The organism is Pseudomonas sp. 10B238 (assembly GCF_000970615.1).
In the GTDB taxonomy this organism is placed as follows: domain Bacteria; phylum Pseudomonadota; class Gammaproteobacteria; order Pseudomonadales; family Pseudomonadaceae; genus Stutzerimonas.
This window is the reverse complement of the sequence record NZ_KQ033927.1, coordinates 286202-343872: the sequence shown is the minus strand read 5'-3', so window position 1 is coordinate 343872 and position 57671 is coordinate 286202. Positions and strand designations below refer to the sequence as shown.

Here is a 57671-nt window from a genome sequence, read left to right as displayed (position 1 = left end):
TTATGGCCATGTCGGTGATGGGAACCTTCACTACAACGTCAGCAAGCCGGTCGGGTCTGACGATACGGCCTTCAAGGCGCAGCAAGACGCGATCATGCACGTCATCTACGAGGCCACTACTCGGTTTCAGGGCAGCATCAGCGCAGAGCATGGGCTGGGTCAGGCCAAGCGCGCCGCGGCCAAGCACTACAAGGACCCGCTGGAACTGGCGCTGATGCGCGCGATCAAGACAACGCTTGATCCCAAAGGCCTGATGAACCCCGGCAAGGTGCTCTGACTTCGCCTCCACGCGTTCCCACTTTTCGAGGTAATCACCGTGACCTGCATACTCCAAATCGGCCCCCTGACTGAACGTTTCAACCGTGGCCTTGCCGCGGAGCATGAGGTGCTGCGTTTCTGGGAGGAGGGTGCCGATGCGTTGGTTAACCAGAATGCTCAGCGCATTGATGTCGTGGTGACCTCCGGTCGTTTCGGCTGCACGGCGGAGCTGATCGAGCGCCTGCCCAACCTGCAAGCGATCATCAGTTTCGGCGTCGGCTACGACGCCATCGACGTGGCGGCAGCGCGCGCACGCAACATCCCGGTGAGCAATACGCCAGACGTGCTCAATGATTGCGTGGCGGACTTGGCCTTTGGGCTGATTATCGACAGCGCCAGGCAAATGTCCCGTGCCGACCGTTTCGTACGCGCTGGCGAGTGGCCCTCCGGCGGCCTGCCGCTTGCGAAGCAGGTGAGCGGGAAACGACTGGGCATCGTCGGCATGGGGCGCATTGGTGAAACGGTCGCCAAGCGCTCCAGTGGTTTTGATATGCAGGTGCGCTACCACAACCGTCGACCGGTAGAGGGCAGTGCCTATGGATATGAATCCAATCTCGTCGAGTTGGCGCAGTGGAGCGACTTTCTCGTTCTGACCTGTCCTGGTGGCGAGAGCACCCGCAACCTCATCAATCGAGACGTCCTTGAGGCGCTTGGATCGAAAGGTATTTTGATCAACGTTGCCCGCGGCTCGGTGGTGGACGAACCGGCATTGATCGAGGCGCTGACTGAAGGACGGCTGGGCGGGGCGGGTCTCGACGTTTATGCCCAGGAGCCCAACGTACCTCAGGCCCTTGTCGATCTGCCCAATGTCGTGCTGCTGCCGCACATCGGCAGTGCCACCGAGGAAACCCGGCTGGCAATGGAAGAATTGCTGTTGGCCAATCTGCGTGCGTTTCTTGAACGCGGTGAGCTGCTGACGGCTGTCTGAGCGCACACACCCGTGCGAATCAGATGACAGGCGGCCTCGGTCGCCGATGGCCCTGGCCAAAAGCCTGGGTCAGATAACTTCAGAGCAACATCATTAGGGCGCCGAACACCGCGAGCCACAAGCACGCGGCCGCGAGGCGCCATTTCAATTCAAGTCAGCGAGCAATTCGGCTCGCCTAAGAGGCCGTGCGATGCCTGAACTTCAACCGAATCTGACCGAGGTCGAGCTTCTGCGCGGCCCGCTGAGACTGTCGGTGTGCCCCGGGCTGGGCGGTGCAATCACTCAACTGAGTATCGATGGCATCGATCTGCTGCGCCCTTGGGACGGCACGGACAGCGTCCGGCGGACGGGCTGCTTCGTCCTTGCGCCCTTCTCCAATCGAGTCGGCGATGGCGCCTTCGAGCATGACGGTCAGCGCTACCCGTTGCGCAGTCTATCTACTGAACATCCTTTACCGATTCACGGCGTCGCCTGGAAGCGTGCGTGGACGATAACGGAGCAAAGCCCGACCAGCCTTTGCCTGACGCTCATTCATCGGCCCGAGGGCGAGGGCGTACTTGACTGGCCGTTCGCGTTCGAACTCGAGCACCAGATCAAACTCGACGATGGCGGCGTTGCGCTGCAACTGACGCTGCGCAACATCGACAACCGCTCGATGCCCGCCGGGCTTGGCTGGCATCCGTATTTCCTCCGGCACGACGCTTGTTGGTTGCGGTTCGATACGAGTGCGGTCTGGCGCAACGACACCCGAAACCTGCCATCACAGAAGACGCCCATCCCAACGGAATGGGACTTTTCAACGGAAGCGCCGCTGCAGGAACCCGGCCTGGACACCTGCTTCGTTGGGCGTACCGGGCACGTTACCATCCACTGGCCGAACGAAGGGGTAGAGCTGACCATGCATCCCAGCGAGGCACTCGATCATCTGGTCGTGTTTACGCCGCCGGCAGAGATGGGCTTCTTTGCGGTCGAGCCGGTTTCTCATGCCAACAATGCGCTTAGCATGGACGATCCGGCCGCGAACGGCATTCGTACACTCGACCCCGGCGAAACCATGCAGGTCAGTTGCAGGTTTTCGATAGCGCGCGCCTGATCCGCCGGTACCTGAATCACTCTTTCAATCGCTGGCTGGGCGACAGCTCTTCATTGCCGCACGGGATAGCGAGCGTAGATAGCTGGCAGGCGCTCAAGCGCCAGGGCTCGCCGTTCTCACCTTTGCAGCCTCGCTTCTCCTGCGTCACGTAAAAGGGCGGTGTGGCTCGCTGGTTATCATCCCAACTGTTTGTTGGCCTCTTAACGCATGGCAACGACGTTCGGCAGTCAAAAAAAAGCCCGTCACAAAGACGGGCGAAGGTTTCCGCAACAGGAGCGAGGAGTGTTGCGTCCAGCGTGGTGGTGACGCTTAGAGAATCGAGATCGGGTAGTTAATGATCAGACGATTCTCGTCGAACTCGTTGGAGCTATAGTCACGACGCATGCTGGAGTTGCGCCACTTGATGTTCAGGTTCTTCAGTGCACCGCTCTGTACGGTGTAAGCCAGTTCCGACTCGCGACCCCATTCCTCACCGTCATCGCCGGTAGCGGTCCGGATGTTGTCGCCGCTGATGTAGCGGTTCATCAACACCAGGCCTGGAATACCAACGCCAGCGAAGTTGTAATCATGACGGAGCTGCCACGAACGCTCTTCAGCCGCATCGTAGGCAGAGTTGAAGCTGTCGTTCGCTAGCGACCCGCCGCTGGTTCCGTTGACGCGCATCCACTGATCACCGCTGACTTTCTGCAGACCCACGTAGAAGGTGTTGGCACCGGCTTGCAGACCGAACAGACCGGAGTAGGTCTTGTTGTCCATATCCCCAGCCAGGGCGCTGCCTTCATCCTTACCGGTGAAGTAGCCGAGGTTTGCAGTAAAAGCAAGGTCCTCTCCGAGCGGCTGTACGTGCAGCAACTGGACGTAGCTCTGCTGGTAGATGTCTTCGAGACGGGCGTGCCATAGGCCGACCTTGGTCTTGTCTGTGAACGAGTATTCACCGCCAGCGAAGTTGAAGCGATCCGAGCTGGCACCGCCGAAGAACATGTCTTCCATGCTTGCGTCATCACGCGTGCTGTTCTGACGCATCTGGCCGCCGTATAGAGCCAAATTCTTGATTTCCTTAGAGGTGACCATACCGCCCTGGAAGGTTTGCGGCAGCGAGCGGCCATCATCGGCACGCAGCACCGGCACAACGACCTGCCATTCACCGACACGCAGCTCGGTTTCCGACATTTTTGCCTTCGCGGCTACCGCTATCCGGCCGAAGTCATCTGCAGGATGGCGATCAGCACCAGTGCCGTGAGTCGGAAGCAGACCTGTACCGTAGGTGCCGCCACCGCCGTCGAGCTTGACTGCCAGGCCCGCTAGCACATCGACGCCAAACCCGACAGGCCCAGGCGTATAGCCGGACTGAGCATTCAGAATGAAGCTCTGGGTCCATTCTTCAGCCTTGTTCTGGCCGCCGTTATAGGCCGGGTCGACAAAATTACGATTAATGTAGAAGTTACGAGCGTTCAGCGTGACTTTGCTGCCTTCGACAAAGCCATCCGCAGCGTGAGCAACGGCAGGAATGCCAAGTGCCAGCGACAGAGTGCCTGCAAAAACGGCGGCAGACAGAGGATTGCGTGGGGTCATTGTTGTTGTGCTCCCTTTTTTAAGTAGTCCACCCGTGCGGCCAGAGCCCAAGACGAGGGGGGTGTAGCGTGGCCGCAGATAAAGCGACGCTCGCCGAAACAACAAATACGTTATCAGTTGTCATACGACGTATCGGATTATGGCCGCCGAGCATCGCTTGTCAATCCAATTTGTAAAGAATTGTTAGGGTCTTCGACTTTCGTCTAGTGCCGTTTCAAAGGGGTTGGCTGGGTAAGACCCGGCAAAGTCCTGGATCGAATAGCTCAGCCGCTGAAGCGCAGGGAGATGTGATGACTTGTAAAATCGATGAGGCTAACTTGGAGATCCCCACCAAGCAGGCAATAGTCGTCTGATCTCTCGTCTGCCGAAGCGGTCATCGATCAGGTGTACGACGCCGACGTCGTCCGTGGTGCGAATGACGCGGCCGGCAGCCTGCACCACCTTCTGCAACCCGGGATATAGGTAGGTGTAGTCGTAGCCCGTGCCGAACAAATGATCCATCCGCGTCTTCATCTGCTCATTAACGGGATTAACCTGCGGCAGTCCCAGCGTGGCAACAAAGGCACCAATCAGCCGCTTACCCGGCAGGTCGATGCCCTCGGAAAAAGCACCGCCCAGCACGGCGAAACCAATACCGCAGCTCTCATCCGTGAAACGCGCAAGGAAGGCGTTGCGCGCCCCTTCATCCATGCTGCGCGTCTGCTCCCAGTAGGGCAGCTCAGGGTGTTGGGCACGGAGGAGGCTAGTGACCTGTTGTAAGTAGTCAAAGCTGCTGAAGAACGCCAAGTAGTTGCCAGGGCGCGTCTGATACTGCTCGGCAAGCAGGTCGACGACAGCTTGAAGCGAGGCGCTGCGATGCTGGTAGCGAGTGGAGATGTGCTGTGCAAGGCGTATCTGCAACTGCTCCGCGCGAAACGGAGATTCGACGTCGACCCATACCCGATTGGCCGGCACGCCGAGGGTGTCGGCGTAAAAGCGCTGCGGTGTCAGGGTCGCGGAAAACAGTACGCAAGAGCGGGTCTCACGAATGCGGGGGGCCAGGAAGGGGGCGGGAATCACGTTGCGCAAGCAGAGGACAGATGCTTTGGCATTGCTGCGGTCGTGCGCTGGCAGCAGCGTGCAGTCGATCAGTGAATGGTCGCCGAACAGCTCTGCCAGTTTGCAGAATTGCATAGCGTCGAAGTAGGCCGACTGCAACGCCGAGTCAACCCCCGCAGGGTTCTCGCCGAGATAGTCGGTGATTGCGCTTACGGCTTGCTGAAGCGCGTTGATGAGCACCTGCGGCAGCCCTGGCAGAACCTGATAGGCGCCTGCCTGCAGGCGGTGCACATCGCCCCAGCAACGAAGCACGCGTTCGATCGGCTTCTTCAACACGATCGGAAGAGTTTTTCGTAATCCCTTGAACGTAAGCAGATTAAGTTCGGCGCTGTACATCGACCGGCCGCGTTCGAGCAGATTGTGCGCCTCGTCCACCAGCACCCCGATGCGCCACTGGTTGAGCAACGCCAGGCTGTAGAGCAGAGCGCTCAGATCGAAGTAGTAGTTGTAGTCACCCACCACCACATCAGCCCAGCGGGCCATTTCCTGGCTCAGATAGTAAGGACACACCTGGTGCGCCAACGCCACCTCGCGCAGTGTTGTCTGATCGAGAAACGGGCGAGTAATGGCCTCGTCGCGTGCGGCCGGGAGCCGGTCGTAGAAGCCGCGAGCGAGCGGGCAGGATTCACCGTGACAAGCCTTGTCCGGGTGTTCACACGATTTGTCCCGCGCGATCAATTCCAACACTCGCAGAGGCGTTTGCTGGCCCCCCAGGCTGTCGAGTGCATTCAACGCCAGCTGCCGCCCCGAGGTTTTAGCGGTGAGGAAATACAGCTTGTCGAGCTGCTGGCCGGGCATGGCCTTCAGTTGCGGAAATAGAGTAGCCAGGGTCTTGCCAATACCAGTCGGTGCCTGAGCCATCAGGTGGGTACCGGTGCACGCGGCCTTGTATACCGCTTCGGCCAGTTGCCGCTGGCCGCTGCGAAATTCACCGTAGGGGAACGTCAGGCTTCGCAACGCCTGGTCACGCTCGGCTCGGTGGGCCAGTTCCTGATCAGCCCAGGCGATGAAGTATTGGCATTGGGTTTCGAAAAAAGCCCGAAGGTGTTCGGCGGTACAGGTTTCGACCAGCAGGGTTTCCTTCTGGCTGACCACATCGAAATACACCAGCGCGATCTCCAGCGACTCCAACGTGCGCGCCTCGCAGAGCAGCCAGCCGTAGACCTTGGCTTGCGCCCAGTGTAGGTAACGGTGGTTGGCCGGCTGCCGGGCGAGGTCACCGCGGTAGGTCTTGATCTCCTCCAGTCGATTCTTCGTCGGGTCATAACCGTCCGCACGACCGCGGACGGTGAGGTTGCGATAGTTGGCTTCGAGCGTGACTTCTCGCTCGTACCCATCGCCGCGCCGCGACGTGACCGTGGCGTGTCCGGCCATGCCTTCTAGCGCGGTAGGCGAGGGAGTGAAACGAAGATCCAGATCGCCTTGTTTTGCGGTGAATTCGCACAACGCACGGACTGCGACCCGATAACTCAAGGTGCGGCCTCCGACCACTGTACGTAGCAGACCGCGATCGGCACCTGATGACGCAACGCAAAGTCGATCCAGCGCTTCTGATTGTCCTGCAACCGGTCGCCTGGGCCTTTTACTTCGATCAATCGATAACGCTGCTCGCCTGGCCAGAGCTGAACGAGGTCTGGCAGACCGCTACGATGGTTGGGTACGTCCTGCAGGATGCGCTGAAAAAAAGCATGCAGATGTTCGGCAGGGATGCACACCAGTGCCAGCTCCAGCAATGCCTCGTCAAACAGGCCCCAGCTGACGAAGTGCGACTGCAGTCCGAACTTGTCCCGAAACGCGCGACGAATGCAGTCACGGTACTCGCCAGTGCCGAGTCTGCTCAGACACTCGTCGAACAACCCTGCCCGGCGAGCATGGAAGTCAGGTCGCGTGAGATCGGCCGGGCCAGCGTGAAACGGGTGAAAGAACGCACCGGGCAACGGCGCAAAGATGACATCCCAACAGAGCAAGCCAAGCAGCGAATTGATCAGCGCGTTTTCAACGTAGTAAACCGGCGCATCGCTTCGGCTGAGGTGTTCACGCACGGCCTGTTCGACGCTCATCCCCTCGGGCCGAGGCAGGATCAGATCTATGCGCTCTGGTTGTATGAGGCTCACACGGCGCGTGATGGGTTCGCCCAGTGCTCGCCGCAGGCGCGGCAGGATGCGTTGCAGTTGCTGGGCTTCGTGCTCGCTTTCAGGTGCAGCTTGCGCCGTCAGCGCGAGTCGCATGGCGGCTTCTGGTTGGCCGCAACGCTCCAGCACGCGGATCGCACGTTCGCGAGCACCCGGATAGCGGTTGGCTGCATGCAGGCGCAGCGCCAAGGGCAAATCACCGTTGCGCTCGCACTGCCTGGCGATGCTCAGCAGCAACTTGCCGCGGCGATTTTCCAGCCATTCATTGGCGTACGGTGTCGATGGGATGTCCTGCAGGACCGCTTCAGCGGCGTCACCCGCCTCGAAGCGTTCACGGCAGCGATGCAGATGCAGGTAGGCATCCACATCGGCGCGTTCATGGAAGGCCCGTGAAGCGGGGGAGAAGGCGACTCGCTCGTAACGAAAAATACCCAGGTCGGCGAGAACGAACTCGGACCAGTCTTGATGGATGTTGCCGAAGAACATCAGCCGCAAGCGGTCGCACAGATCGCCAATCGTCAGCGCAAATGCTGCATCGTCAAAACCTTCACACCAGCTGGCGAAAGGCTTTGGCTGGGAGTGCTCGGCCAGCATGGCCTCGAGCAAATCGGCCTTGCGCTGGCCGTTGGTTGCAGCATTGCCGCATACACGAAGCAATTCGTCTTTTTTCAACAAACCGAATAGCTGAGCCACATCCAGCATTGGATTAGTCTCGACCCAGCCGTGCTCGATGAGTGCGACGGATGCCTGCATCGGGCAGCCAATCTCTGTGTAGCGCAGCTTGCTGGCACGAAACAGCGTGCCCTTACGCATCACCATGCGCACCAGCAAGGCCTGCGACGCTTGTGGAACCTGGTGGAAACGGTCGAGAAACGCGCGTTCGTGATCGTGCAGCAGATCACCGTGGCGCTCACCAACCCAGGCGAGCACTTGGCGAAAGTTGTCGAGGTAATAGAAGGGGTTTTCCAGCGCCTGGCGCATCGAACGTCCGGTTCGGTCGAGCATGGGCACAGCGGCCCACAAGGCTGTGTATTTATACAGTTGCCGCGGGTTTTGGCAATGCCTGGACGATCAGCGGTGACGGACCGTAGGCTCGGGAGCACGCCTCGGCGTAGTGGCGCTCAACCCAACCGCCGGCTAGCTGGGTTGAGCGCAATGAGGATCAAACGGTGCGGGAAAAACGGCCGCGCTGTTCACCGCCCAGGTAGGCATCGAAGGCCATGGCGACGTTGCGCAACATCAATTGACCCTGGGGCAGCAACACAAGGGCGTCGTCGTTGATTTCCACCAGCCCGTCGGCGATATGCTCGTCCAGCTTGGCCAGTGAATCGGCGAAATACGCCTTGAAGTCGATGCCGTAGCGCTGTTCGATTTCGGCGTAATCGATGCGTCCATGGCACATCAACGAAACGATCACGTCACGGCGCAAGCGGTCGTCTTCACTGAGCTGGTAGCCACGGTGCACCGGTAACATGCCTTCGTTCAGCCGTGCGTAATACTGCGAAAGCTCCTTCACGTTCTGGCTGTAACTGTTGCCGACCTTGCCGATGGACGAGATGCCGAGGCCGATCAGGTCGCAATCGGCGTGGGTCGAGTAGCCCTGGAAGTTACGTTGCAGCGTGCCGTTGGCGCGGGCGAGGGTCAGTTCGTCGTCTGGCAGGGAGAAGTGGTCCATGCCTATATAGACGTAGCCCGCATCGGTCAGTCTTTGAATGGTCAGTTCCAACAGCTCCAGCTTTCGCTCGGGCGGCGGCATATCCTCCGGGCGAATCAGCTTCTGCGCCCGTACGAGATCTGGCAGATGCGCATAGCTATAGGCCGCGATGCGATCCGGGCGGATGTCGATGATCTTGTCCAATGTAACGCCGAAGCTTTCCACGGTCTGCAGAGGCAGACCGTAGATCAAATCAACGCTGATCGACTTGAAATGGGCATCCCGTGCGGCCTGAACCAGTTCCCGGGTCTGTTCCTCGGTCTGGATGCGGTTGACTGCGATCTGCACCTGTTCGTCGAAGTCCTGCACGCCGAAGCTCAAGCGGTTAAAGCCCAGCTCGCGCAGTTGATGAATCTGAGCCGGGGTAACGGTGCGCGGGTCGACCTCCAGCGAAAATTCGTGATTGTCGCTGTCGTCCATGTTGAAGGCGTCGTGCAGTGTCGCCATCAGATCAGCTAGCTGTTCGCTGGTGAGGTAGGTCGGTGTACCGCCGCCGAGATGCAGCTGAGTCAGCTTGCGCGAACGATCGAACAGCGAGGCCTGCATCTTGATCTCGCGCTTGAGGTAGTCGAGGTATTCGACGGCGCGATCAGTTTTGTGGGTAATGATTTTGTTACAGGCGCAGTAGTAGCAAAGGCTTTTGCAAAACGGGATATGGATGTACACCGACAGCGGCTTGGGCTCCGCCGCCACATTGGTCGACTGCGCGGCACTGCGGTAGTCGTCCATGGCAAAGGCCTGATGGAACTGGGGAGCAGTGGGGTAGGACGTGTAGCGAGGACCGGGACGGTCGTATTTTTCGACCAGGGCGCGGTTAAAGCTCGGCGTTTGGTCCATGTAGGGTTTCACCTTGATTGCATGATTGTAAGTGGCTGGGTCGGGCAGTGCCCGCCGCAGCCTGCGACATCTTGGCGCGAATTATCGCGTTTCCCCGGCCTGCCTGGGCCTGTCCCAGATCAAGAACGGGCCAGGCTGAAGCGCGGGCGCCAAGCGGTCAATACATGAATATTAGGCCAAGCAGCCGAGCTGCGTGTGCTCGGCTGCCTGTCACCCTTGATTACAACCGGAACTGGCTAACCAGACGATTCAGCTCGGCCGCGAGCTGAACCAGCTCCTCACTGATCTGCGAGGTTTGAGATGCGTCAGCCAGGGTAGTGTCAGCAATGGTGCTAATCGTGGTGATGTTGCGGTTGATCTCTTCGGCAACCGCGCTCTGCTCTTCGGCCGCTGTGGCGATTTGGGTGTTCATGCCATTGATGGTGTTCACTTCACCCGCGATCACGGTGAGGCTCTGTGCGGTCTTGGCTACACAGTCCGAACCCGAGTGAGCGCGAACCTGCGCCCCTTCCATGGCCTGTACGGCGTTACGCACACCGTTTTGCAGTTGCTCGATGGTGCGCTGGATTTCTTCGGTGGACTTCTGTGTGCGCGAGGCGAGGGTGCGCACCTCATCAGCGACCACAGCGAAACCACGGCCCTGTTCCCCGGCGCGGGCGGCCTCGATGGCAGCATTCAGTGCGAGAAGATTGGTCTGCTCGGCGATGCCGTTGATGACGCTCAATACCATGCCAATGCTGACACTGTCCGTTTCGACCTGCTTGATCACCTGCGCCGCTTTCTCGATGTCCTGAATCAGCACCTCGATACCATCCAGCGCCTCGGTTGCCAGCGCGACGCCAACTCGCGATTCCTCATCGGCACCGCTCGATGCAGACGCGGTCTCGTTAGCATGCCGCGCCACCTCCTGAACGGTTGCGCTCATTTCATTCATGGCCGAGGCAACCATATCGGTTTCGCTGCGCTGTTCCATGACTGCAGTCTGGGTCTTCTCGGCGACGCTCGAGACTCGATTCGACACCTCTCCCAACTGGTGGGTTACAGCGGCCACCGCCTCCAGGCTGTTACGGAATTTGAAAATCATGCGGTTAAAGGCAGTGCCCATGGCGCCGACTTCATCCTGGGCGTGAACAGCGACAGTACGGCTGAGGTCTTCGTCGGCAGTCATCGCCTCCATGGTGTGCCGCATTTCATTGATGCGGCTGATAATCACCCGGCGGATGATGTAGCCCATGACGATCAGACCCGCCAGTAGAAGCAGCGCCTGGATCACGGCTGAAGTCAGAATGTTGCGATGCACCTCGCCGTCCAGTGCGGACAGGTCATAGCTGATGCGGACTGCCCCCATCACTGTGTTTTGCGGGACCTGATGGCAGGTCAGGCAATTGGTGCCGCGGTAATCCTGTTGCGCATGGATCGGATTGATCACTGTCAGCACACGCCCATTCGCACCATCGCTCACTTCGACGGTGGCGTCGCCGGCAAGCGCACGTCTGTCCAGCTCGTCCTTGGGTGCCTGATGCTCGAACCCAGGCCCGAACAGCTTGGTTACCGGCTCGCCGCGGACGATACGTGCATCGATGACTCCCGGCCGGGCAAGGATCTTGTTACGCAGCACCTCACGCTGGCCCATGGTGCCGGTCAGCATCATGGTGTTGATACTGTCGAAATAGGAGTCAGCCGTATCCTTAGTCTGTTGTTCCACGACATGGAGTATCAGCTGTTTCTCTGAACCCGCCGAATAGAAGAGGGAGGCTGCCAGGACCAGGGCGAACACCACCAACAGGGCCAGGTTGATTTTTGTTTGAACGGACATTTGCCGAGCTGGGGAGGTGCTGTTCATCCTGTTCCTTAGCTACTATTACACGAAAACGAAACCTTCGCCGGGGACGCGACGGACCACTGCGGGCCATCTGGCTCAGGCTTAGCCGCTTTATCTGCCTTAACCTATCGGCCGGAAACCCCTTCGCTTAACAAGGTTTTTCAACTGCCGGCCGAGTGAAGGCACCGTGCCACTAACGAGGCCGGCGACATCCTAGTCGCTGTTCAACGACGCAGAGCCATGACCCGCGATGAAAGGAAATCAATTTCCAATTCTGTTGATGTAGATCAATAAAACTCGAAAGGCCATCGCGCGAACTGCGACGCTTATCTCTCTGCGCTGGTCTCCGTTGGATCATTCGGTCGCGGAAGGCCATTCACGAGCTACTCCGTTCTCGAGGCGTTTGGCGACTGCAGCGGCAATCTTTTTCGTTAAGCCGCTTGGCAATTTCTGCTAGTCAGGCCACGCTATGCCGAAGCCATGTCAACAGCCATCCGTCAGGTTGCTGGCATGGCCGAATTAGCCCAGCCGCAGTCGAACCCCGAACCGTTTCGGCGGTCGTAGCCTCTAGTCAGTCGCCGTTGGCGGGACATGCAGGGTATGGCTGCTGACCGATCCAGGCGCAGTGCATCAATCGGACTCATCTTTTCAAGGACTCACATGATCAAGAAATGCCTTTTTCCTGCGGCCGGATATGGCACGCGCTTCCTTCCTGCAACCAAGGCTATGCCCAAGGAGATGTTGCCGGTAGTGAACAAGCCCCTGATTCAATATGGGGTTGAGGAGGCACTGGCTGCTGGGCTGAGCCAGATTGCGATTGTTACCGGCCGCGGTAAGCGATCCCTGGAAGACCACTTCGACATCAGCTACGAGCTCGAACATCAGATCCGCAACACCGACAAAGAAAAGTACCTGGTCGGTATCCGCAAACTGATCGATGAATGCAGCTTCTCGTATACCCGTCAGGTCGAAATGAAAGGCCTGGGCCATGCGATTCTCAGCGGTCGTCCTTTGATTGGTGACGAACCCTTTGCTGTCGTTCTGGCGGACGACCTGTGCATCAACCTAAACGGTGATCCAGTCCTGGCGCAGATGGTCAAACTGTACAACCAGTTCCGCTGCTCGATCGTCGCAATCCAGGAAGTACCACCGGAAGAGACCAGCAAATATGGCGTGATTGCCGGCGAGATGATCCGTGACGACATTTTCCGTGTCAGCCACATGGTCGAGAAACCCAAGCCCGAAGATGCACCGTCCAATCTCGCCATCATCGGCCGTTACATCCTCACGCCGGATATCTTTGACCTGATCGAGCAGACCGAGCCAGGCAAAGGCGGCGAAATCCAGATCACCGACGCGCTGATGCGCCAAGCCCAGGACGGTTGCGTACTGGCGTACAAGTTCAAGGGCCAGCGTTTCGATTGCGGTAGCGCCGAGGGCTATATCGCAGCGACCAACTTCTGCTACGAGAACTTCTACCTGACCGGTAAAGCGTTCTAAGCACCAGTGCTGTGCATAAAGCCACCTTCGGGTGGCTTTTGCGTTTCAGGGAGCGGGCATTTCTTCCGCGCCTGGGCCGAGAGGCTGACCGTAGCTGAACTCGACATAGTGGCCGGCCGGGTCACGAACGCCACAATAGTAGCCAACCGGGTAGGGCTCGTCCCTGGGCTCCCAGATCAGGCAGCCAACCTGACGAGCCCTGTCTGCAAGCGCATCGACCTCCGCGCGGCTCGCCAGAGCAAAGCCGAAATGACTGTAGTCGTTGTCGGCCAGTGCACGATCTTGCCCACCCGGCATGATCACGAAAATAAACTCGCGCTCCTTTCCTGGCTCGGCCATCCAGACGATGCGAGATCCTTTTCCAGCGCGCTCGTGAAACACGTGCATCCCGCAGAATTGCTCGTAAAAGGCGATGCAGGCGTCCAGGTCGGGCACGTGCAACGCGAGATGAGTGAGGGTAGGGCGCATGCGATGCTCCTCCAATGAATCCGGCCAACGGCCTGGGTTATGCTGTGCGATCTACAAGGGAGACAACAGTTCATGGCTTACGACTTCGATCTATTCGTCATCGGCGCGGGTTCCGGTGGCGTCCGTGCCGCCCGTTTTGCTGCAGGCTATGGCGCCCGCGTGGCGGTAGCCGAAAGCCGTTACCTGGGCGGCACCTGCGTAAACGTCGGCTGTGTGCCGAAGAAATTACTGGTCTATGGCGCCCACTATGCCGAAGACATCCACGAAGCCGAAGGCTACGGCTGGACCATCGACGGCGCCAGGTTCGATTGGGCTTCGCTCATAGCCAACAAGGATCGCGAGATCCAGCGCCTCAACGGCATATACAAGAACCTGCTGACTGACAGCGGCGTCACGCTACTACAGGCCCATGCACGCCTGGTCGACGCCCATACTGTAGAGGTCGACGGCAAGCACTACAGCGCCGAGCACATTCTGATTGCCACTGGCGGCTGGCCGTTCGTGCCAGAGATTCCCGGTCGCGAGCATGCCATCACCTCCAACGAGGCCTTCTACCTAGATGCGTTGCCACGTCGCGTTCTGGTGGTGGGCGGCGGCTATATCGCAGTCGAGTTCGCCTCGATCTTCCACGGCTGCGGCGCCGATACCAAGTTGCTCTATCGAGGCGAATTGTTTCTACGCGGTTTCGATGGCGCTCTGCGCGACCACCTCAAGGATGAGCTGATCAAAAAGGGCCTTGATCTCCAGTTCAACGCCGACATCGCCCGCATCGACAAACAGGCAGACGGCACGCTGCTCGCCACGCTTGAGGATGGTCGTACGCTGGAAGCCGATTGCATTTTCTACGCCACCGGGCGCCGACCGATGCTCGACGGCCTGGGGTTGGAGAACGTCGATGTGGCGCTGGACAAGCGCGGCTTCGTTGCCATCGACGAGCAGTTCCGCACATCCACGCCTTCGATACTGGCAATCGGGGACGTGATCGGCAGGATCCAGCTGACGCCCGTGGCGCTCGCCGAGGGTATGGCCGTGGCCCGACAGCTGTTCAAACCCGAGGAGTATCGGCCGGTCGATTACCACAACATCGCCACGGCTGTGTTCAGCCTGCCAAACATGGCGACGGTCGGTTTGACCGAAGAACAAGCGCGCGAACAAGGCCACAAGGTGGTGCTGTTCGAAAGCCGGTTCCGACCGATGAAGCAGACCATGACCGATAGCCTCGAGCGAAGCCTGATGAAACTGGTGGTCGACGCGGATACGGACAAGGTCCTGGGCTGCCATATGGCCGGCCCGGAGGCGGGGGAAATCATCCAGGGCTTGGCCGTTGCGCTGAAGGCCGGCGCAACCAAGCGAATCTTCGATGACACGGTCGGCATTCACCCAACCGCCGCCGAAGAGTTCGTCACCATGCGCACGCCGACAGGGATCTGATCAAACAATCGGAGCTGGTGGCAGCGCGAGCGGCAGCTAACCCCGAACGCATCCTAACAAGTAGGGAGAAGAAGGAGAGGGGGCCGGTAATACCGGCCCCTGTTGCGAGCCCGGACTTCGTCTGGTCGCAGTTATGCCAAGCGCGATCTCGTAATGGTCGATCAGTGCTGCATGTGCTCGTGTCCGCTTGGCTCTGGGGCCTGGTCCTGGATGGACACATCAACGGTCACTTCGCCCGCGTGCTCGAATTCGAGGGTCAGCGGGAAGCGTTCACCAGCCACGAGTGGGGCGCTCAGTTCGAAGAGCATGACGTGGTTGCTGCCTGGCTTGAACTCGACCTGGCCACCGGCAGGCACCTCGATCGAATCGATCTGCTTCATGCGCATCATCTCGCCTTCGTGCACATGGGTATGCAGTTCAGCCTTCTTTGCGCGCGGTGTGCGCACGCCCAACAGCCGATCCGGTGAATCGCCTGGGTTTTGTAACGTGAAATAGACTGCACCGGTAGGTGCGGTGGGCGGCATGGCACGCGACCACGCTTGAGTGGCCTCAAGTGGTGCACCCATCATCTGATGATGAGCATGGTTCTGATCGGCTGCGGTTGCTGACAGGCATGCCGTGCCGAGTGCAACGAGGGTTACCAGGCGAAGCAACATGGAGATCTCCGAGCTGTTTTGGAGCGCAGCACATTAGCATGCTGCGTCCTACTGTCGTTGATCTGCGTCTGCCAGCGTTGCAGAGGCTAGATTCCAAGCGCGCGCGACGTCAGTTGAACTGCGATGCACATTCAACGGAACCTGCAGCGCGGCACCGTTTCTGTTTGAATGACCTACGTAAATTCCTATGGGGAGATGCATCAGCACAATGGAACGCAGTCGCTGGAGTCACAGGTTGCTGTCTGGCGGAACGGAACCCGATCCGCGCTTTACCCTGGCCAACGAACGGACTTTTCTGGCCTGGATACGAACGTCCCTGGCGGTATTGGCGGGTGGTGTCGCGGTCGAGGCCTTTGCCAGCGAAATTTTCCCGCTGGAGATACGCAAGGTCCTGTCGATTTCGCTGTTGTTACTGGCGATGTTCATCAGCTCGACGGCTTGCTTCCGCTGGCTGACCATCGAGCGTGCGATGCGTCACCAGGGGCCGTTGCCGTTTCCACTGTTGATCCCGATCCTGTCCATCGGCGGCACACTGGTGACGCTGGTACTGATCGCCTTTGTCGCATTACGCAACTGATCGATCACCGATGCATATTTCCTTCCGGCGCCGTCTGGAGCCCAAACCAGCGCCACCTCCGCTGCATGAAGACCCCGGTCTGCAACCCGAACGTACATCGCTGGCCTGGGGGCGGACCCTGCTGACGATGATTACAGTAAGCGCACTGTTTGTGCGCTGGATGCCTTACCACGGCACCTTCGTCGCGGTGTTGGTCGCGCTATCCTTAGCCACTGCACTGGGGATCTGGACGACTCAACAGCGACGCTACACACGCAGCGCCAGTGGCGTGAAAAGCGGGCGAATCCAAGCTGATGCACTGTCGGTTTTGTGGATTGGCGCATCGGTCTTTGCGCTTGGCGTGCTTGGGCTCTATACCGTAATTTTCCTGCCAATCAGTAGCTAGGCAGTATCCACAGAGAGGCTTTGATGAGCAGCGCCAATCAACAATTCGCCAGTGACAACTATTCCGGCATCTGTCCGGAAGCCTGGGAGGCGATGGCCCGGGCAAACCAGGGGCATGACCGGGCCTACGGGGACGATCAATGGACGTCACGTGCGGCTGACCATTTCCGCCAACTGTTCGAAACCGACTGCGAAGTATTCTTCGCCTTTAACGGCACGGCGGCCAACTCACTGGCCTTGTCATCGCTGTGCCAGAGCTACCACAGCGTGATCTGCGGCGACATCGCGCACATCGAAACCGATGAATGCGGCGCACCGGAGTTCTTTTCCAACGGCTCCAAGCTGCTGGTGGCGCGAACCGAACAGGGCAAGCTGACGCCTGCGGCCATCCGCGAGATAGCCCTGAAACGCAAGGACATCCATTACCCCAAACCACGCGTCGTCAGCCTGACCCAGGCCACCGAAATCGGTACCGTCTACCAGCCGGATGAGATCCGAGCCATCAGTGACACCTGCAAGGAGCTGGGGCTGCACCTGCATATGGATGGTGCACGCTTTGCCAATGCCTGTGCATTTCTCGGACTGTCACCGGCCGAACTAAGCTGGAAAACCGGCGTTGACGTGCTCTGTTTTGGTGGCACCAAAAATGGCATGGCAGTCGGCGAGGCCATACTGTTTTTCAACCGCGATCTCGCCGAGGATTTCGAATACCGCTGCAAGCAGGCTGGGCAGCTTGCATCGAAGATGCGTTTTCTGTCTGCACCCTGGGTAGGTCTGTTGGAAGGCGGCGCCTGGATGAAATACGCCAAACACGCGAACAGCTGCGCGCAGTTACTGGCCGGCCTGATCGACGACGTGCCCGGCGTAGAACTGATGTTTCCAGTGCAGGCCAATGGCGTCTTCGTCAGCATCCCACCGTTGGCACTCGAAGCACTGAGAAGCCGCGGCTGGATGTTCTACACATTCATCGGTGTCGGCGGCGCGCGCTTCATGTGCTCGTGGGACACCAGTGAAGAACGCGTCCGCCAACTGGCAGACGACATACGCAGTGTCGTCATGGAGCACTAGTAGCTCACCACAAAAGAGAGCCGCACATGCCGTCCCAAAGAGGAGACGTGTGCGGCGAAGCGGCGAAGGTGAAGCTGGATCGGAAGGCAATGTCATGGCTCACATTGCATAATACGCTGTTTAACATAATATACATTATGCGAACCGTACGATCCGTATACAGCGGACTCGCATCAGCTGCTACGCCCACGCTTTGGCTGCTTCTTGATTTGCCCACGTACATCAGGCTTTCGGCTTTCAGTTCACATTCAGGCATCGCTTCAGAATATCCAACCTGTCTGCTGCCTGGTGTTGCGAACCAGGCAGCTGGTGGATTGATACCACGACAAGCAATCTGCTCCCCGTCGTCAATGCTCGGCGCAGAATGTCGGACCGGAATCATCGCAGCGCCGCGAATCGGTTATCCGCATCAGTTACGACATTCGAGCATCCTGCTCAGGCTTGGCCGCCCAACCGCCAACGATGCAACCTGGCAGCCCAGGTCTGTGGACGTTTGGCTGTATGCGCGCGCCGCCAGGCCTCCGCAACCGCGAGGCTGGCCTCAGCCAAGGTCGGATTGATGTGTACGGTACGCCGCAGTTTGTTCAGTCCCAGCTTGTGCTTCATCGCCAACACGAACACGGCGAGCGTTTCACTCGCTCCGTCGCCAACAAGCGTGACGCCGATGATGCGGTCGCGCCCGCGTTCGGTGAGGACCTTGAGGAAACCGCTATTGCCAGCGCTCATCTGCGCCGCTTCTAGCGAATCGAGGTTCAGCAAGGTCACCTCGTATTCCAGTTCAGCCAACTTCGCCTGGGCCTCAGTCAAGCCCACGCTGGCGATTTCGGGTGAGGTAAAGGCCACGCGCGGGACCACTCGGTCGCTGACCATGAAACGGCGGAATCCGGAAAAAAGGCCATTCGCAGCGGCATACCAGGCATGGTGCGTAGCGCTTTGAAAAGAACTGTCCGGACCGGTCACTGCGCCCACGGCATAGATATTTGGGTAGCGCGTAGCCAGGTACTCATCCACCTCCAGGCTACCGTCTTCGCGAGTGTTCAGCTCCAGCGCTTCAAGCCCTAGCTCATCCAGATGGGCTTGGCGCCCCAACGCCAGCAATACCTCATCAAATGGCAAGGAATGGTGTTGCTCCTCGATCAAACAGACCAGGCGGCGCTCGTTTCCAGCCACTTCGACCTGTTGTGGCGCTACCTGCAGCAGAACCTGAACCCCATCCGCACAAAGGGCGTCATGAACAGCTTGGCGTGCCTCTGGTTCGACCGCAGCCAACAACATGTCGCCCTCAACGACCAGCGTAACCTGACAGCCGAGGCGCTGGAACGCCTGTGCCAGTTCACAGGCATTGGCTTCGCCGCCCATGATCAGCAGTCGATCCGGCCGTTGCTGCAGATCCCAGATGCTCTCGCAGGTCAGCGGCTCGACCTTCTCGAGCCCCGGTATTGGCGGGATGACGGGTTGGCTTCCCGTGGCGATGACGATGGCGCGACTGTAAAGGGTGCGATCGCCTATCTGAACCGACCAGGGTGAAGTCAGCTGAGCCCTACCCCGAATCATCTCAACACCGGTGGCCTTGCATGATTCAGCCGTGACCTGCCCTTGTGCCTCGTCGAGCGTGCGGCGCACCTGTTGCATGACTTCAGCAAAGTCAACTTCGGTGTGCATCTGGATGCCCAGCGTACCGCCCTGGCGCAATGCGTGATTCATGTTGGCCGCCCGCATCAGCGCCCTGGCCGGGACGCTGCCACTGTGCAGCGCCGCGCCGCCGAGCCGCTCGCGTTCAACCAATGCGACCCTAGCCTTCATCGAGGCTGCAATTCGAGCAGCGGCCAGCCCCCCGCTCCCCCCACCGACGACCAACAGGTTGTACTCATAGCTCTCCGGCTTCTGCCAACCGCTGTAGACCTGGCGCGCTTTGTAGAGCGTTAACAGCTTGGTAGCGGCCAGCGGAAATATGGCAAGCAGAGCCAACGTCCCGATCAAGCTCGGCGAGAGAATGTCGGAGATTTCGCGGATACGCGCCAGCTGGCGTCCGGCCCCCACATAGATTGCGTGGCCTGGGAGCATGCCTGCCTGAGTTGTCCACCAGAACGTCCACATGCTTACTCGCGTCAGCCCGAGCGCAGGATTCAATAGAACAAAGGGAACGAGAGGTATCAACCGCAGCGAGAAAAGGTAAAAGGCCCCGTCCCGCTCGAGCCCCCGATTGATACTTGCGATCTGTTTGGCGAACCGTTTCTGAATCCAGTCACGTAACAGAAACCGGCTAATGAGCATCGCAACGAGCGCACCGATATTACTGGCAAAGGACACCATCAAGGTTCCGCCGACCAGGCCGAACAAGGCGCCGGCCAGCAACGTCAGCACCACGGTACCGGGGAACGACATGACCGTAAGCGCCACGTAAGCGGCAAAGAACACCGAGCCTGCCCACCAGGGGTGCGCCTGGACCTGGTCTCGCAGCGCCCCACTCTTCGCCTGGATCATTTCCAGCGTCAGGTATTGCTCAAGATCGAACCAGAAAAAACAGGCCGCCGCGACCACAAAAAAAAGCACGATCAGCCAACGGGTGAGCTTCATGGATGCCAGTACTCCGCGGCGCGTTGGAAGCGGTCGCTTCTGACAGAGGGATGGGTAAGTTGAGGCCCAGGCATCAGTGGCCTCGGCTGGCAATCGCAAGGGGAACAGCAAATCATCAGGAAAACTCTTGTCTGGGCCATAACTTGGAGCTGACCGGACTGAGGATGTTCCGAGAGAGCCGACGATCTGCCCGCCTCGTTATTTCATGCCTAGCCGTTCACGCATCTCAGCGGTGATTTGCTGCCCCGCCTCGTCGATCCCCGCCCAAGGGTCTTCGCCCTGCTCTTCCAGGCGCGGCATGAGATTTCGAATGGTCCAGATGTTCGCGCCCTTGAGATCCGCCAGCTCATCGCGGTGAATGGGCACTGAAACGGCAAGTCCCTCGCGCGCTCGAACCGAATAGGCGGCGACGGTGCTCGCGCCCTTACTGTTGCGCAGGTAATCGATGAAGATTTTGCCGATCCGATTCTTGGGGCCGCTGACCGCTGAGAAATGCTGCGGCATGAGCTTGGCCATGTACTGCGCTATGGCCTGACTGAAGGCTTTGACCTCGGTCCAGCTGTGGACCGGCTCCAAAGGCACCATCACGTGCAGCCCTTTGCCACCACTGGTCTTGAGATAAGACTGCAGACCCAGTTCGTCCAGCAAGGTCTGGGTGAGTTGAGTGGCCTCTACCATGCGCTTCCAGGGCAACGCAGGATCCGGGTCGAGATCGAGCACGAAGCGATCCGGGTGATCGAGCACCGGCGCCACGGCATTCCAGGTGTGCAGCTCGATGGTCCCCATCTGCGCCGCGCTGATCAGCGCTTCGGCGGTGTCGATGGTCATCAGTGCCGCATGGTTGGGAAACAGCGCGGTGTCCAATTGGGTGATATGCGGAATGCTCAGCTTCTCGGTGTGCTTTTGGAAAAACAGCTCACCGTCGATGCCCTCTGGTGCCCGGACCAGGGCAAGCGGCCGCTGTGCCAGGTGCGGCAACGCCCATGGGGCAACTTCGGCATAAAAGCGCGCCAGCTCCATTTTGGTTGCACCGATCGTCTTGTCGATGATGCGTTCGGGGTTCGAGATCTTGATCTTGCCGCCCGCCGTGTTTGATGCGGGATTACGTTGTTTCGGCTTATCCGGGCTAGACGCCTTGGCTGTTTTCGCTGGGCGCTCGTGGGTGATGGCTTTGGCCGGCTTGTCCGAGCGCAAGCCATGAAAAACCGAATGGCGCACCACGCCCTGACGGGTCATCTCCGCATAGGCGACCTCGCAGATCAGCTCCGGCTTGAGCCAATGAGCACCGCGTACGTCGGCGGCTGGCGGCGCCTTTGCCAAAGGGCTCTTGTCGACTCCGAGCGGTTTGAGCTTGGCGTGCAGGCTCTCCAGAGTGGCGTGGTTGAAGCCGGTGCCCACCTTGCCGGCGTATAACAGCTGACCTTGTTCGTCGTGCAGCCCCAGCAGCAGCGCACCGAAGCCACTGCGCGTGCCCTTCGGGTCGGTGTAGCCGACGATGACGAATTCCTGACGGTTCTTGCACTTGATCTTGACCCAGCTGTTGCTGCGCCGGGACACGTAGGTACTGCCTGCACGCTTGCCGATCAGCCCTTCCAGCTTCATCTGGCAAGCGCTCTCGAGCATGCTCTCCGGCTGTTCGGTGAAATCAGCGGAGAAGCGCAACAGCTCGCTTTCGTCAGCATCCAGTACCTGACTCAAGGCCGCTCGGCGCTCTTCCAGTGGGACCTCGCGCAAGTCCATGCCATTCAGATAGGGCATATCGAACAGGTAATAGAGGATGCTGCCGCTGCGGCCAGCTTCGAACGCGTTCTGCAGCGCTTGGAAATCCGGCGTGCCGTCGTCGTCGGGTACCACCACTTCGCCGTCTAGCCAGGCCGATTCCAGACCAAGCCCGGCGAGCGCTTCGGCCTGCTGTGGCATCTTCTGCGTCCAGTCGTGACCGTTACGCGTGAAAAGCTGCACCCTGCCCGACTCGATACGAGCCATGATGCGGTAACCGTCGAACTTGATTTCGTAGCGCCAATCCCCGTCAGGGACCGACTCAACCAACGTCGCGAGTTGAGGCTTGAAGCTCTCCGGTAAAGGCGCCTGCTTGGCGCCGGTCAATGTCGCGTTCGGCGCGTCCTTGCGGCTGCGTCTACGCGCAGGTGTTTTGACCGCTTTAGCTGCGGCTGCCGGTTTGGCTTTACCACGCTTGCGGGGTATCAGGGTCCGATCGCTCAGCACGCTGTCTGGCAGCTCTTCAACGATGTTGTATTCGCTCTCTGGCCTGGCAGCGTCGTCGTTGGACTTGATTAGAAACCATTGTTCCTTTCCCCCGTCCATGCGCGTGCGAACCAGATTCCAAGTGCCGCTCAGCTTTTCACCTTCGAGACTGAACTTCAGTTTGCCCTTGCGATAACCCTCTTGCGGGTCGCCCTCGGGAATCCAGACACCGCGATCCCAGACGATCACATCTCCCGCGCCGTAATGACCTTTCGGAATGCTACCTTCGAACGTCGCGTACTCAAGCGGATGATCTTCGACATGCACGGCCAGACGGCGCGATTTCGGATCGAGGGAAGGCCCCTTCGGGACAGCCCAACTTTTCAGCGTCCCGTCGAGCTCTAGGCGGAAGTCATAGTGCAGCCGCGTCGCGTCGTGCTTCTGGATGCAGTACTGAAGCGCACGAGCCTTGCGGCGTTTGCGCGTGCCGTTTTCGCCATCAGGCTCTGGGGTCGCAGTGAAGTCGCGCTTTCGGTTGTACTCATCCAGGGCCATGGCAGCGACTCCGTTATCGATTCATCCGAGCTGCGAACCTTCTGCCAAGCGGTGACGTAACGATGTTTACATCTCGGCAGGGCCTGCTAGCGTTTGTAGATGTTGAAAAACCAAGGCAGCGTCGACCCGGCGCGAGCCCCTTTCCATATGCAGACATCGATGGGAGGAAGGATCATGGCTACACGTCTACCTCTGCTCACCATAGAGAACATCCTTCGCGGTTATCTCCACCCCTTCCGCTGTGACTGCCATGCCCAAGAAGACAGCCATCTCACCGTCCGGCTCTATGAAGACATCGCTGGCGGTGAGGAGCTAACCGTATTTGGCATCACCGACGAGCAGTGTCGGGATGCAGCGAACCTTGTCCGGCTGGCCCAAGAGCTACGCTTCGAGCTCTATGCCACGCGCAGTGGCATGCCAGTCGCTGCGGATGCCGCCAAGGTTGTCGGAGGCTAGCCAATCGGCAGTGCCTAGATCGACAACCTGGGTGGCCGAAGCAATCAGCGCTTCGCTTCGGTATGCGGCTCGGCTGCTCGGGTCAGATAGGCTTGCGTCAGTTCGGCCAAGTGGCTGCGCATCCAGTCTGCCATTGCCACCTCCTCTGCCAGAATGCGCGTGCAGATGTCGGCTGTTTCGGTGTCGCCTACGGCTTTGGCCGCGGCAATCAGAATCTCATACGAGGCGATCTCCAGATTCTCGAAGACGTAGCCCATCTGCGCGCCTTTAACGATTTCGTCGTTGACCATCATGCCGCCCATGGCCTGCCCCATCGCTGTCATCTTGCCGCCCAGATCCTTTAAGCCGGAGTAGGACTTGTCGTAACGGTGCAAGCAGGTTTCGATGAGCTTCGCCTGATTCTGCGTTTCGGTTATGTGTTGCTCGATCCGCGCCTTCAGCTGTGGGTAATGCTCGATGCGGCTGGCCTGCTTGTTCAGCATGGTCTCTGCCTGAGCTTCCATGGCATGCGCGTCGCGCAGCCATTCGATCAGTCGTTCGATGCGAACATCATTTCCGGTCTGTGCGCTTTGCATATGTCTCTCCCACTGGTTTGGATAGCGATCAGGGCGCCATCGCCGCCCTCTTGTTATGTGTGAGAGACGGCAAGGCAGTGGAGTTCCGCAGACCCGACTGGCTGCACCTGCCATGAACTTTGCATAGGGGCACCAGTCCCTCATGCAATGGATTAAACGGAGCAGGCCTCATCGAATTTCTAGATCCCCTCCTCCAGTGGGAGAACTACATCACCGAACCGGCGCTGCGCACGATCCTGGTGTCCGCCTTCGTCGTGGTCTTGCTCAGCGTATTCAGTCGGGTGCTGACGGCAGTGATGTTGCGGCTGGGCCGCGGATTTCTGCTCACCAAGGCCGTGTCAGAACAGCTGGAAAAGCCCATCAGCGTGTTGCTGCCACTGCTCGGGCTACAAGCTGTGCTGGCGGCGGCCAGCGACGAACTGGCGCTGATCAGCCTCGCCCGGCGCCTCACCGCGCTGGTCATGATCGCCTGCTTCACCTGGCTGGCTATGCGGCTGGTTCGCGGGCTTGAGCACGCGGTGCGGTTGAGAAACCCCGTCGACGTCAGCGACAACCTGCGCGCACGACAGATCCAGACCCAGTCGCGGGTGCTATTGCGGACACTGAGCTTCTTCATCCTCTTGATCGGTGCCGCGGGAATGCTCATGACCTTTCCGGGCGCTCGCCAGTTCGGCGCTAGCCTGCTCGCGTCGGCGGGTCTCGCGGGCCTGGCCGTTGGCTTCGCCGCTCGCCCTGTCCTAGCCAACCTGATCGCAGGGATACAGATTGCGATTACCCAGCCAATTCGCCTGGATGACGTGGTGATCGTTGAAAACGAGTGGGGGCGAATCGAAGAGATCACCGGCACCTACGTAGTGGTGCGGATCTGGGATGACCGGCGGCTGGTGGTGCCGCTGCAATACTTCATCGAAAAGCCCTTCCAGAACTGGACGCGGCGTAATTCAAGCATCATCGGCTCGATATTTCTTTGGGTCGATTATTCACTGCCCTTGGAGCCCGTGCGTGAGGAACTGCGTCGGCTGTGCCAGGAGGTGCCGGAGCTGTGGGACGGTCGTGTGATCGTGCTGCAAGTCACCGATAGCAGTGAAAAGTCGATACAGGTACGGGTACTGGTCAGTTCACCGGACTCATCGCGCAATTGGGACTTGCGCTGCCACCTGCGAGAGGCCTTGATCAAATTCATCCAGCGCGAATATCCCGGCTGCCTTCCGCAGCTGCGAGCGGACCTCAACGTGGGCCGAAAACCAAGCGTCGAACACCCAGTTCCCGATCATGTCGAGCCCGAGCGTCAGCCGCCGGTGTGACGGCAGTACCGATGCACCGGCTGTGCTGCAATACAGGGCATTACGCGAAGAATTGTCGTGTGTCGGTGCATGAAGGCCGTTGATGTCGAGTCATTCGTGCTCCCGCAGTTTACGCAGCAGCTGCTCGTATTTGCTCGGCAACTGCTCTAGCCCGTAGCGAGCCGCCTGCTTCCGAATCGACACGCGATCACCTTCGAATTGAACGGTCTCGCTGATGCTCACTTGGCGCTCCCCTTGCATCAGTGCGTAGGCGTAGCACTGCGTGCCACCGGCGTCCTCCTCGTTGTCGTCGGCCACGCCAGTGTTTGCAATGGCAATGTCGGCGACGCTGGCGTTCAGTGCGCCGATGGCCATTTCGGTGGCGACCTCTTCGCTGGTAAGGCCAAAGGTTTCGATGGTTTCGAAACTGACATGCAGCAGACGGTTCTTCGCCTTCGGCGAATACACGACGAATCCGCTGTCGAGCGCTTTGCCACAACCTGGGATGTCGCCTAACAGGGAGGCCATCAGGCCACAAGTGCAGGATTCCGCAGTGGTCAACATCATCTGTTTGTCACGAAGAAACCGCACGATTTCAGCAAGGTCTTGCATGGTATTGGCTCCGGCTTTCGGCTTGAAAAAAACTCGCGTCAGTCAGATTTCCGAGGCGATACCCGAAGACAAAGTTCCAACCCTTCGCATTCCGCCTAAAGGCGAGAACTATTTCACAGCGTCCCGGTCTGGTTTTAAGGTAGGGCCAGCGCAGCTCTACGCCGCTCCTCGCGCGGCTCCAGTACAGAAAATCAGCTTTGCCGTGCTCATGGTTTGCAGCGCTCCGAGTGGTGCTGCGTGGAAGAAACGTGCTTATAGCAGGCCTGCTAGAGACGCTGGCCGCTTGGGGAGAGGTAAATTATGAGTATTGCTGCTGTGGACACCCGCCCTGTCCGCTTTAACATTGCACAACGCCTAGCGCCGCCAGCTGAACGTCCCTTGCTGCAATTGCGCAGCACCCAGGACGAGAAGAAAAAAATTCTTTTTGTGACGTCCGAATTGACCGACCTGGTCAAGACCGGCGGCCTTGCCGATGTGTCCGCAGCCCTGCCCCGGGCCCTCGGTGATCGGCATGACGTGCGCGTGCTCATTCCTGGCTACACACAAGTGATGCAGTGCGGCCAGCCGATTCGTATCGTTGGCAGCGTGATTTCCCACGCTGATCTGCCACCAAGCCGAATCGGCCGCCTAGACATGCCGGATGGCCTGATCATCTACGTGGTGGTTTGCCCGGAGCTCTACGAGCGCGACGGCCTGCCTTATGGCGATGAGCATGGCCAGGATTGGCAGGATAATCCGGTGCGCTTTGCCCGCCTGTGCATGGCAGCAACCGATATTGCCGATGGCACGGCAGGTATTCGCTGGACGCCTGATCTGGTCCATGCCCACGACTGGCCGACTGGGCTCACACCCGCCTACATGCACTGGCGTGGTCTGACCACGCCAAGCGTATTCACCATTCACAACCTGGCGTACCAGGGCAACATCGACATGAGCCTGCGCCGTTCGCTAGCCATTCCACTTGAAGGCTGCGGGCCTGAGCGCATGGAATTTTACGGTGCCCTGTCGCTGCTCAAGGCCGGCATCGCCTATGCGAACCATGTCACCACAGTCAGCGCGACCTACGCGCAGGAGATCACCACGCCGGAATTCGGCTGCGGCATGGAAGGTTTCCTCAGCATGAAGGCGCGCCAGGGCCTGCTCACCGGCTTGCTCAACGGCATCGAAGAAAGCTGGGAGCCGCGCAGCTGCTCTCATCTGGTCAGCCCTTTCGGCCCGAATGACTGGTCCGGCAAAGACGCAAACGCGGCACACGTACGTGAACTCTTTGGCCTGGTCGAAGGCAACGGTCCATTGTTTTCGGTGGTTTCCCGCCTGGTGCACCAGAAAGGCATCGACCTGACCATCGCTGTTGCCGAAACCATCGTCGAGAACGGTGGCCAGCTGGCCATTCTCGGCCGTGGTGATCCGCATATCGAAGACGAAGTGCGGCGCCTGGTCGAACGTTTCCCCGGCCATGTCGGCGCGCATATTGGCTTCAACGAAACCGATGCTCGACGCCTGTTCGCTGGCAGCGACTTCCTACTCATGCCGTCGCGCTACGAGCCTTGCGGCCTGAGCCAAATGTACGCCCAGCGCTTCGCGTCATTGCCGATAGCCCACCGCACCGGCGGCCTGGCGGACAGCATTGATGACGGCGTGACGGGATTCCTGTTCAGCGAAGCCACCGTCGACAGCTATCGCGGCGCCGTCGAACGCGCCCTGGCGGTGCATCAGAACGCCCAACTACTCAATGCGATGCGCTGCCGTGCAATGAGCGGGGGATTTTTCTGGAGCCACGCGATCGAACCCTATGACCGGTTGTACCAACGCCTGCTGGGCGGACGACGCGAGGTCAGTGCCACTATCTAACGAGGTTGATCAATGCAGAATAGGCCCGCCCGCAACGGGCAACACGGACCGGTGCTACTGGATGATTCCCGTACCCGGTTCAGGCTCTGGGCACCAGACGCGCAAAGCGTCAGCCTGGTGGTAGTTGGCGGCGATACGCTGCCCATGCAGGAAGGCGCTGATGGCTGGTACAGCGTCGAGGCCGATGTCGGCGCCGGCACACAGTACAGTTTCCTGATCGACAATGAGCTCCAGGTGCCGGACCCAGCGTCTCGAGCGCAGTCGGCCGACATTCACGATCCGAGCGTGGTGATCGATCCTGCTGCCTACCGGTGGCGCAACACGGATTGGCAAGGCCGCCCCTGGCACGAAACCGTGCTCTACGAGCTACACGTTGGCAGCTATGGCTGCTATGCGCGGATCGAACAACGTCTTCAGGCGCTGGCTGATCTCGGCGTCACGGCCATCGAGTTGATGCCGCTCGCAGAATTTCCGGGTGACCGTAACTGGGGCTACGACGGCGTCCTGCTCTACGCACCTGAGGCTTCCTACGGCACACCCGATGAGCTCAAGCACCTGATCGACACCGCCCATGGCCTGGGCCTGATGGTGTTCATCGACGTGGTCTACAACCACTTCGGCCCGGACGGCAATTATCTACACCGTTACGCCAAGCATTTCTTCCGCCACGACCAGCAGACGCCTTGGGGGGACGGGATCGATTTCCGCCGCCGCGAAGTGCGCGATTTCTTCATCGACAACGCGCTGATGTGGTTGATGGACTATCGCTTCGACGGGCTGCGCATGGACGCTGTCCACGCCATTCCCGACCGGACCTTCCTGCCTGAACTGGCTGAACGCGTGCGTGCGGAGGTAGAGCCTGGCCGTCATGTGCATCTGGTACTTGAGAACGAACACAACCTTGCCAGCCTGCTCGCGGATGATTTTACGGCCCAGTGGAACGACGACGGCCATAACGTCCTGCACACCCTACTCACCGACGAGAGCCAGGGCTATTACGGCGACTACCATAACGACTCGACCAACAAGCTGGTGCGCTTTCTGGGCGAAGGATTCATCTACCAGGGCCATGAGAATCGCCGAGGCGAGTCGCGTGGCGAACCGAGCGGCCACCTGCCCCCCACTTCGTTCGTCCTGTTTCTACAGAACCACGACCAGACGGGTAACCGGGCATTCGGCGATCGCCTGATCAACCTGGCGCCAGCGGATGCATTGAAGGCGGCGACTACCGTGCTGCTGCTCTCCCCCATGGTGCCGCTGCTATTCATGGGCGAGGAATGGGGCGCACGCGAGCCCTTCCTGTTCTTCACCAGCCACCACGGCGAGCTAGCCGATGCCGTACGCGAGGGGCGCCGTGGTGAGTTTGCAGAATTTGCCGAATTCGCCGACGAGCACACCCGCGAGCGCATTCCCGATCCAAACGCGTTGGAGACATACGAGGCCTCCAAACCCGATTTCAGCAAACGTGACGAGCCTGAACACGCTGAATGGCTGCGCCTGTATCGCCAGCTGCTCCAGCTTCGCCACGCCGAAATCGTGCCGCGCCTGGAAGGCTCGCGCTTCTTTGGTGCTGAAGCCTTGGGCGAAGCCGCTGCGTTGGCACGTTGGCAACTGGGCGACGGCAGCGAACTGCGCCTGGAGCTCAATTTGAGCGGCAAGGACCTTGCCGTTACGCCGCCCGCTGCGAATACGCGCTTACTGCACAGCAGCCGTGAAGGCGATTCAGGCGGCACTGACACGATACCTGCGCACACCGCCAGGATGTATTTGCTTGATTCTGCAGGAGTGTCTTAATGAGCGATGAACGACTGAACCGCCTGGCCGAGGCGGCTGGCCTGTCCATCGAATGGGTTGATGCAGACGGCAAGGATCAACGGGTTAAGCCGGAGGTTTTGCGTGCCGTGCTTGACGGGCTGGGGCTACCAGCCGAAAGCGATGATCAGATCGAACGCAGCCTGGAAAAGCTCGACACCGGCGCAGGCGCTGCCAGCGTGCCACCGCTCCTGACATTCGACCAGAATGCTCCGCTGGACCTCAGTCAGTACTTTGAACCATCGTCCCGGTACAGCCTGACGCTAGAAGACGGTAGCCAGCAGAACGGCACCCTGGACGCCCAGTCACGCCTCGCCGCCATTGATATACCCGGCTACCACCAGCTGAACATCGCCGACCAGCAGCTGACGCTCGCCGTTGCGCCAGTCGCCTGCCCACGCGTCGAGGACGTGGCCGGCCCGGCTGCCTGGGGGGTCACGGTGCAGCTTTACGGGCTGCGGCGTCCGGGTGACGGCGGGCTCGGCGATACCCAGGCGCTCGAAGCGGTTGCGCGCAACGCGGCGGCACACGGAGCCGACGCTTTGGGCATCAGCCCTGTGCATGCGATGTTCACAGGCAACAGCCAGCAATACAGCCCGTACTCACCGTCGAGCCGGCTGTTCTACAACATTCTGCACAGCGCACCTGGCAGCGTGCTGGGTGAAAAGCCGCTGCGCATGGCAATCGAGTCCTGTGGACTTGCCGACGAGCTGGAACGCCTCGAGTCGCTCGAACTGATCGACTGGGATGCCGCCTCGCAAGCCCGGCAGTGCCTGCTGCGCACGCTGTACGAGGATTTCTCCACAGGCGGCAACGCTCAGCAGGCAGACTTCGACAGCTTCCGCGAGGCGGGTGGTGAAGCGCTGGAAAACCATTGCCGCTTCGAAGCGCTACACGCCGCCCTCCTCAGTCCCGAAGGCTATCCGCAACACTGGCGTGACTGGCCTGAGGAATACCGCACGCCCCAGGGCCCTGCCGTCGAACAATTCGCGCAACAAAACGCCTCCGAGGTGAGCTATTACGCGTTCTGCCAATGGTTGATCGCCCGTGGACTTGAGCGGGCCCAGATTGCCGCACGCAGTGCCGGAATGAAGATCGGCCTGATCAGCGACCTGGCCGTCGGAGCCGACGGTGGCGGCAGTCAGGCCTGGAGCCGCCAGGATGAAGTGCTGGCAGCGCTCAGCGTGGGTGCACCGCCAGACATCATCAATCGCCAGGGGCAGAGCTGGGGAATCTCAGCGTTCTCCCCATGGGGCTTGAAGGCCCATGGTTACCGCGCGTTCATCGAAATGGTAAGGGCTAATCTGGCGCATGCCGGTGGCATACGCATCGACCATGTGATGGGCCTGATGCGCCTGTGGGTGATGCCGGCGGGCGCTGGCCCTACCGAAGGCGCTTACCTCAACTACCCGTTCGATGACCTGCTGCGGCTGCTCACGCTGGAAGCGTGGCGGCGTAACGCCGTAGTGCTCGGTGAAGACCTCGGCACCGTGCCCGAAGGGCTGCGTGAAAAGTTAGCGGCGCGCAAGCTGCTAGGCATGCGTGTGTTGTTCTTCGAACGCGATGACAACGGCACTTTCAAGCCGCTCGAAGAATGGCCCGCCAGCGCAATCGCTACGTCCACCACGCATGACCTACCCACCATTGAAGGTTGGTGGAAGGCCCACGATATCGACTGGCGTATCCGCGTCGGCCAGCACCGTGAAGACGAGCGCCCGGCGCAGCTGGAGGAACGCGAGCGCGAGCGCGCCGGGCTGCTGCGGCTGTTGCGTGAATATGCGCCGAGCGTCAAGGGCGACCTCTCCGATCCCGACGTCCTGGCCGACGCCTGCGCGGTATGCCTCGGACGCTCGCCCGCCCCCCTGGTGCTGTTCCCGGTTGAGGACGCCCTGGGCCTGCTCGAACAGCCGAACATGCCCGGCATTATCGACACCCATCCCAACTGGCGCCGCCGCTATCCCAGTGACAGCGCCACCATGCTTGACGACCCCGCCTGCTCGCGCCGCCTGGAACTCCTCTCCAGTGCGCGCGAGCAGGCTATTGGAACTAAACATCGATGAGAGACCTTAGCGCCACGTTGCGACTGCAGTTCCATCGTGACTTCACCCTCGACGATGCCACTGCACTGGTCGATTACTTCGCTGACCTGGGCATCAGTCATCTATACGCGTCGCCCCTGTTGACGGCCCGCCCTGGCTCGATGCACGGCTACGATGTCATCGACCCTACCCGGATCAATCCCGAACTGGGCGGCGAGCCGGCACTACGGCGCCTGGTCGACGCCCTTCGGGCCAAAGGGATGGGCCTGATACTCGATATCGTCTCCAACCACATGGCGGTGGGTGGCTCGGGCAATCCCTGGTGGCTCGACGTACTCGAATGGGGCCGCCGTAGCCCCTATGCGCAGTTCTTCGACATTCAGTGGAACTCGCCTGATCCGCTGCTTGAAGGCCAACTGTTGGTTCCTTTCCTCGGCAGTGACTACGGCGAAGCCTTGCAGCAAGGCAAGATCCCCCTAAAGCTGGACATCGATAACGGCGCCTTCTATGCCGAGCACTACGAGCACCGCTTCCCTATTTCGCCACCGACCTACGGCGAAATCCTGCGCCTGACCGACCAACCGGAATTGCGCACCCTAGGGCAGCATTTCGACGCGCTTAAGACCGAGCCCGCGCCGTACCAAACCGCCCGCCAGCTGCGCGCGGATCTGGCGCGACTGCTGGAAGACAGCGCCACACGGCAGACACTCGAAAGTGCACTCCGGCACTACGACTCCACCACTGAAGAAGGCTTCAAACGACTTCACGGGCTGCTCGAGCGGCAGCACTATCGTCTGGCCAGCTGGCGCACCGCAGGCGACGACATAAACTGGCGCCGCTTCTTCGACATCAACGAGCTGGGTGGCCTGCGTGTCGAACGGCCGGTGGTATTCGAGGAAACCCACGCGAAGATCTTCGAGCTGATCAGCGAAGGATTGGTCGACGGGCTGCGCATCGACCATATCGACGGTTTGGCCAATCCGCGCGGTTACTGCCGCCGTCTGCGGCGCCGTGTCGATCGGCTCAATGCCGCGCGTCCCGAAGGCGCGGAACAGGATCATGTGCCGATCTACGTCGAGAAAATTCTCGCTGAAGGTGAGCGTTTGCATGATGACTGGGGTGTAGATGGCACCACCGGCTATGAATTCATGAATCAGGTGTCCTTGCTGCAGCACGATCCAGCTGGCAAATCCGTGCTCTGCTCGCTGTGGAGCGAAACCGCCGACCGCCCCGCCGATTTCATGGAGGAGGTCCGCCAGGCTCGGCAACTGGTGCTCACCGGGCCGCTGGCCGGCGACTTCGAAACCGTCGCCCAGGCACTGCTGCAGGTTGCGCGGCATGACGTAATGACCCGCGACATCACCTTGGGCGCTATCCGCCGCGCGTTGCTCGAGCTGATCGTCCACTTCCCCGTGTATCGCACCTACATCGCCGCGCGCGGCCGGCGCGAGGCCGACGAGCCGTTCTTCCAACAGGCGTTGGCCGCAGCCCGCACCACACTGGGAGAGGCCGATTGGCCGCTACTCGATCACCTTGATCGATGGTTGGGCGGCGAAGACCTTCGCTCGTTGCCGCCGGGACCTGCACGGCGCATCCGCCGATATGCCTGCACACGGTTCCAGCAGCTAACCTCGCCGGCTGCCGCCAAGGCCGTGGAAGACACCGCCTGCTACCGCTCCGGCGCGCTGCTGTCGCGCAACGACGTTGGCTTCGATCCGCAGACATTCAGCGCGCCTGTGGACACCTTTCACGCCGAGTGCCTGGCGCGTGCCGAACATTTCCCTCGAAACCTGCTGACGACGGCCACACACGACCACAAACGCGGCGAAGACACCCGTGCTCGGATGACCGTGATCAGTGAGCGTGCCGAATGGTACGCCAGCAAAGTGCGCCACTGGCGCCAGCTCGCCTATGGCCAGCGTCAGGAACTGCCCGATGGGCCCGCGCCTTCTGCTGGCGATGAAATGCTGCTGTTTCAGGTGTTGCTCGGCTGCTGGCCGCTGGATCTGAACACTGACGACAAGCCGGCCATGGAGACCTTCTGCGAGCGGATGATCCAGTGGCAGGAAAAGGCCGTACGCGAGGCCAAGTTGCGCAGCACCTGGACCGATCCAAACAGTGACTACGAAGGTGCGTGCCAACATTACCTGCGAGCGCTGCTCTTGGGCGACGAGTGCAAAACGCTGCGGGACGACATCGCGGCGGCGGCCCACGAGCTGGCGCCTGCCGGCGCGCTGAACAGCCTTACTCAAACGCTCCTGCGAATGACCACTCCAGGCGTGCCCGACCTCTATCAAGGTACGGACTACTGGGATTTCAGTCTGGTCGACCCCGACAACCGCCGCCCGGTCGATTTCGATAGCCGTCGCGCCACCTTCCAACCGGATGCCCAGCCGACCGAACTGATTGAGAACTGGCAGGACGGGCGCATCAAGCAATGGCTGATCGCACGCACGCTAAAGCTGCGTCGGGCCCAACCTCAGCTGTTCACCGCGGGCCGCTACCTGCCGTTGAAGGTCGAGGGCGAGCACGCCGAGAGCCTCATCGCCTTTGCCCGTGAGCGCGATGGCAGTTGGTTGATTGTGGTCGCAGCGCGTCTGGCCAGCGGCCTGCTCGGCGACAGCACGACACCCAGTATTCCGGCCGCGCGCTGGGGCGACACCCACGTTCGATTGCCCGATGCGCTGAGCGGTCATGCGATGGAGCGACTTTTTGACGGAATGGCAGTCACACCCAAACAAGAAGGGTTGAGCGTGACTGAAATTTTGCAGCATCTGCCTTTTGCGCTTTTACAGCTAACAAACAGTTCAACAGGAGAATCAGAACGATGACTAAACAAGAGCAGCGCATTCGCGAACTGGCGTATGACATCTGGGTATCAGAAGGCCGTCCGCACGGTGAAGATGCGCGCCATTGGGCGATGGCACGCAAGCTGGCCGAGGCGGAAAACGACACCTCCGATACCAAGCCAGCAAAAACCCGCAAGGCAGTCACCAAACCAACGGATGCAACGCCTGCTGACAAACCAGCCAAGGCGACCAAAGCAGCCAAGCCTGCAAAGGACATCAAAGACCCGAAAGACGTCAAACCAGCCAAGCCAGCGGTCGCCCCAACCAAGGGAGCTGCGCGCCCTAAAGCCAAGGCGGGTACCGACGCTGCCGAAGGCACACCGGAAGGCGTGAAGAAGACTCGCGCGCCCCGAGCCAAGAAAGAAAGCTGAACGACACCGCGCCACGAATCCGAACCAACCCTCGCAGAGGGTTGGCGGGCTGTGACGACTCTTCACCTTGCACAGCACCTACCTAGCGTTGCCATCGGAGATTTCATGAGTAGAAACAAACCTGCGGCGCCTCAAATTCTGGTGCCTTCGCGTATTCGCGAAGGACAGCCCTTCCCGCTTGGCGCCACCTGGGACGGATTAGGGGTTAACTTCGCGATCTTTTCCGCGAATGCCACAAGGGTTGAGCTGTGTCTGTTCGATACCGATGGTGAAACCGAACTCGAGCGAATCGAGCTGCCCGAATACACCGATGAGATCTGGCACGGTTACCTACCTGATGCTCATCCGGGGCAGATCTACGGCTACCGTGTGCATGGGCCTTACGAGCCGGATGCCGGCCACCGATTCAACCCGAACAAACTGCTGATCGACCCCTATGCCAAGCAGCTGGTCGGTGGGCTGAAATGGTCCGAGGCACTCTTTGGCTACACCATCGGCCACGCCGATGCTGACCTGAGCTACGACGAGCGCGACAGCGCGCCCTTCGTACCGAAGTCGAAAGTCATCGACCCGGCGTTCACCTGGGGTCATGACCGACCGGTTCAAGTCCCTTGGGACCGCACAATCATTTATGAAACCCACGTGCGCGGTTTCACCATGCAGCATCCTTCAGTACCCGAAGACATGCGCGGGACATTTGGCGGTTTCAAGACGCCGGACGTCATTGATTACATCCGCAAGCTCGGCGTCTCTTCGGTGGAATTCCTGCCCATCCATGCATTCGTCCAGGACCAACACCTGCTCGAAAAGGGCATGACCAACTACTGGGGCTACAACAGCATCGCCTTCTTCGCGCCTCATCCGAAGTACCTGGCAAGCGGTAAGATCAGCGAATTCAAGGAAATGGTCGCACACCTGCATAACGCTGATCTGGAGGTCATTCTCGACGTGGTCTACAACCACACCGCCGAGGGCAACGAGATGGGTCCCACCCTGTCCATGCGCGGCATCGACAACGCCTCCTACTACCGCCTGATGCCCGACGAGAAGCGCTACTACATCAATGATTCCGGCACTGGTAATACCCTGGACATGAGCCACCCATGCGTGGTTCAGATGGTTACCGACTCACTGCGCTACTGGGCTGAGGAAATGCATGTCGACGGCTTCCGCTTCGACCTGGCAACCATCTTGGGTCGGGAACATGACGGCTATGACGAGCGCCACGGCTTCCTCGTAGCGTGCCGCCAGGACCCGGTCCTGGCCAAGACCAAACTCATTGCAGAGCCTTGGGATTGTGGCCCTGGTGGCTATCAGGTCGGCGGCTTCCCGCCGGGTTGGGCCGAATGGAATGACCAGTATCGCGACACCGTTCGTGCCTTCTGGAAAGGTGATGGTGACCAGTTGCCGGACTTCGCCGCTCGTCTGACGGGGTCGGGCGATCTGTTCAACCAGCGGGGGCGTCGCCCATTCAGCTCGGTGAATTTCATCACTGCGCATGACGGCTTCACCCTGAACGACCTGGTTTCGTACGACGACAAACACAACGAAGCCAACGACGAAGACAACCGCGATGGCAGTAGCAACAACATCTCGTGGAACCACGGCGTCGAAGGTCCGACTGACGACCCGGAAATCCACGAGCTGCGCTTCCGTCAGATGCGCAACTTCTTTGCGACGTTGCTGTTCTCCCAGGGCACCCCGATGATCGTGGCCGGCGACGAGTTCGCTCGCACACAACATGGCAACAACAACGCTTATTGCCAGGACAGCGAAATCGGTTGGGTCAACTGGGAAATCCCGGAAGAAGGCCGAACACTGCAATCCTTCGTCCGGAAACTGATTCGCCTGCGTCAACGCTACCCGATGCTGCGCCGTGGACGCTTTCTGGTCGGCGCCTACAACGAAGAACTGGGCGTCAAGGACGTGAGCTGGATTGCACCTCACGCAGAAGAAATGACAATCGAGCACTGGGAGGATGGCAACAACCGCTGCATGGGCATGCTGCTGGACGGCCGTGCCCAGCCTACCGGCATCCGCAAGACCGGTTCGGACGCGACCCTGCTGATAATCGTCAACGCCCATCATGACGTGGTGAACTTTACCCTGCCGGAAGTGCCGCAAGGCATCTACTGGAATCGCCTGATCGACACAAACAACCCCAACGCGCGCGCCGAGCGATTCGATTTCAACAATGAATACGCACTGACCGGCCGTTCGCTGCTGTTGTTCGAGCTGATCAAAGAAGAAGAGTGAAGCTAAAGCGCTAGCCTTTGGCTGAGTCGAAGTAGAAGAAGCCCCGGATAACGGGGCTTTTTCATATCTACAGAGCACTATCGATGTAATCACTCAACCGTTCGTTTGATCTCGACGTGCGGTATTGAACCCCGCAATGCGCCCCAAGTCCCAACCCACAGCGCGGTGTTCATGAACCCAACGGATTTGTTCCTGCCAGCCGCGGGCAGAGTGTCCCTTCCGTGACGGATCACTTTTTATGCAACTTACTCGGCTGATCTCTTTCGTCCTTCTAACCTTGTGCTCGCTCGCCACCCTGCCCTCGCTTGCCGGCGGGACCATCAGCAACGCGACGCTCCCCGCCGCCAAGCCCGGCACAGTGAAGCTATTCGTCAACCGGATCGGGTCAGGCAAAGCGATGGACGTGCGCAACGATACGGACGTTCCCGTCGAAGTCGTGTTGCGCCTGACGCACATGGTCAATGTCACCGGCGTTGGCAAAGGCGTGGTTCGCAAGACGGTTCCCGCACGGACCCGCATGCGCGTTGCCACGCTTCGCAAACGCCAAGCCGGCTATCCACTGATGTACCAGCAGTCGTTCAGCTATTCGTTGATCTACTCACCGGAGCCAGGCAAGAAGGGTTCTGTTGGCGGTTATGCCTATGCCCTGCCTTGGAAAGGCGGGCCGTTCTCCATTTCCCAGGGCGCTGGCGGGGATTACAGCCACACCTCACCCAAGGGCCGCTACGCCGTCGATATAGCCATGCCGGAAGGCACACCAATCGTTGCGGCGCGCGCGGGAACGGTATTGAAAGCGCGCGATGGACAGCACGGGCGGATGCCCAACCCGGCGGGCAACTATGTGCGAATCCTGCACGACGACGGTACGCATAGCGCGTATCTGCACCTGAAGCGCGGTTCGGTAAAGGTCAAGCCAGGGCAACAGGTGAAGGTCGGCAGCCTGCTTGGCCACTCCGGCAATACGGGCCGCAGCACCGGCCCGCACCTGCATTTTGTCGTGCAGAAAGCCTATGGCGACTCGATGTTGTCGATCCCCTTCCGTTTCTCGCAGCCAGTCAGCACGCTGCCGAATTTCGCCAGTAACAATTGATCGCTACGGTGCGTCAGCACGCTGCCAGGCGAAACTGAAGGTCTCGCCGGCCGACATGCGCTCTAGATGATCGGCCACTACGGTTTCCATTCGCGCCAACAGCTCCTCGTCCTGCGTCTGCAATTTTGCCGTCAGGCTGTTATCTCCGGCCGTCAACCAGCATTGGGTTGCGCCTAACACGATATGCCCCTGATGATCATCGAAGTCCACCTCGAACTTGTGGCTCCAATGTTTGCAGAGACGGCGGATCAGGCGACTCGGATCGGATGTCTGGATTTGTACGGTGGAGCTGAGCATGATGAATCCTCTTCTAAATGGGCTGATGAATCAGCCAAACCGATAGGCCGACAGCGTCGTATGCATGACGAGGTCGGTGAATATCCTGCGCCCGGCACTGTCGCCCGCAGCGCCGGCCGCCACCATCAGCGGCAATAGATGTTCTTCGCTGCGCGGCGGATGACAGAGCCGCGCCGAAGGCGCCTGCTCCCAGTGCTGGAGCAACGCCTCGCGACGCGCGGCCGGTGCGCTGACGGCGTCGCTCAACCATTGATCAAAGGCATCCGAAATCGGCGCAAAACGCGGATCGCCATAGCCACGCATGTTATGGAAGCTCATACCGCTGCCGACGATTAGCACGCCGTCGTCGCGCAACGGAGCGATGGCGCGACCAATGGCAATATGGGCTGCAGCATCTAGATCGCGCTGCAGCGACAACTGCACCACCGGCACGTCTGCCTCTGCAAACATAAGTTTCAGCGGAATGAAGGTGCCGTGGTCGAAGCCGCGCAGACCATCTTCGCCCGCCGGAATGCCAGCTTGGCCGAGCAACTCGACCAGACGTGCAGCCAGCGGCGGATCGCCTGGCGCCGGGTAGTCTAATGCGTAGGTGTGCGCCGGAAAGCCGTTGTAGTCGTAGATGAGTTCAGGCCGTGCGTTTGCGGTAACCATGGCCCTGGGCTCCATCCAATGCCCGGAGATCAGCATGATCGCGCGAGGGCGCCGCGGCAACGTTGCGGCGACAGACCTCAGGAAGGCAGCCATCGCGTCCCAGGCATCGATCGGGTTCCACTCCATGAAGAAGCACGGACCGGCGCCGTGCGGCACGAAAAGCGTTGGCATCCGAGCCGGTGGCGTCCTGTTGGCGTGTTCGTTCATGGCATCGAGATCCTGAGCGGGCGGACGCACAGTATGGATTACACTCGTTTTGAGCTGAACAATGGAATCCACGTCAACAGTTTCAACTGAGAGTAGGAGCTGCAATGCTCGACCGAATCACCGGCATGCGGGTGTTTGCGCGTGCGGCCAATGCTGGCAGCCTCTCCGCCGCTGCACGCCACCTGGGATTGTCGCCGGCCATGGCAACCAAACACGTTGATGCGTTGGAAGCACGCCTTGGGGTCAAGCTGTTCCACCGCAGCACCCGACGGCTAAGCCTGACTGCCGCAGGAAGCAGTTACCTTGAGGCGTGCCTGCGCATCCTGCCGGAAATCGACGAAGCCGAGGCCAGCGTAGCCTCACAGCGGGTCGAGGCTTCAGGTCTGCTGCGCATGAACGTACCACTGTCGTTCGGCACCCGCTTCATCGCGCCATTGATGCCTGCTTTCAGTCAGCGACATCCTGCGGTCAAAGTCGAACTGGGGCTCACCGACAGTCAGGTCGACCTGATTGATGGCAGTTGGGACATGGCGGTGCGGATTGGCCGCCTCACCGATAGCCCGCTACAGGCCAGGCGCCTGGCGGATTGCCCGATGCTGGTATGCGCCTCGCCCGGCTACCTAGCCCAGCATGGAGTGCCAAGACGGGTGAGCGACCTGTCTCAACATAATTGCCTGGGGTACAGCCTGTCGAACCTGCTGGGCGGCCGAGAATGGGCATTTGGTCCGGCAGGAGAATTCCGCGTGCCGATTCAGGGCAACTTGATGGCTAACAACGGCGCGGCGCTGGTCGCTGCCGCCGTCGGCGACCAAGGGCTGATTTACCAACCGCAGTTCATCGTGGCCGCAGCCCTCGGCCGGGGTCAGCTGGAAGTCGTTGAACTCGATCAGCCACCGCTCGGCCTTGGCGGGATCCATGTCGTCTACCCACCAGAGCGCCGCCCGCCAGCCAAAGTGAGGGCCATGATCGACTACCTGGTCGAAGCCTTTGCCGACGACCTTCCATGGAATCGCCCGCTCCGTTGACCTCGCCAAAGCTGTAACCCGCCTCCCAAACCTGAACAGGCGCTCGATACCGAGCGGCCTCGGGTGCCGTGCAGCCGAAAAAAAGATGAACCGGGCAAGCCACCGTCAGTCCGAATGAAGGGAGCCGATTGCGTACGCAACGTGCCACGGATCGCGCCGCCAGCAAAGGCTGGCGCATCCCCGAGGATTCTTCAGCCCAGCTGTACCAGCTCGGCTGAGCTACAGGATGTCACTGATCATTCGTTCAGCCCAATCGAAGCCCGGCCAGGCGCGATTGGGACCGTTTATGGAGACGCCCATGAAAGCTGTTGTGTATCACGGTGTCGGCGACATACGTCTCGAAGACGTACCCGACCCCAAGATCGAAGCCCCGACCGACGCCATTGTCCGAATCACCGCTTCTGCCATTTGCGGAACGGATTTGCACTTCGTTCGCGGTACATTCAGCGGCATGAAGCCCGGTACCATTCTTGGCCATGAAGCGGTCGGCATCGTTGAAGAGCTCGGTGAAGACGTTCGCAATCTGCAGATCGGCGACCGCGTGGTGATCCCCTCGACCATCGCGTGCGGCAATTGCTCGTACTGCCGTGCGGGCTATTTCGCCCAGTGCGACGTGGCCAATCCCAACGGCAAGGAAGCAGGCACCTCGTTCTTCGGCGGTCCGGCGGCAACCGGTCCGTTCCACGGACTGCAAGCCGAAAAGGCGCGCATTCCCTTTGCCAATATCGGCCTGGTGAAGCTGCCTCCGGAAATCAGTGATGATCAGGCAATTCTGCTCTCGGACATCTTCCCGACCGGCTATTTCGGCGCCGAGATGGCCGAGATCGAGTCCGGTGACACGGTAGCGGTGTTCGGCTGCGGTCCGGTGGGTCAATTCGCCATCGCCAGCGCCAAACTGCTGGGCGCCGGGCGCGTCTTTGCCATCGACCAGTACGACGACCGTCTGCGCATGGCCCAAGGTCAGGGCGCCGAGATCATCGATTTCAATCGCGAAGACCCAATCGAAACGCTCAAGCGTTTGACCGGTGGGATTGGCGTCGACCGCGTGATCGATGCCGTAGGCGTCGATGCGGAACACGGTTGCTGCGGTGGCAAACCTGCTGACGGCGCGAACCTTGATCAGAACGCCAAATGGCAACCGGGCGATGCCCCGTCGCAGGCGCTCGAATGGAGCGTGCAGAGTTTGGCGAAGGCCGGCACCTTGTCGATCATTGGGGTTTATCCGCCAGATGCGACGACCTTTCCCATCGGCATGGCGATGAACAAGAACATCACCATGAACATGGGTAACTGCCACCACCGCAAGTACATCCCGCGGCTCATCGAAATGATCCAGGCGCGGCGCATCGACCCGACCAAGATTCTTACGCAGGTCAAGCCGATGACCGACGTCATAGCGGCATTCGAGGCATTTGATCGTCGCGAGGGTGGCTGGATCAAGGTCGAGCTCAAGCCCCAACGCGAGGGCTCGGAGGTTGACGGCTCGGAAGAAAATCGGGTCGACGAGGCCGTCGCCGAAACCTTCCCGGCCAGCGATCCAACCAGCATGCAGAACCCCCGTTAGGCCACAGGAGCAAGCGATGGCAGCCATCCATATAGGCATTTCCGGCTGGCGCTACGCACCCTGGCGAGGCGACTTCTACCCCAAGGGGCTCGTGCAGAAGCACGAGCTGAAGTTCGCCTCGCGAGCCGTAAGCAGCATCGAGATCAATGGCTCGTTCTACTCGCTGCAAAAGCCCGAGCTCTATGCTGGCTGGTATGACGAGACACCCGAGGGCTTCGTTTTCAGCGTCAAGGCGCCCCGCTACATCACCCATGTGCTGCGCCTTCGGGACGTGGAGAAGCCCATCGCCAACTTTCTCGCTTCCGGTGTCCTTGCGCTCAAAGACAAGCTCGGCCCGATGCTCTGGCAATTCCCGCCGTCGTTCAAATTCGATCCCGAGCGTTTCGAAACCTTCCTCGCCTTACTGCCGCATGACACCGAAGCGGCACTGGAGATGGCGAAAGGGTGTGAAGCGCGCATGGAGGGACGTAGCTATCTGCAGATCGATCGCAAACGTCCCCTTCGACATGCGGTCGAAATACGTAACGACAGCTTTGTCGATCCGGCGTTTGTGACGTTGCTGCGCAAGTACAAGGTTGCACTGGTCGTAGCCGATACGGCCGACAAGTGGCCCTATCGAGAGGACCTAACGAGCGATTTCGTCTATATCCGCCTCCACGGAGCGGAAGAGCTTTATACCAGCGGCTACACCGATGAGGCGCTGGATAACTGGGCCCAGCGCATCACCCTCTGGAGCAACGGCAGCCAGCCTGACGACGCTCACCTGATCAGCTCCGGCAAACCACCGGCCCGCAAGCGGCGCGCCGTCTACTGCTATTTCGATAACGATGTAAAGGTCCGGGCGCCGTATGACGCGCGACAGTTGTTGCGCCGGCTCGGACTGGATAAAGACCTGGAAACCACTCCAGGCCAGTTGGAAGGAGCATTGGCGTGAATCTGGACAAGAACCATCCCCTCGACAGCAGCGATCTCGACGCGCACATGTCCACCGCGGTCAACACGGTCCGCCTGCTGACCGTGAACACCCACAAGGGCTTCACCGCCCTCAATCGGCGTTTCATCCTGCCGGAGTTGCGCGAGGCAGTCAGGGCGGTATCGGCCGATGTCGTGTTCTTGCAGGAAGTGCTCGGCACGCATGAAAAACACGCGTTACGCTTTCACGACTGGCCCAAGATGTCGCAGTACGAGTTTCTGGCCGACAGCATCTGGACCGATTTCGCCTATGGTCGCAATGCCGTCTACCCCGACGGGGACCACGGCAACGCCCTGCTGTCGAAATTCCCGATCACGCGCTACGAGAACCTCGACATTTCCATTGCCGGACCGGAACGTCGCGGCCTTTTGCACAGCGTGTTGCAGGTGCCGGGACATAAGGAGTTTCACGCGATTTGCGTGCACCTGGGCCTGCGCGAAGCCCATCGTCAGCAGCAACTGCGCCTCCTCTGCGACCTGCTCGACTCGCTGCCATCGGATGCGCCGGTGGTTGTCGCCGGGGACTTCAACGACTGGCGACTCAAGGGTGCGCAGGTGCTTGATCGCTGCGCGGGCATGCACGAGGTATTCGCGGTGGCCCAGGGCAAGGTGGCCAAGACATTCCCGGCACGCTGGCCAGTGCTGCGCCTGGACCGCATCTATGTGCGAAATGCCACGAGCCACAAAGCGAGAATACTCAGCAACAAACCTTGGACACACTTGTCCGATCATCTGCCCTTGGCGGTGGAGATACACCTATGAATTTTCACTGGAGAGACGGGAATCGTCTTCAGTTGCTGGAAAACGGTGAGGAATTCTTTCCCGCCGTGTTCGAGGCCATTGCGGCCGCGGAAAAGGAAGTCCTGCTGGAAACCTTCATTTTCTTCAAGGACAAGGTGGGACAGGAGCTGCAACAGACGCTGATTGCCGCAGCCGAACGCGGGGTCAGCGTCAACGTCACGGTGGACGGTTATGGCTCGGCTGATCTGGACGGTGATTTCGCTGCGGCGATGGCGCGCGCCGGCGTGCGTATCCATGTCTTCGATCCTGGCAAACGGCTGCTCGGCAAGCGGATCAATGTGTTCCGACGCATGCACCGCAAGATTGTCGTGATAGACGGCGAGTTTGCGTTCATTGGCGGCATCAATTTCTCTGCAGATCACCTGGGCGATTTTGGCCCTGCTGCAAAGCAGGACTACGCGATGCGGGTCGAAGGCCCAGTGGTGCATGACATCCACCGCTTCGCACTGAGCGCTATCGATCCTGCCCAATCGGGCCGCCGCTGGTGGCACCGGCGAATGCGAACGCAAAGCAACGGTTTTGTCGGGGTCAGCCGGGGCGAAGCGCGTGCGCTGTTCGTTACCCGTGACAACAACGACCATCGCAACGATATCGAGCAGCATTACCTGCAGGCCATCCGCGACGCCCGCTCGCGCTTGCTGATTGCCAACGCCTATTTCTTCCCGGGTTACCGAGTGCTGCGGGAGATTCGCAACGCGGCACGGCGTGGCGTTCGGGTCCGACTGATTCTGCAGGGCGAGCCGGATATGCCGATCGCCAAATTCGGCGCGCGGATGCTCTACAACTACCTGATGAGCGATGGTGTGGAGATCCACGAATATTGCCGCCGGCCACTGCATGGCAAGGTCGCACTGGCCGACTACGAATGGTCCACGGTGGGCTCGAGCAACCTTGATCCGCTAAGCCTGTCGCTCAATCTTGAGGCGAACCTGATCATTCGCGATCACACATTCAATCGCCAACTGCATGAGAATCTCGACCGGCTGTTGCAACACGACTGCCGCCGCATTCCGTTGGAACGCATCATCCGCGGCTACTGGTGGCGCGCGCCGCTGGCCTTCATCATCTTCCACTTCCTGCGCCACTTCCCTCAGTGGGTGGGCCTGTTGCCGGCCCATAAACCAAGGTTGCAGTTGCTCGATCCGGAACCGCTTGAGCCCAGCCCTGCCCCCTTGCAGCGAGACCACCAATGACCGAGCGCCAGCAGCAGTCGCAGAGTGGGTGGCGCCGACGCTGGCCGCTGATCAAGAAGATCCTGACCTACTGCTTCTTCATTCTTGTCGCCGGGCTATTGATCGGGCTGGCGCGCAACGTCAACTGGAGCGAGGTCTACCAAACGCTGCGCAATTACAGCGCCCGAACCCTGTGGCTGGCTGGCGCAGCCACCGCAGTGAGTTATGCGGTGTATTGCTGTTTCGACGTACTCGGCAAACGCTATGCGCAGCACGACCTGCCGATCCGGCAAATCGTCCCGGTGACCTTCGTCTGCTACGCCTTCAACCTCAACCTGAGCGCCTGGGTGGGCGGTATCGCACTGCGCTATCGGCTCTATTCTCGGTTTGGCCTGCGCACCTCGCAGATCACCCGAGTGTTCACCATGAGCGTGCTCACCAACTGGCTTGGTTACCTCTGGTTGGCCGGCCTGATCTTCGCCTTGGGCTGGATCACGCCGCCTGCCGATTGGGAGATCGGACGTACCGCATTGCGTGTACTCGGCGCCGGGCTGCTGCTGGCCTCAGCGATCTACCTCTGGGCCTGCGGCTTTTCCAAACGCCGCCACTGGACGATCCGCAAGCACGAAATCTATCTGCCGAGCCTGCGCCTCGCGGTCTTCCAGATGCTGCTCGGCGCGAGCAACTGGGCGCTAATGGCGCTGGTGGTCTACTTCATGCTGTTGCAGCAGGCCCCCTACCCCGTTGTGCTAGGCATCCTGATGATCAGCAGCGTCGCCGGCGTGATTGCCCACATCCCGGCGGGTCTGGGTGTGATCGAAGCGGTATTCGTGACGATGCTGGGCGGTGGCGAGCTGAGCCAGGCCAGCATCGTGGCGGGGTTGATTGGCTACCGGGTGGTGTACTTCCTCATCCCGTTGCTATTCGCCACGGTTGTCTACGTGATCTTGGAGATACGGGCCAAGAAGCTGCGCTCCAATAACCAGGCGCTTCCCAATGACGATGCGCAAGAGGAGCACCCACCCACCGCCGCCTGATAGGTTGTGCTCTTCTAGCCGGGGAACCCGCACAAGCACCAGACACAATAAAGCCGGAGCGATCGCTCCGGCTTTATTGTGTCAGCGCCTGCATGTCAGGCGCCGTCTGCCAGGTCAGTTACCCCTGGGGTCGAAGGATGACCACGCCGAGCGGAGGCAGCGTCAACGCCAGCGAAACGTCCTGGCCGTGCGCCGGAATCTGCTCGGGGAGCATGCCGCCGCCATTGCCCACGTTGGAACCGCCGTAGCACTCGGCATCGCTGTTGAAGATTTCAACCCAGCGGCTGTCTTCAGGCACCCCGACCCGATAGTTCTCCCGCACCACGGGCGTAAAGTTACCCACCACCAGCAGCGGATGGCCCGTGGAGCTTTTGCGCAGCCAGGCAAACACGCTGTTGGCACGGTCGTCGCCAATCAGCCACTGGAAGCCGGCCGGGTCTGCATCGAGCTCATGCAGCGCAGGCTCGTGGCTATACAGACGGTTTAGATCGCGCACAAGATTCTGCGCGCCGCGGTGGTCTGGCTCATCCAGCAAATGCCAATCAAGCTCGCGGTCATGGTTCCATTCGCGCCACTGGCCGAACTCGCAGCCCATGAACAGCAACTTCTTGCCCGGATGGGTCCACATGAACGAGAGGTAGGCACGAAGATTGGCAAACTTCTGCCAACGGTCCCCCGGCATTTTCTCGATCAAAGAACCTTTGCCATGCACCACTTCGTCGTGCGAGATCGGCAGCACGAAGTGCTCAGAATAGGCGTACACCATGCCGAAGGTCAGCTTGTCATGATGGTACTGCCGGTTGATCGGATCTTCTTGAATGTACTGCAGGGTGTCGTGCATCCAACCCATGTTCCACTTGTAAGCAAAGCCCAAACCGTTCTCGGACGTCGGCTTGCTGACGCCTGGGAACGCTGTGGACTCTTCCGCGATGACCAGCGCACCGGGAGTCTCAGTAGCCACAACGTCGTTCAGGTGACGTAGAAAGTCGATGGCTTCGAGGTTCTCTCGACCGCCATGACGGTTGGGAATCCACTCGCCTTCTTTACGGGAGTAGTCTCGATAGAGCATCGAGGCCACCGCATCTACGCGCAGTGCGTCGACGTGGAATTCCCGCAGCCAGTGCAGCGCCGAAGCGAGCATGAAGCCATGCACTTCGGTACGCCCCAGGTTATAGATGTAGGTATCCCAGTCCTGGTGGAACCCCTCGAACGGGTGTGCGTACTCGTACAGCGCAGTGCCATCGAACTCGCCCAAGCCGTGAGCATCTGTCGGGAAGTGTGCCGGGACCCAGTCGAGAATCACGCCGATACCGGCTGTGTGACAAGCATCGATAAAGGCTGCGAAATCGTGTGCATTCCCGTAACGCGCACTGGGTGCGAACTGCGACAGCAGCTGATAACCCCAGGAGCCGCCGAAAGGATGCTCCATGATGGGCATCAGTTCGATATGGGTGAAGCCCAGGTCGACCACATAGGGAATCAGCCGCTCGGCCAGCTCATGCCAGTCATACAGGCGTCCATCATCGCCGCCGTCGCGGCGCCACGAGCCTGCGTGCAGCTCGTAAATGCTCATCGGGGCTTTTACCGATTGTTGCGCTGCCCGCTGCTGCAGCCAGGCCTCGTCTTTCCACTCGTACTCGAGCGGGTGCGAAATCACCGATGCGGTGCCCGGTGGGAGCTCGGTGGCCAGCGCAATCGGATCAGCCTTTAACGGCAGAATGCCGTTTGGCCCGAGGATCTCGTATTTGTAGGATTCTCCAGGCTGCAGACGCGGGATGAAAATTTCCCAGACGCCGGACGGAAAGCGCAGGCGCATCGGATGCCGACGCCCGTCCCAGCCGTTAAAGCTGCCGACCACCGAAACGCGCCGGGCATTGGGCGCCCATACCGCGAAGCGGACGCCCTGTACGCCCTCGACTTCCATGGGCTGAGCACCGAACACGCGACCGACCTGACGATGGTTACCCTCGGAGAACAGATACATGTCCATTTCGCCGAGTTGGGGACCAAAGCTGAAGGGGTCCTCAGTAATCTGTTCGCCACCTGCCCAGCGAATCTTCAGTAGGTACGGCTGTTGATTGGTCAGCCGGGTGAAAAAGAAGCCGGGTACCTGACCCTGCTCCATTGCTGCCAGTACCCGCCCGCCACTGCGCTCGAGCACCTCGACGCCCAATGCATTGGGCAGATAAGCCCGCACGACCAGGCCATCGCCGTCGGGATGTGGGCCAAGAATAGAAAACGGATTGCCATGTTCGGCGCGCACCAGCGCATCGACATCGGCATCGGTTGGCAGCAGGTTTTCACCGGGCATTGTCACGGCCGGACGATCAATCATTGGGAACCTCCATCGGAAATCTGTTGTGCCAGCGCCGCCAGCCCCTGAAGCGGGACAGACAGCCAAGCCGGGCGGTTCTCTGCCTCATAGGCCACTTCATACGCGGTCTTTTCCAGGCTGAACAGGGCCAGCGCCGCATCGGCCCCAGCGGCGTCTTTCCAGGCGTGAGGCAACTCGGCGGTCGCTTCACGGTAGGCTTCGAGGAATACCGCACGTGCGCTTTGCTGATAGGTATCGGAAATATTGCGTCGTGCCTGATCGGCCGCCTCTGAGCTGTCGCTGGATTGAGCGTTGCGCAGGGTCATGGCGGTGGCGTATTCGAAAGAGCGCAACACTCCGGCGACATCTTTGAACGGGCTCAGCTTGCTGCGCCGCTCTTCGAGCGAGCGCGCCGGCTCGCCTTCGAAGTCGATGAAATAGGCATCGCCTTGCGCAACCAGTATCTGCCCAAGGTGTAGGTCACCGTGGACGCGGGTGCGCAGCCCACCAAGGGTACGATCGGCCAGCCGCTTGACCTCTGCGACCAGCTGTTTACGTTGACCAAGCAGCTGGTCGACCAGCGCGGTGGCCTTGCGGTCCAGATCGCCACGGCGGGATTGCAACAGATCAAGCGCATGCTCGACCTGCCCGGATATCAGCTGCGTCCAATCCTTGGCATCCGCAGGCTTTGTCGGCTCGGCGGCAAAAGCCTGGTTATCGGTCTGCACCGCCAAGGTCATGTGCATCTCACCGAGACGCTGTCCAAGCAAGCGGTTGAAGGCCTCCAGCTCCTCCAACGCACTGAACTGGTTTTCATGCAGAGAGACGCCACCTGCAATCTGGTCGCGCACCGCCCGATCGAGTGTGTGCAGCGTCCATTCCCAGGCATCGCCCTGGTTGTCGAGGAAGCGCTGCACGACCATCAGGGCATATTGCTCGCCATTCTTGTCGAAGCGGCTCACCTGACCCAACATGGCGGAGATATGAGTGAAACCCTGTTCGGTCAGGAAGCTGCCCATCTCCAGTTCAGGGTGCATCCCTGCCGAGACGCGACGCAGCACCTTGATCATCATGCTGCCACCGACAATCGCCGAGCTGTTGGACTGCTCAGCGGTGAGATAACGCACCTCAGCCTCAGCAGGCAGGTCGATATCGGCAAGCTGCGCCATCGGCTGGAAACGTATCTCGCCGTCGCCGCATGGCAGCACTTGCTCTTCGCGTAGCCCTTGAAGGACCCCAAGCACAAACTGCTTGAGCGCGAAAGCATCTGTCAGCAGGCCTACCTGCGGGCCGCGGCGAACACGTGCCATGGCCAACTGCTGTGGCAGTGCGATGTCGAAATCACCTTCGTCCAGGAAGCCCAGCGGTAACTGGTAAAAATCCGTACGTCCACCCGCCTCGACTGCGATCTCACTCAGCAATACCGGACGTTGTGGGTCGCCAAATGGCACGCTGTAGCAGATCTTGATCGAATTGATCGTCGCATCCTTGCTGGCGAACCAGCGCCGCTTCGGCAGATACGCGGGTAGGGACTCGGTTTCCAGAATCCTTTTATTGGAAGCAGTAAGCGTATCCAGGCGCTTGAGCACCAGCGTTTGAAAGTCAGGCATGGTTTCCACCGGTTCCTGGTGCCAGCTGGGCATCTGGTGACTGGTTGCCAGCTGGAACCAGTAGAAGCCGTAAGGTGGCAAGGTCAGCAGATACGGAAGTTGGCCAATCGGCGGAAAGGCGCTACCGCCGACCATCTCCACCGGCACCATTCCGGCGTAATGCGACAGTTCCAACTCTGCAGCTTGTGCAGAGCGCGACACGTTGGCGACGCAAAAAATCACTTCCGTCTCGCCAGTTGCCGTCGTGAACTCGCGGATGTACGCAAGAATCCGTCGGTTGCTCGGCGCAAGCATCTTGAGGGTGCCACGACCGAATGCCTTGAATTGCTTGCGGATCGACAGCAGACGACGCGTCCAGTTGAGCAGCGAATGCGGATCACGCTGCTGAGCCTCGACGTTGATCGCCTGGTAGCCATACAGCGGATCCATGATCGGTGGTAGCACCAGGCTTGGCGGGTCGGCTCGGGAGAAGCCCCCATTACGGTCTACCGACCACTGCATCGGCGTGCGTACACCATCCCGGTCACCGAGAAAAATGTTGTCTCCCATGCCGATCTCGTCACCGTAATAGATCACCGGCGTGCCGGGCATCGACAGCAGCAAACTGTTTAGCAATTCGATTCGGCGGCGATCCCGCTCAAGCAGCGGCGCCAGGCGACGACGGATGCCGAGGTTGATCCGTGCGCGCTTGTCCGAGGCGTAATAATTCCAGAGGTAGTCGCGCTCCTTGTCGGTCACCATTTCCAGCGTCAACTCGTCATGGTTGCGCAGGAAAATCGCCCACTGACAGTTTTCCGGAATGTCCGGCGTCTGCCTGAGGATGTCGGTGATCGGGAAGCGGTCTTCCTGCGCCAGCGCCATGTACATGCGCGGCATCAGTGGGAAGTGGAACGCCATATGGCACTCGTCGCCCAGGCCGCCATCTTCGCCACCGAAGTACAACTGTGTGTCTTCAGGCCATTGATTGGCCTCCGCCAACAGCATGCGGTCGGGGTAATTGGCGTCGATCTCGGCGCGGATCTGCTTCAGTACAACGTGGGTCTCCGGCAGGTTCTCGTTGTTGGTGCCGTCGCGCTCGACCAGATAGGGAATGGCATCCAGGCGCAGACCGTCGATCCCTAGGTCCAGCCAGTAGCGCATCACGCTGAGCACTGCCTTCATCACCTGCGGATTGTCGAAGTTGAGGTCAGGCTGGTGAGAATAGAACCGGTGCCAGAAGTACTGCTGGGCAACCGGGTCCCACGTCCAGTTCGAGGTTTCGGTATCGAGAAAGATGATCCGTGTTCCGTCGTACTTATCGTCGGTATCGGACCAGACGTAGAAGTCGCGAGCGGCAGAGCCCTTCTTCGCCTTGCGCGCGCGCTGGAACCACGGATGCTGGTCGGAGGTATGGTTGATGACCAGCTCGGTGATGACCCGCAGGCCACGCTTGTGCGCTTCGGCGATAAAGCGCCTGGCGTCAGCCATGGTGCCGTAGTCCGGATGCACGCCGCGGTATTCGGCAATGTCGTAGCCATCGTCCCGGCGCGGCGACGGATAGAACGGCAAGAGCCAGATGGTGTTTACGCCCAGGTCAGCGATGTAATCGAGCTTGTCGATCAAGCCTTGAAAATCACCGACACCGTCATTGTTCGAATCGAAGAAGGATTTCAGGTGGACCTGGTAGACCACCGCATCCTTATACCAAAGGGGATCCTTGATAAAGGCAGCAGGTTTACGCGCTCTCGCCATGGTCTTGTTCCCTTTCATCTGCCCCCATGACTGGCCCATATGCCTGGCCAGCCGAGGCGGAAAAGTAAGCCAGTCGATTTATAAACTGGATAATTAATAGCCTATAAACAACTGATATATATCGTTTTTATGACCTTCTTTAGACATCACTTTAAGTCAGGATCCATGTCGTCTGAACTGATACGCCAAATGCCGAATGGCTGTTGCCAAGGCTCGATTCGCATCCATTGAGTCTTGCCGTACCAAGTCCAGCGATGCCCGTTCATAAGGTCTTCGCCTCGGGTTTCGGCATGGTCCGGCAGGCCCATCTCCCATAGCGGAAGCTCGAAATGCGCTTCCTGAGCGTTATGCGGATCGAGGCTGATTGCTACGAGAATGAAGTTCGTGCGATCCGGCGTGCGTTTGCCGAAGAACAAGATGTTGTCGTTGTAAGCGGTGTACGCTTTGAAACCCAGGTGGGTCTGCAGGGCCGGGTTTTGCCGACGGATGCGATTGAGCTGAGCGATCTCCGCGACAATGTTGCCCGGTGCGTGATAATCCCGGACCCGTATCTGGTACTTCTCGGAATCCAGGTACTCCTCCTTGCCGGGGATTGCCGCGGACTCGCACAGTTCGAAGCCCGAGTACATGCCCCACAGGCCGGAACCCATGGTTGCCAGCGCCGCGCGGATGAGAAATCCCGCTCGCCCGGAGTCATGCAGGAAGAACGGATTGATGTCCGGCGTGTTGACGAAGAAATTCGGCCGATAGCAATCACGCAGCGGATGCTCGTTCAGCTCAGTCAAGTACTCGCTCAGCTCTGCCTTGTTGTTGCGCCAGGTGAAGTAGGTGTAGCTCTGGTTGAAGCCGACCTTGCCCAGGCGCGCCATCATGGCCGGCTTGGTGAAGGCCTCGGAGAGAAACATCACGTCTGGATCGCGCTCGCGGATGTCGGCGATCATCCACTCCCAGAATGGCAGCGGCTTGGTATGTGGGTTGTCGACGCGGAAGATCTTTACGCCCTGCTCGACCCAATGCCAGACCACATCACGCAGAGCGATCCACAGGCCGGGCATGGCGTCTTCGGCGTAGAAATCGACGTTGACGATGTCCTGGTATTTCTTCGGCGGGTTTTCTGCATAACGGATGGTCCCGTCCGGCCGCCAGGAGAACCAGCCCGGATGCTCATTGAGCCATGGGTGGTCCTGAGAGCACTGGATGGCGAAGTCGAGGGCGATCTCCAAACCGTGCTCCCGTGCGGCAGCTACCAGGTCGCGGAAGTCATCGAGCGTGCCGAGATCGGGATGAACTGCATCGTGCCCACCGGCTTCGCTACCGATGGCATACGGGCTGCCAGGATCATTCGGGCCAGCGTGCAACGTGTTGTTCGGCCCTTTGCGATGCTGTCGGCCAATTGGGTGAATCGGCGTGAAATACAGGACGTCGAAGCCCATGTCCCGGATCGATGGCAAACGCTTATGCACGTCACGGAAAGTACCGTGACGGTTAGGGTCATCGGTTTCAGAGCGCGGGAACAGCTCGTACCAGCTGGCAAACAGCGCAATTGGGCGCTCGACCTCAATCGGGAACACCTCACTCTGGCTGCAATGCTCGCGGGGGTCTGCGTCAGCCATCGCGGCAGCCGTTTCACTGGCCAGCATCACCGAGACACGTTCATCGTCCAGGTGCGCCATGCTCAACCGATGCAGCAGGTCATCGATGATGGCTTTGGTCTCGCCTTGGGCACGCTGGCTGGCGCGCTCAAGCAGCAGACGACCTTCTTCGAGTTCAAGCTGAACCGGGACCCCAGCGTTGTGCTTCTTTGACAGCTCGTAGCGGTAGGTCTCGTAAATATCCCACCAAGCTTCGATCATGAACTCGTGCGAAGCGACTTGCGTCGGGGTGAACTGCCCTTCCCAGCTGTCATTGCCGATCAACTTGAGCCGTGCCCGGCGCCAGGTGGTTTCATCCTTGGTCCGCCAGCAGATCGATGCGGCTAGCTGATCGTGCCCATCGGCAAAGATCTTGCTCGTGACATTGATCGGGTGGCCGATGGTTGCCTTTGCCGCAAATCGTCCGCCTTCCAGTACGGGCTGGGTCGATTCAATGGCAATGCGCGGCATCTGCAATGCCTGTTCAAGTCGAGGGTGAATCACCGGATGGGGCTTTGCATCGGTCATTGAACGGGGCTCCTAGGCGAAATTGCAGCGAAACGGCAAACCTACCCCGCTCGGGACTGGCAATCGAGCGTGGCTGGTTGTACCGATGGAAAACCCGTCATGCGGGCTTTCTCGGGCTCTGTTCTTTCCGAACCAAAGGAGGCGTGAAAAGTTCAGCTTAAAGGCCGCTACCGCTTGCCACAGCCGGCGTTGCGCTTGTTTTAGGCCAAATACGAGACGGATGATTTGGCGGGGAGGCAGCCCGCTCCTGTATGAGCCAGCTTGTTGACGATCAAACACGACGCGAACACCGCTGATCGCCACCAAGGTGGCTCCTACAAAAGCGTACTGTGGCGAACATAGAGAGCCAAGCTAAAGCCAAGCCCCTACTTGTAGGAGCCAGCTTGCTGGCGATCCGAAACCACGCGAAGATCACCGATCGTCACCAGGCTTGTTCATGCTTGAGCCATAGCCTGGTGCGCTAGTCCCCACCCGCGATCAACAACGGGTTGTAACCGCTACGGCCATATTCGCCCTGTTCGGCCAGCAAGATGTCGAGCGCAAGGCTTGCCAGGTCATCCGCCACGGGTTCGGCGCGTCCGTGTTCTTCACGCAGCATGACCTTCAGATAGCTACGACACTCGCCGCAAGATTCCGCCTGGACCGGCATCGCCGGTTTGCCCTGCTCGTCATCCAGCGTGAGGTACAGCAGCTTTGCGCCGCTGTCGCAAACGCTGCACTTGAGCCGCTCCAGATGCCACTCGGTGGCGCACAGAGAGCAATGCAGATAGCGCACGCCAGCACGATGGCGCTCGTTGTGGATGACACTGGCGACCGGTGGCGAACCGCAGCAAGGGCATAGCCCCTTGGCTTCCCCCTCGGGCTTATCAGGCGGTCGAGGCAGGGCTATCGCCAGCCTCATCCAACTGATCTGCAGGGCAGCGGCAACCAATGGCAGCAGCGGTCGGGTTGTTTCATCGCCGGGACGAGCCTCAAGGACATCGTCGGCCAGCGTATCCAACTGCTCCTGAGACAGCTCCCTCAACGTCCTGAGCAGGGGCCGCTGAGCCTCGCCCACATGAAGCTCCATGGCATCGAGCATCGACAGAAGGTCATCCTGCCAAGGCACGTCACGTTTCAAGGCCTGAAAACCAAGCGGCGGCAGGCCATGTTTAAGCGCCTGATCGAATGCATCCTCAGCCGGCCGCCAGGACGGGTCGCTTTCGTTGAGCACCTGGTGCTGGGCTTGTACCAGTCGCGCCATGAAGGCAAGAAACTCATCCAGCGGTGGAACCTGCAGGACAAGCTCCCGTAACCGCGTAGCGCGTTTGCTAAACACCTTGGCATTCGGCAACACCACATTTGGCGCCTCCATGATCCCCGAAGGCGCACTTCCATAAGAGTGGTTCACTGCAACTCCTTAAGTTCGTTTCGACGGCACGTCACGATCAGGCGAAAGACCACCCGGATCGTCATAACCTTCCTTACGGCGTACCTCGTCATACCAGAGACCGTGGTGGTGACGCGCCCAGGCGTGGCTTACACGGCCCTGGGTCATTGCGCGTACCGAGCCCTTCACCCAGATTGCCGAGTAGACGTGTATAACCAACGTGATAATTGCGATGAAGGCGGTATAGGCATGGATGGTCACCGCCCAGCGCAGCGCCCAAACCGGCATCTCATCGGCGACCCAGGGCCGCCACAGGACGATGCCGGTCACCAGCAATACCGGCACGGTGGCGAGGAAGATCCAATACACCAGCTTCTGCCCGGCGTTGTTCTTGCCCACTGGAGGTAACCGCTCGTCGCGGTTGCCCAGCACGTCGCGGATCTGCTTCATCCATTGCACGTCGTGGCGACGGATCAGGTTGTCGCCAAAGAAGCGCACGGCCTGGATGACGAAGAACAACGACATGAACACGCCGATGTACGGATGCACGATGCGTGTGGGTTCAGGCCCACCAAAAAGCGCAGTGAGCCCAAAGAACGCCGGATAGAACAATGCAAGCCCACTCAACACGAGCAACGTGAAGCTGATCGCGATGAGCCAGTGATTGACTCGTGTCCACCAGCCATAACGTAGGATGCCGTGCTTAACGTTGGAGTGGCTCATAGCCGGTCCTCCCCGCGCTTATCGATGTCGCGGGCGTCATGCGCTTTCACCGGATCAGGATCGTCTTCCGGCTCTTCTTTCGGCCCCTTCATCACGTAGTGGAAGAAACCAGCCAGAACGGACATGCCCAATGCCACCGACATGATCGGTTTGGTCACGCCCTTCCACAGCTCGACCGTCGGGGCGATGTGCGGATCACGAGGCAAACCGCTGTAGATCTCCGGCTTGTCGTTGTGCTGCAGCACATAGACCACGTGGGTGCCGCCGACGCCCGGCGGGTCATATATCCCGGCGTTTTCATAGCCACGCCCCTGAAGATCTGCAACACGGTGGGCGCCGTAGTCGAGCATGTCTTCCTTGGTGCCGAACATGATGGCCGAGGTCGGGCAGCTTTTGACGCAAGCCGGTTCCAGCCCGTTATAGACCCGATCCGAACACAGTGTGCATTTGTAAGCCTTGTTGTCCTTCTTCGATATCCGGGGAATATCGAAGGGACAGCCTGCCACGCAATAGCCACAGCCGATGCAATGCTCGGAGTTGAAGTCGACGATGCCGTTGGCGTACTGCACGATGGCCCCGGGCGACGGGCACGCCTTGAGGCAACCCGGTTCGGCGCAATGCATGCAGTTGTCCTTGCGGATCAGCCACTCGAGATTGCCCTGCTCGTCCTCATACTCCGAGAAACGCATGACTTCGAATGACTCAGGCGAAAGGTCTTGCGGGTTGTTATAGGTCCCGTCGCACTCCCCGACGTCATCACGCAGGTCGTTCCACTCCGAACAGGCAACCTGGCAGGCCTTGCACCCAATGCACACGGACACATCAATGAGCTTGGTGACCTTCTCCACACCTCCATGACGGACCTGCGGAGAAGGCGTGGTGGTCGCCGAGCGGGCGATGATGTTTTGCAGATTGATCTGATCGCCACGCATTAAACGATCCCTCCGACTTTTTCCACGTTCACCAGAAACGACTTGAACTCTGGCGTCTGGGTGTTCCCATCACCCACGAACGGCGTGAGGGTGTTGGTCAGGTGCGCCTTTTTCGTAACACCTTTGAAGCCCCAGTGGATCGGGATCCCGATGTGATGGACCGTTCGACCATCGACCTGCAACGGCACCATGCGCTTGGTTACCACCGCCACAGCGGTGATGAATCCACGCTTGGACGTTACCTTGACCCGGTCGCCTGCGTTGATGCCCAGCTCGGCTGCAAGTACATCGCTCATCTCGATGAACTTCTCCGGCTGGGCGATGGCGTTGAGCCGCACGTGCATCGTCCAGTAGTGGAAATGCTCAGTCAGTCGATAGGTCGTCGCCGCGTACGGAAACTCCTTGTTCGAGCCAAACGAATCGCGATCCTGCTCGAATACCCGGGCGATGGGGTTATGCAGCGCCAATGGGTTGTTGGGATTGAGCGGGTTACGGTCGATGGGCGTTTCCATCGGTTCGTAGTGCTCAGGGAGCGGCCCTTCGTTCAGCCATTCGCAGGAGAAGAAATGTCCTCGGCCGGTCTGTGTCACGATGAATGGCCCAACACCGGCTGACGGTGGCGTAAAGATCGGGTAGTCCGGCACGTCGGCGCCCGTCCAGCGCTCCCCGTCCCACCAGATAAATGCTTTGTTCGGAGCCCACGGCGTACCGTCAGGCCTTGCCGATGCGCGGTTGTACAAAAGCCGTCGATTCATCGGCCATGCCCACGCCCAGCCCAGCGTATTACCCGTGTGGTAAGGGTCCGAATTGTCTCGACGAGCCATCATGTTTCCGGCTTCGGTCCAGGCCCCGGAATAGATCCAGCAGCCGCACGCGGTCGAACCATCAGCACGCAGTTCACTGAAGTCCTGCAACTGTTCACCCTTACGCCGGATGATCCTGCCGGTATCGTCGGAAAGATCCGCCAGGGCCCGTCCG

At 59.9% G+C, this 57671-nt stretch carries 43 protein-coding genes (2 of these 43 running past the window's edge); 23 read left to right on the top strand and 20 right to left on the bottom strand.

Annotated features, from left to right (window positions below):
• The 3 genes from RT21_RS01450 to RT21_RS01440 all read left to right on the top strand — a co-directional run.
• Positions 1–277 carry the final stretch of an FAD-binding oxidoreductase gene (locus RT21_RS01450; RefSeq protein ID WP_046161444.1) on the top strand. Its footprint begins 1142 nt before the window's first position, so only the last 277 of its 1419 coding nucleotides appear in the window; its start codon lies beyond the left edge, outside the window; its stop codon occupies positions 275–277.
• A 39-nt stretch (positions 278–316) separates the two neighbouring features.
• Positions 317–1246, top strand: a complete 930-nt coding sequence (locus tag RT21_RS01445; RefSeq protein ID WP_046161294.1) for a 2-hydroxyacid dehydrogenase — start codon at positions 317–319, stop codon at positions 1244–1246.
• A 190-nt stretch (positions 1247–1436) separates the two neighbouring features.
• A complete protein-coding gene (locus RT21_RS01440; RefSeq protein WP_046161293.1) occupies positions 1437–2339 on the top strand; it encodes an aldose 1-epimerase in 903 nt (300 codons plus the stop codon).
• 309 nt (positions 2340–2648) lie between these two features.
• On the opposite strand, the gene RT21_RS01435 is transcribed toward RT21_RS01440, so the two are convergent.
• The 5 genes from RT21_RS01435 to RT21_RS01415 form a co-directional block, all read right to left on the bottom strand.
• A complete protein-coding gene (locus RT21_RS01435; protein WP_046161292.1) occupies positions 2649–3911 on the bottom strand; it encodes an OprD family porin in 1263 nt (420 codons plus the stop codon).
• 312 nt (positions 3912–4223) lie between these two features.
• Complete coding sequence (locus RT21_RS01430) at positions 4224–6482, bottom strand: ATP-dependent DNA helicase (protein WP_046161291.1); 2259 nt, start codon at positions 6480–6482, stop codon at positions 4224–4226.
• Positions 6479–8122, bottom strand: a complete 1644-nt coding sequence (locus tag RT21_RS01425; RefSeq protein ID WP_082082086.1) for a VRR-NUC domain-containing protein — start codon at positions 8120–8122, stop codon at positions 6479–6481. The genes RT21_RS01430 and RT21_RS01425 overlap by 4 nt, the downstream gene beginning before the upstream one ends.
• Before the next feature lie 181 nt (positions 8123–8303).
• Entirely contained in the window at positions 8304–9692 is a 1389-nt protein-coding gene (hemN, locus tag RT21_RS01420) for an oxygen-independent coproporphyrinogen III oxidase (protein WP_046161289.1), read from the bottom strand.
• Between the two features lie 220 nt (positions 9693–9912).
• Positions 9913–11535, bottom strand: a complete 1623-nt coding sequence (locus RT21_RS01415; protein ID WP_045427331.1) for a methyl-accepting chemotaxis protein — start codon at positions 11533–11535, stop codon at positions 9913–9915.
• Positions 11536–12174: 639 nt separating this feature from the next.
• Between RT21_RS01415 and galU the strand changes: the two genes are divergently transcribed.
• The gene (galU, locus tag RT21_RS01410) at positions 12175–13014 is read left to right on the top strand and encodes a UTP--glucose-1-phosphate uridylyltransferase GalU (RefSeq protein ID WP_045427334.1); all 840 of its coding nucleotides are present in this window, start codon (positions 12175–12177) and stop codon (positions 13012–13014) included.
• Between the two features lie 45 nt (positions 13015–13059).
• On the opposite strand, the gene RT21_RS01405 is transcribed toward galU, so the two are convergent.
• Positions 13060–13482 (bottom strand): VOC family protein, encoded by a 423-nt coding sequence (locus RT21_RS01405; RefSeq protein WP_045427337.1) that lies wholly within the window; start codon positions 13480–13482, stop codon positions 13060–13062.
• Positions 13483–13554: 72 nt separating this feature from the next.
• Between RT21_RS01405 and gorA the strand changes: the two genes are divergently transcribed.
• A complete protein-coding gene (gene gorA / locus RT21_RS01400) occupies positions 13555–14913 on the top strand; it encodes a glutathione-disulfide reductase (RefSeq protein WP_045427340.1) in 1359 nt (452 codons plus the stop codon).
• A 161-nt stretch (positions 14914–15074) separates the two neighbouring features.
• Here the strand turns inward: gorA and RT21_RS01395 are convergent, their stop codons facing one another.
• The gene (locus RT21_RS01395) at positions 15075–15569 is read right to left on the bottom strand and encodes a copper chaperone PCu(A)C (RefSeq protein ID WP_046161288.1); all 495 of its coding nucleotides are present in this window, start codon (positions 15567–15569) and stop codon (positions 15075–15077) included.
• Between the two features lie 208 nt (positions 15570–15777).
• Here RT21_RS01395 and RT21_RS01390 point away from each other — a divergent pair, with 208 nt between their 5' ends.
• Genes RT21_RS01390 through RT21_RS01380 form a run of 3 tightly spaced genes read left to right on the top strand, consistent with a single transcriptional unit; the run spans position 15778 to position 17598 of the window.
• Positions 15778–16146 carry a YidH family protein gene (locus tag RT21_RS01390; RefSeq protein ID WP_029404536.1) on the top strand — a complete coding sequence of 123 codons (369 nt, stop codon included), beginning with the start codon at positions 15778–15780 and terminating at the stop codon, positions 16144–16146.
• Between the two features lie 10 nt (positions 16147–16156).
• Positions 16157–16531, top strand: coding sequence for a DUF202 domain-containing protein (locus tag RT21_RS01385; RefSeq protein ID WP_045427348.1), 375 nt, complete (start codon positions 16157–16159; stop codon positions 16529–16531).
• A 23-nt stretch (positions 16532–16554) separates the two neighbouring features.
• Positions 16555–17598: a threonine aldolase family protein gene (locus tag RT21_RS01380; RefSeq protein WP_046161287.1), complete on the top strand. Its 1044-nt coding sequence runs from the start codon at positions 16555–16557 to the stop codon at positions 17596–17598.
• 435 nt (positions 17599–18033) lie between these two features.
• On the opposite strand, the gene RT21_RS01375 is transcribed toward RT21_RS01380, so the two are convergent.
• Entirely contained in the window at positions 18034–20175 is a 2142-nt protein-coding gene (locus RT21_RS01375; RefSeq protein WP_046161286.1) for an FAD-dependent oxidoreductase, read from the bottom strand.
• A 198-nt stretch (positions 20176–20373) separates the two neighbouring features.
• The gene (gene ligD, locus RT21_RS01370; RefSeq protein WP_046161285.1) at positions 20374–22935 is read right to left on the bottom strand and encodes a DNA ligase D; all 2562 of its coding nucleotides are present in this window, start codon (positions 22933–22935) and stop codon (positions 20374–20376) included.
• A 174-nt stretch (positions 22936–23109) separates the two neighbouring features.
• Here ligD and RT21_RS01365 point away from each other — a divergent pair, with 174 nt between their 5' ends.
• The gene (locus RT21_RS01365; protein WP_046161443.1) at positions 23110–23391 is read left to right on the top strand and encodes a DUF1652 domain-containing protein; all 282 of its coding nucleotides are present in this window, start codon (positions 23110–23112) and stop codon (positions 23389–23391) included.
• A 44-nt stretch (positions 23392–23435) separates the two neighbouring features.
• On the opposite strand, the gene RT21_RS01360 is transcribed toward RT21_RS01365, so the two are convergent.
• On the bottom strand, positions 23436–23966 hold the full coding sequence (locus RT21_RS01360; RefSeq protein WP_046161284.1) for a ferritin-like domain-containing protein: 531 nt from the start codon (positions 23964–23966) through the stop codon (positions 23436–23438).
• 239 nt (positions 23967–24205) lie between these two features.
• Between RT21_RS01360 and RT21_RS01355 the strand changes: the two genes are divergently transcribed.
• Complete coding sequence (locus RT21_RS01355) at positions 24206–25270, top strand: mechanosensitive ion channel family protein (protein ID WP_371263590.1); 1065 nt, start codon at positions 24206–24208, stop codon at positions 25268–25270.
• 90 nt (positions 25271–25360) lie between these two features.
• Here the strand turns inward: RT21_RS01355 and RT21_RS01350 are convergent, their stop codons facing one another.
• On the bottom strand, positions 25361–25861 hold the full coding sequence (locus tag RT21_RS01350) for a CinA family protein (protein ID WP_046161283.1): 501 nt from the start codon (positions 25859–25861) through the stop codon (positions 25361–25363).
• Positions 25862–26161: 300 nt separating this feature from the next.
• Between RT21_RS01350 and glgA the strand changes: the two genes are divergently transcribed.
• From glgA to RT21_RS01315, 7 genes are all read left to right on the top strand, one after another.
• Positions 26162–27712 (top strand): glycogen synthase GlgA, encoded by a 1551-nt coding sequence (gene glgA, locus RT21_RS01345; RefSeq protein ID WP_046161282.1) that lies wholly within the window; start codon positions 26162–26164, stop codon positions 27710–27712.
• A gap of 12 nt (positions 27713–27724) precedes the next feature.
• Positions 27725–29506 (top strand): malto-oligosyltrehalose trehalohydrolase, encoded by a 1782-nt coding sequence (gene treZ, locus RT21_RS01340; RefSeq protein WP_046161281.1) that lies wholly within the window; start codon positions 27725–27727, stop codon positions 29504–29506.
• Positions 29506–31584 carry a 4-alpha-glucanotransferase gene (gene malQ / locus RT21_RS01335; RefSeq protein WP_046161280.1) on the top strand — a complete coding sequence of 693 codons (2079 nt, stop codon included), beginning with the start codon at positions 29506–29508 and terminating at the stop codon, positions 31582–31584. Before treZ ends, malQ begins: the two co-directional genes overlap by 1 nt.
• Positions 31581–34394 carry a malto-oligosyltrehalose synthase gene (locus tag RT21_RS01330; protein WP_046161279.1) on the top strand — a complete coding sequence of 938 codons (2814 nt, stop codon included), beginning with the start codon at positions 31581–31583 and terminating at the stop codon, positions 34392–34394. The genes malQ and RT21_RS01330 overlap by 4 nt, the downstream gene beginning before the upstream one ends.
• The gene (locus RT21_RS01325; RefSeq protein WP_046161278.1) at positions 34391–34783 is read left to right on the top strand and encodes a DUF2934 domain-containing protein; all 393 of its coding nucleotides are present in this window, start codon (positions 34391–34393) and stop codon (positions 34781–34783) included. Before RT21_RS01330 ends, RT21_RS01325 begins: the two co-directional genes overlap by 4 nt.
• 105 nt (positions 34784–34888) lie before the next feature.
• Positions 34889–37039, top strand: a complete 2151-nt coding sequence (gene glgX / locus RT21_RS01320) for a glycogen debranching protein GlgX (protein WP_045427383.1) — start codon at positions 34889–34891, stop codon at positions 37037–37039.
• A gap of 238 nt (positions 37040–37277) precedes the next feature.
• Complete coding sequence (locus RT21_RS01315; RefSeq protein ID WP_046161277.1) at positions 37278–38129, top strand: M23 family metallopeptidase; 852 nt, start codon at positions 37278–37280, stop codon at positions 38127–38129.
• A 3-nt stretch (positions 38130–38132) separates the two neighbouring features.
• Here the strand turns inward: RT21_RS01315 and RT21_RS01310 are convergent, their stop codons facing one another.
• Complete coding sequence (locus RT21_RS01310; protein ID WP_046161276.1) at positions 38133–38426, bottom strand: DUF2218 domain-containing protein; 294 nt, start codon at positions 38424–38426, stop codon at positions 38133–38135.
• A 30-nt stretch (positions 38427–38456) separates the two neighbouring features.
• Positions 38457–39284, bottom strand: coding sequence for a DODA-type extradiol aromatic ring-opening family dioxygenase (locus RT21_RS01305; RefSeq protein WP_046161275.1), 828 nt, complete (start codon positions 39282–39284; stop codon positions 38457–38459).
• A gap of 104 nt (positions 39285–39388) precedes the next feature.
• On the opposite strand from RT21_RS01305, the gene RT21_RS01300 reads away from it, so the two are divergent.
• The 6 genes from RT21_RS01300 (at position 39389) to RT21_RS01275 (ending at position 45855) form a co-directional block, all read left to right on the top strand.
• Entirely contained in the window at positions 39389–40309 is a 921-nt protein-coding gene (locus RT21_RS01300; RefSeq protein ID WP_046161274.1) for a LysR family transcriptional regulator, read from the top strand.
• A 298-nt stretch (positions 40310–40607) separates the two neighbouring features.
• Positions 40608–41873, top strand: coding sequence for a zinc-dependent alcohol dehydrogenase (locus tag RT21_RS01295; RefSeq protein ID WP_046161273.1), 1266 nt, complete (start codon positions 40608–40610; stop codon positions 41871–41873).
• Between the two features lie 16 nt (positions 41874–41889).
• Entirely contained in the window at positions 41890–42807 is a 918-nt protein-coding gene (locus RT21_RS01290) for a DUF72 domain-containing protein (RefSeq protein ID WP_046161272.1), read from the top strand.
• Positions 42804–43607, top strand: a complete 804-nt coding sequence (locus RT21_RS01285) for an endonuclease/exonuclease/phosphatase family protein (RefSeq protein ID WP_046161271.1) — start codon at positions 42804–42806, stop codon at positions 43605–43607. The genes RT21_RS01290 and RT21_RS01285 overlap by 4 nt, the downstream gene beginning before the upstream one ends.
• Positions 43604–44839 carry a cardiolipin synthase ClsB gene (gene clsB, locus RT21_RS01280; RefSeq protein WP_046161270.1) on the top strand — a complete coding sequence of 412 codons (1236 nt, stop codon included), beginning with the start codon at positions 43604–43606 and terminating at the stop codon, positions 44837–44839. Before RT21_RS01285 ends, clsB begins: the two co-directional genes overlap by 4 nt.
• Complete coding sequence (locus tag RT21_RS01275) at positions 44836–45855, top strand: lysylphosphatidylglycerol synthase domain-containing protein (RefSeq protein WP_046161269.1); 1020 nt, start codon at positions 44836–44838, stop codon at positions 45853–45855. The genes clsB and RT21_RS01275 overlap by 4 nt, the downstream gene beginning before the upstream one ends.
• Positions 45856–45973: 118 nt before the next feature.
• Here RT21_RS01275 and glgB read toward each other — a convergent pair whose 3' ends face one another.
• From glgB to fdnG, 7 genes are all read right to left on the bottom strand, one after another.
• Complete coding sequence (gene glgB, locus RT21_RS01270; protein ID WP_046161268.1) at positions 45974–48190, bottom strand: 1,4-alpha-glucan branching protein GlgB; 2217 nt, start codon at positions 48188–48190, stop codon at positions 45974–45976.
• A complete protein-coding gene (gene treS, locus RT21_RS01265) occupies positions 48187–51510 on the bottom strand; it encodes a maltose alpha-D-glucosyltransferase (RefSeq protein WP_046161267.1) in 3324 nt (1107 codons plus the stop codon). The genes glgB and treS overlap by 4 nt, the downstream gene beginning before the upstream one ends.
• 146 nt (positions 51511–51656) lie before the next feature.
• A complete protein-coding gene (locus RT21_RS01260; RefSeq protein ID WP_046161266.1) occupies positions 51657–53669 on the bottom strand; it encodes an alpha-1,4-glucan--maltose-1-phosphate maltosyltransferase in 2013 nt (670 codons plus the stop codon).
• Positions 53670–54129: 460 nt separating this feature from the next.
• Positions 54130–55023, bottom strand: a complete 894-nt coding sequence (gene fdhE / locus RT21_RS01255; protein WP_046161265.1) for a formate dehydrogenase accessory protein FdhE — start codon at positions 55021–55023, stop codon at positions 54130–54132.
• 45 nt (positions 55024–55068) lie between these two features.
• Positions 55069–55761 carry a formate dehydrogenase subunit gamma gene (locus RT21_RS01250; protein WP_046161264.1) on the bottom strand — a complete coding sequence of 231 codons (693 nt, stop codon included), beginning with the start codon at positions 55759–55761 and terminating at the stop codon, positions 55069–55071.
• Positions 55758–56693: a formate dehydrogenase subunit beta gene (gene fdxH / locus RT21_RS01245; protein WP_046161263.1), complete on the bottom strand. Its 936-nt coding sequence runs from the start codon at positions 56691–56693 to the stop codon at positions 55758–55760. Before fdxH ends, RT21_RS01250 begins: the two co-directional genes overlap by 4 nt.
• Positions 56693–57671: the final stretch of a formate dehydrogenase-N subunit alpha gene (gene fdnG / locus RT21_RS01240; protein WP_177327043.1), read on the bottom strand. 2096 nt of this gene lie beyond the right edge of the window; the window shows 979 of its 3075 coding nt (coding positions 2097–3075); the start codon falls outside the window, past its right edge; the stop codon is at positions 56693–56695. Before fdnG ends, fdxH begins: the two co-directional genes overlap by 1 nt.

What these genes read in the sequence shown, in the direction of transcription:
- RT21_RS01440 (WP_046161293.1), top strand. Translation starts at nt 1,437, where the DNA reads ATGCCTGAACTTCAACCGAATCTGACCGAGGTCGAGCTTCTGCGCGGC.
- ligD (WP_046161285.1), bottom strand. Translation starts at nt 22,935, where the DNA reads ATGGCCCTGGATGAGTACAACCGAAAGCGCGACTTCACTGCGACCCCA.
- glgB (WP_046161268.1), bottom strand. Translation starts at nt 48,190, where the DNA reads ATGATTGATCGTCCGGCCGTGACAATGCCCGGTGAAAACCTGCTGCCA.
- RT21_RS01295 (WP_046161273.1), top strand. Translation starts at nt 40,608, where the DNA reads ATGAAAGCTGTTGTGTATCACGGTGTCGGCGACATACGTCTCGAAGAC.
- treS (WP_046161267.1), bottom strand. Translation starts at nt 51,510, where the DNA reads ATGGCGAGAGCGCGTAAACCTGCTGCCTTTATCAAGGATCCCCTTTGG.
- RT21_RS01415 (WP_045427331.1), bottom strand. Translation starts at nt 11,535, where the DNA reads ATGAACAGCACCTCCCCAGCTCGGCAAATGTCCGTTCAAACAAAAATC.
- RT21_RS01300 (WP_046161274.1), top strand. Translation starts at nt 39,389, where the DNA reads ATGCTCGACCGAATCACCGGCATGCGGGTGTTTGCGCGTGCGGCCAAT.
- RT21_RS01385 (WP_045427348.1), top strand. Translation starts at nt 16,157, where the DNA reads ATGCATATTTCCTTCCGGCGCCGTCTGGAGCCCAAACCAGCGCCACCT.
- RT21_RS01375 (WP_046161286.1), bottom strand. Translation starts at nt 20,175, where the DNA reads ATGAAGCTCACCCGTTGGCTGATCGTGCTTTTTTTTGTGGTCGCGGCG.
- RT21_RS01405 (WP_045427337.1), bottom strand. Translation starts at nt 13,482, where the DNA reads ATGCGCCCTACCCTCACTCATCTCGCGTTGCACGTGCCCGACCTGGAC.
- RT21_RS01260 (WP_046161266.1), bottom strand. Translation starts at nt 53,669, where the DNA reads ATGACCGATGCAAAGCCCCATCCGGTGATTCACCCTCGACTTGAACAG.
- RT21_RS01365 (WP_046161443.1), top strand. Translation starts at nt 23,110, where the DNA reads ATGGCTACACGTCTACCTCTGCTCACCATAGAGAACATCCTTCGCGGT.
- RT21_RS01380 (WP_046161287.1), top strand. Translation starts at nt 16,555, where the DNA reads ATGAGCAGCGCCAATCAACAATTCGCCAGTGACAACTATTCCGGCATC.
- clsB (WP_046161270.1), top strand. Translation starts at nt 43,604, where the DNA reads ATGAATTTTCACTGGAGAGACGGGAATCGTCTTCAGTTGCTGGAAAAC.
- RT21_RS01435 (WP_046161292.1), bottom strand. Translation starts at nt 3,911, where the DNA reads ATGACCCCACGCAATCCTCTGTCTGCCGCCGTTTTTGCAGGCACTCTG.
- RT21_RS01305 (WP_046161275.1), bottom strand. Translation starts at nt 39,284, where the DNA reads ATGAACGAACACGCCAACAGGACGCCACCGGCTCGGATGCCAACGCTT.
- galU (WP_045427334.1), top strand. Translation starts at nt 12,175, where the DNA reads ATGATCAAGAAATGCCTTTTTCCTGCGGCCGGATATGGCACGCGCTTC.
- RT21_RS01275 (WP_046161269.1), top strand. Translation starts at nt 44,836, where the DNA reads ATGACCGAGCGCCAGCAGCAGTCGCAGAGTGGGTGGCGCCGACGCTGG.
- RT21_RS01325 (WP_046161278.1), top strand. Translation starts at nt 34,391, where the DNA reads ATGACTAAACAAGAGCAGCGCATTCGCGAACTGGCGTATGACATCTGG.
- RT21_RS01250 (WP_046161264.1), bottom strand. Translation starts at nt 55,761, where the DNA reads ATGAGCCACTCCAACGTTAAGCACGGCATCCTACGTTATGGCTGGTGG.
- RT21_RS01425 (WP_082082086.1), bottom strand. Translation starts at nt 8,122, where the DNA reads ATGCGCCAGGCGCTGGAAAACCCCTTCTATTACCTCGACAACTTTCGC.
- RT21_RS01390 (WP_029404536.1), top strand. Translation starts at nt 15,778, where the DNA reads ATGGAACGCAGTCGCTGGAGTCACAGGTTGCTGTCTGGCGGAACGGAA.
- RT21_RS01330 (WP_046161279.1), top strand. Translation starts at nt 31,581, where the DNA reads ATGAGAGACCTTAGCGCCACGTTGCGACTGCAGTTCCATCGTGACTTC.
- hemN (WP_046161289.1), bottom strand. Translation starts at nt 9,692, where the DNA reads ATGGACCAAACGCCGAGCTTTAACCGCGCCCTGGTCGAAAAATACGAC.
- RT21_RS01360 (WP_046161284.1), bottom strand. Translation starts at nt 23,966, where the DNA reads ATGCAAAGCGCACAGACCGGAAATGATGTTCGCATCGAACGACTGATC.
- RT21_RS01395 (WP_046161288.1), bottom strand. Translation starts at nt 15,569, where the DNA reads ATGTTGCTTCGCCTGGTAACCCTCGTTGCACTCGGCACGGCATGCCTG.
- RT21_RS01315 (WP_046161277.1), top strand. Translation starts at nt 37,278, where the DNA reads ATGCAACTTACTCGGCTGATCTCTTTCGTCCTTCTAACCTTGTGCTCG.
- RT21_RS01310 (WP_046161276.1), bottom strand. Translation starts at nt 38,426, where the DNA reads ATGCTCAGCTCCACCGTACAAATCCAGACATCCGATCCGAGTCGCCTG.
- glgX (WP_045427383.1), top strand. Translation starts at nt 34,889, where the DNA reads ATGAGTAGAAACAAACCTGCGGCGCCTCAAATTCTGGTGCCTTCGCGT.
- RT21_RS01290 (WP_046161272.1), top strand. Translation starts at nt 41,890, where the DNA reads ATGGCAGCCATCCATATAGGCATTTCCGGCTGGCGCTACGCACCCTGG.
- fdxH (WP_046161263.1), bottom strand. Translation starts at nt 56,693, where the DNA reads ATGCGTGGCGATCAGATCAATCTGCAAAACATCATCGCCCGCTCGGCG.
- gorA (WP_045427340.1), top strand. Translation starts at nt 13,555, where the DNA reads ATGGCTTACGACTTCGATCTATTCGTCATCGGCGCGGGTTCCGGTGGC.
- fdhE (WP_046161265.1), bottom strand. Translation starts at nt 55,023, where the DNA reads ATGGAGGCGCCAAATGTGGTGTTGCCGAATGCCAAGGTGTTTAGCAAA.
- malQ (WP_046161280.1), top strand. Translation starts at nt 29,506, where the DNA reads ATGAGCGATGAACGACTGAACCGCCTGGCCGAGGCGGCTGGCCTGTCC.
- glgA (WP_046161282.1), top strand. Translation starts at nt 26,162, where the DNA reads ATGAGTATTGCTGCTGTGGACACCCGCCCTGTCCGCTTTAACATTGCA.
- RT21_RS01350 (WP_046161283.1), bottom strand. Translation starts at nt 25,861, where the DNA reads ATGCAAGACCTTGCTGAAATCGTGCGGTTTCTTCGTGACAAACAGATG.
- treZ (WP_046161281.1), top strand. Translation starts at nt 27,725, where the DNA reads ATGCAGAATAGGCCCGCCCGCAACGGGCAACACGGACCGGTGCTACTG.